At 67.3% G+C, this 44,593-nt stretch carries 43 protein-coding genes, 2 pseudogenes and 1 riboswitch; of the genes and pseudogenes, 22 read left to right on the top strand and 23 right to left on the bottom strand.

The genetic code is table 11. From position 1 onward, the window contains the following. Positions 1 to 146, bottom strand: a 146-nt coding sequence (locus CLG85_RS20610) for a DUF6525 family protein (RefSeq protein WP_260349929.1), incomplete at its 3' end; no start/stop codon positions are given. A 29-nt stretch (positions 147 to 175) separates the two neighbouring features. After that, complete coding sequence (locus tag CLG85_RS20605) at positions 176 to 1,396, bottom strand: GTP-binding protein (RefSeq protein ID WP_095884388.1); 1,221 nt, start codon at positions 1,394 to 1,396, stop codon at positions 176 to 178. A 136-nt stretch (positions 1,397 to 1,532) separates the two neighbouring features. Between CLG85_RS20605 and CLG85_RS20600 the strand changes: the two genes are divergently transcribed. Together CLG85_RS20600 and CLG85_RS20595 are read left to right on the top strand one after the other, a co-directional pair. Then, positions 1,533 to 2,885 carry a benzoate/H(+) symporter BenE family transporter gene (locus CLG85_RS20600; RefSeq protein ID WP_260349928.1) on the top strand — a complete coding sequence of 451 codons (1,353 nt, stop codon included), beginning with the start codon at positions 1,533 to 1,535 and terminating at the stop codon, positions 2,883 to 2,885. Positions 2,886 to 2,997: 112 nt separating this feature from the next. Further along, complete coding sequence (locus tag CLG85_RS20595) at positions 2,998 to 3,414, top strand: DUF4177 domain-containing protein (protein ID WP_095881773.1); 417 nt, start codon at positions 2,998 to 3,000, stop codon at positions 3,412 to 3,414. 25 nt (positions 3,415 to 3,439) lie between these two features. On the opposite strand, the gene CLG85_RS20590 is transcribed toward CLG85_RS20595, so the two are convergent. Then, the gene (locus tag CLG85_RS20590) at positions 3,440 to 3,697 is read right to left on the bottom strand and encodes a BolA family protein (RefSeq protein ID WP_095881772.1); all 258 of its coding nucleotides are present in this window, start codon (positions 3,695 to 3,697) and stop codon (positions 3,440 to 3,442) included. A gap of 72 nt (positions 3,698 to 3,769) precedes the next feature. On the opposite strand from CLG85_RS20590, the pseudogene CLG85_RS20585 reads away from it, so the two are divergent. Continuing rightward, a pseudogene (locus CLG85_RS20585) lies at positions 3,770 to 4,397 on the top strand (DnaJ domain-containing protein). A 378-nt stretch (positions 4,398 to 4,775) separates the two neighbouring features. Here CLG85_RS20585 and msrB read toward each other — a convergent pair. The 3 genes from msrB to CLG85_RS20570 all read right to left on the bottom strand — a co-directional run bounded on the left by msrB (position 4,776) and on the right by CLG85_RS20570 (position 6,708). After that, positions 4,776 to 5,258 (bottom strand): peptide-methionine (R)-S-oxide reductase MsrB, encoded by a 483-nt coding sequence (gene msrB / locus CLG85_RS20580; protein ID WP_095881770.1) that lies wholly within the window; start codon positions 5,256 to 5,258, stop codon positions 4,776 to 4,778. Positions 5,259 to 5,515: 257 nt separating this feature from the next. Continuing rightward, entirely contained in the window at positions 5,516 to 6,208 is a 693-nt protein-coding gene (locus CLG85_RS20575) for an anti-sigma factor (protein ID WP_260349927.1), read from the bottom strand. Then, positions 6,205 to 6,708 carry a sigma-70 family RNA polymerase sigma factor gene (locus tag CLG85_RS20570; protein WP_224844975.1) on the bottom strand — a complete coding sequence of 168 codons (504 nt, stop codon included), beginning with the start codon at positions 6,706 to 6,708 and terminating at the stop codon, positions 6,205 to 6,207. Before CLG85_RS20570 ends, CLG85_RS20575 begins: the two co-directional genes overlap by 4 nt. Positions 6,709 to 7,026: 318 nt before the next feature. On the opposite strand from CLG85_RS20570, the gene cobS reads away from it, so the two are divergent. From cobS to CLG85_RS20540, 6 genes and pseudogenes are all read left to right on the top strand, one after another. Continuing rightward, positions 7,027 to 8,013, top strand: a complete 987-nt coding sequence (gene cobS, locus CLG85_RS20565; RefSeq protein WP_108965094.1) for a cobaltochelatase subunit CobS — start codon at positions 7,027 to 7,029, stop codon at positions 8,011 to 8,013. Positions 8,014 to 8,223: 210 nt separating this feature from the next. Beyond that, positions 8,224 to 8,919 (top strand): aspartate/glutamate racemase family protein, encoded by a 696-nt coding sequence (locus CLG85_RS20560; protein ID WP_260349926.1) that lies wholly within the window; start codon positions 8,224 to 8,226, stop codon positions 8,917 to 8,919. Then, positions 8,916 to 9,257 carry a hypothetical protein gene (locus tag CLG85_RS20555; protein ID WP_260349925.1) on the top strand — a complete coding sequence of 114 codons (342 nt, stop codon included), beginning with the start codon at positions 8,916 to 8,918 and terminating at the stop codon, positions 9,255 to 9,257. The genes CLG85_RS20560 and CLG85_RS20555 overlap by 4 nt, the downstream gene beginning before the upstream one ends. 120 nt (positions 9,258 to 9,377) lie before the next feature. After that, on the top strand, positions 9,378 to 11,255 hold the full coding sequence (gene cobT, locus CLG85_RS20550; protein WP_095883576.1) for a cobaltochelatase subunit CobT: 1,878 nt from the start codon (positions 9,378 to 9,380) through the stop codon (positions 11,253 to 11,255). 174 nt (positions 11,256 to 11,429) lie between these two features. After that, positions 11,430 to 13,209, top strand: a pseudogene (locus CLG85_RS20545) (aminopeptidase P family protein). Positions 13,210 to 13,265: 56 nt separating this feature from the next. Then, positions 13,266 to 13,610, top strand: a complete 345-nt coding sequence (locus CLG85_RS20540; RefSeq protein ID WP_176476746.1) for a DUF427 domain-containing protein — start codon at positions 13,266 to 13,268, stop codon at positions 13,608 to 13,610. A 74-nt stretch (positions 13,611 to 13,684) separates the two neighbouring features. Here the strand turns inward: CLG85_RS20540 and CLG85_RS20535 are convergent, their stop codons facing one another. After that, positions 13,685 to 14,161, bottom strand: coding sequence for a MarR family winged helix-turn-helix transcriptional regulator (locus tag CLG85_RS20535; protein ID WP_176476635.1), 477 nt, complete (start codon positions 14,159 to 14,161; stop codon positions 13,685 to 13,687). A 103-nt stretch (positions 14,162 to 14,264) separates the two neighbouring features. Between CLG85_RS20535 and CLG85_RS20530 the strand changes: the two genes are divergently transcribed. Further along, positions 14,265 to 14,702 (top strand): organic hydroperoxide resistance protein, encoded by a 438-nt coding sequence (locus CLG85_RS20530; protein ID WP_095882960.1) that lies wholly within the window; start codon positions 14,265 to 14,267, stop codon positions 14,700 to 14,702. A gap of 51 nt (positions 14,703 to 14,753) precedes the next feature. On the opposite strand, the gene CLG85_RS20525 is transcribed toward CLG85_RS20530, so the two are convergent. Continuing rightward, a complete protein-coding gene (locus CLG85_RS20525; protein ID WP_095882961.1) occupies positions 14,754 to 16,430 on the bottom strand; it encodes a chloride channel protein in 1,677 nt (558 codons plus the stop codon). A 73-nt stretch (positions 16,431 to 16,503) separates the two neighbouring features. Here CLG85_RS20525 and CLG85_RS20520 point away from each other — a divergent pair, with 73 nt between their 5' ends. Next, entirely contained in the window at positions 16,504 to 17,877 is a 1,374-nt protein-coding gene (locus tag CLG85_RS20520; RefSeq protein WP_095882962.1) for an FAD-binding oxidoreductase, read from the top strand. 55 nt (positions 17,878 to 17,932) lie between these two features. On the opposite strand, the gene CLG85_RS20515 is transcribed toward CLG85_RS20520, so the two are convergent. The 4 genes from CLG85_RS20515 to metZ all read right to left on the bottom strand — a co-directional run bounded on the left by CLG85_RS20515 (position 17,933) and on the right by metZ (position 22,313). Beyond that, on the bottom strand, positions 17,933 to 19,381 hold the full coding sequence (locus CLG85_RS20515; RefSeq protein ID WP_095882963.1) for a TrkH family potassium uptake protein: 1,449 nt from the start codon (positions 19,379 to 19,381) through the stop codon (positions 17,933 to 17,935). Between the two features lie 56 nt (positions 19,382 to 19,437). Further along, on the bottom strand, positions 19,438 to 19,677 hold the full coding sequence (locus CLG85_RS20510) for a hypothetical protein (protein ID WP_095882964.1): 240 nt from the start codon (positions 19,675 to 19,677) through the stop codon (positions 19,438 to 19,440). A gap of 188 nt (positions 19,678 to 19,865) precedes the next feature. Further along, a complete protein-coding gene (gene folE2 / locus CLG85_RS20505; RefSeq protein WP_095882965.1) occupies positions 19,866 to 20,966 on the bottom strand; it encodes a GTP cyclohydrolase FolE2 in 1,101 nt (366 codons plus the stop codon). 162 nt (positions 20,967 to 21,128) lie between these two features. Beyond that, on the bottom strand, positions 21,129 to 22,313 hold the full coding sequence (gene metZ / locus CLG85_RS20500; RefSeq protein WP_095882966.1) for an O-succinylhomoserine sulfhydrylase: 1,185 nt from the start codon (positions 22,311 to 22,313) through the stop codon (positions 21,129 to 21,131). Between the two features lie 76 nt (positions 22,314 to 22,389). After that, positions 22,390 to 22,466: riboswitch (SAM riboswitch) on the bottom strand. A gap of 160 nt (positions 22,467 to 22,626) precedes the next feature. Between metZ and CLG85_RS20495 the strand changes: the two genes are divergently transcribed. Both CLG85_RS20495 and CLG85_RS20490 read left to right on the top strand, forming a co-directional pair. Next, positions 22,627 to 24,495 carry a monovalent cation:proton antiporter-2 (CPA2) family protein gene (locus CLG85_RS20495; RefSeq protein ID WP_095882967.1) on the top strand — a complete coding sequence of 623 codons (1,869 nt, stop codon included), beginning with the start codon at positions 22,627 to 22,629 and terminating at the stop codon, positions 24,493 to 24,495. Positions 24,496 to 24,731: 236 nt separating this feature from the next. After that, complete coding sequence (locus CLG85_RS20490; RefSeq protein WP_260349924.1) at positions 24,732 to 26,063, top strand: NAD(P)/FAD-dependent oxidoreductase; 1,332 nt, start codon at positions 24,732 to 24,734, stop codon at positions 26,061 to 26,063. Positions 26,064 to 26,146: 83 nt separating this feature from the next. Here CLG85_RS20490 and CLG85_RS20485 read toward each other — a convergent pair whose 3' ends face one another. The 5 genes from CLG85_RS20485 to CLG85_RS20465 form a co-directional block, all read right to left on the bottom strand. After that, a complete protein-coding gene (locus tag CLG85_RS20485) occupies positions 26,147 to 26,656 on the bottom strand; it encodes a CarD family transcriptional regulator (protein ID WP_095884118.1) in 510 nt (169 codons plus the stop codon). Between the two features lie 316 nt (positions 26,657 to 26,972). Next, positions 26,973 to 27,311 carry a ferredoxin FdxA gene (gene fdxA / locus CLG85_RS20480; protein ID WP_095884117.1) on the bottom strand — a complete coding sequence of 113 codons (339 nt, stop codon included), beginning with the start codon at positions 27,309 to 27,311 and terminating at the stop codon, positions 26,973 to 26,975. Positions 27,312 to 27,360: 49 nt separating this feature from the next. Beyond that, positions 27,361 to 27,744 carry an Hsp15 family ribosome-associated heat shock protein gene (locus CLG85_RS20475; protein ID WP_095884116.1) on the bottom strand — a complete coding sequence of 128 codons (384 nt, stop codon included), beginning with the start codon at positions 27,742 to 27,744 and terminating at the stop codon, positions 27,361 to 27,363. A gap of 12 nt (positions 27,745 to 27,756) precedes the next feature. Continuing rightward, positions 27,757 to 30,744, bottom strand: coding sequence for a helicase-related protein (locus CLG85_RS20470; RefSeq protein ID WP_095884115.1), 2,988 nt, complete (start codon positions 30,742 to 30,744; stop codon positions 27,757 to 27,759). Positions 30,745 to 30,821: 77 nt separating this feature from the next. Then, the gene (locus CLG85_RS20465; RefSeq protein WP_176476718.1) at positions 30,822 to 31,385 is read right to left on the bottom strand and encodes a tetratricopeptide repeat protein; all 564 of its coding nucleotides are present in this window, start codon (positions 31,383 to 31,385) and stop codon (positions 30,822 to 30,824) included. 65 nt (positions 31,386 to 31,450) lie between these two features. Between CLG85_RS20465 and CLG85_RS20460 the strand changes: the two genes are divergently transcribed. The 7 genes from CLG85_RS20460 (at position 31,451) to CLG85_RS20430 (ending at position 40,284) form a co-directional block, all read left to right on the top strand. Beyond that, the gene (locus tag CLG85_RS20460; protein WP_095884114.1) at positions 31,451 to 31,741 is read left to right on the top strand and encodes an SCP2 sterol-binding domain-containing protein; all 291 of its coding nucleotides are present in this window, start codon (positions 31,451 to 31,453) and stop codon (positions 31,739 to 31,741) included. After that, complete coding sequence (locus CLG85_RS20455; RefSeq protein ID WP_260349923.1) at positions 31,741 to 32,709, top strand: alpha/beta fold hydrolase; 969 nt, start codon at positions 31,741 to 31,743, stop codon at positions 32,707 to 32,709. Before CLG85_RS20460 ends, CLG85_RS20455 begins: the two co-directional genes overlap by 1 nt. Before the next feature lie 38 nt (positions 32,710 to 32,747). Next, positions 32,748 to 33,764, top strand: coding sequence for a ligase-associated DNA damage response exonuclease (locus tag CLG85_RS20450; protein WP_095883124.1), 1,017 nt, complete (start codon positions 32,748 to 32,750; stop codon positions 33,762 to 33,764). Continuing rightward, positions 33,761 to 35,353 carry an ATP-dependent DNA ligase gene (locus CLG85_RS20445; protein WP_095883125.1) on the top strand — a complete coding sequence of 531 codons (1,593 nt, stop codon included), beginning with the start codon at positions 33,761 to 33,763 and terminating at the stop codon, positions 35,351 to 35,353. The genes CLG85_RS20450 and CLG85_RS20445 overlap by 4 nt, the downstream gene beginning before the upstream one ends. Positions 35,354 to 35,566: 213 nt before the next feature. Continuing rightward, positions 35,567 to 37,861: an arginine/lysine/ornithine decarboxylase gene (locus CLG85_RS20440; protein ID WP_095883126.1), complete on the top strand. Its 2,295-nt coding sequence runs from the start codon at positions 35,567 to 35,569 to the stop codon at positions 37,859 to 37,861. A gap of 178 nt (positions 37,862 to 38,039) precedes the next feature. Beyond that, the gene (locus tag CLG85_RS20435) at positions 38,040 to 39,869 is read left to right on the top strand and encodes a M3 family oligoendopeptidase (RefSeq protein ID WP_095883127.1); all 1,830 of its coding nucleotides are present in this window, start codon (positions 38,040 to 38,042) and stop codon (positions 39,867 to 39,869) included. Between the two features lie 85 nt (positions 39,870 to 39,954). Then, on the top strand, positions 39,955 to 40,284 hold the full coding sequence (locus CLG85_RS20430; RefSeq protein ID WP_235865442.1) for a hypothetical protein: 330 nt from the start codon (positions 39,955 to 39,957) through the stop codon (positions 40,282 to 40,284). On the opposite strand, the gene CLG85_RS20425 is transcribed toward CLG85_RS20430, so the two are convergent. Then, on the bottom strand, positions 40,277 to 40,546 hold the full coding sequence (locus CLG85_RS20425) for a DksA/TraR family C4-type zinc finger protein (protein WP_095883128.1): 270 nt from the start codon (positions 40,544 to 40,546) through the stop codon (positions 40,277 to 40,279). The genes CLG85_RS20430 and CLG85_RS20425 overlap by 8 nt on opposite strands. A 163-nt stretch (positions 40,547 to 40,709) precedes the next feature. On the opposite strand from CLG85_RS20425, the gene CLG85_RS20420 reads away from it, so the two are divergent. Then, positions 40,710 to 41,228 (top strand): glutathione peroxidase, encoded by a 519-nt coding sequence (locus tag CLG85_RS20420; RefSeq protein WP_095883129.1) that lies wholly within the window; start codon positions 40,710 to 40,712, stop codon positions 41,226 to 41,228. A 9-nt stretch (positions 41,229 to 41,237) separates the two neighbouring features. Here CLG85_RS20420 and CLG85_RS20415 read toward each other — a convergent pair whose 3' ends face one another. The 5 genes from CLG85_RS20415 to CLG85_RS20395 form a co-directional block, all read right to left on the bottom strand. Next, entirely contained in the window at positions 41,238 to 41,495 is a 258-nt protein-coding gene (locus tag CLG85_RS20415; protein ID WP_095883130.1) for an HP1242/YdcH family protein, read from the bottom strand. 100 nt (positions 41,496 to 41,595) lie between these two features. Then, positions 41,596 to 42,186, bottom strand: coding sequence for a thermonuclease family protein (locus CLG85_RS20410; RefSeq protein WP_311735017.1), 591 nt, complete (start codon positions 42,184 to 42,186; stop codon positions 41,596 to 41,598). 217 nt (positions 42,187 to 42,403) lie between these two features. Further along, complete coding sequence (locus CLG85_RS20405) at positions 42,404 to 42,601, bottom strand: hypothetical protein (protein WP_095883132.1); 198 nt, start codon at positions 42,599 to 42,601, stop codon at positions 42,404 to 42,406. Positions 42,602 to 42,735: 134 nt separating this feature from the next. After that, positions 42,736 to 43,653, bottom strand: a complete 918-nt coding sequence (locus tag CLG85_RS20400; RefSeq protein WP_235865443.1) for a DMT family transporter — start codon at positions 43,651 to 43,653, stop codon at positions 42,736 to 42,738. A 45-nt stretch (positions 43,654 to 43,698) separates the two neighbouring features. Next, positions 43,699 to 44,298 (bottom strand): LysE/ArgO family amino acid transporter, encoded by a 600-nt coding sequence (locus CLG85_RS20395; protein WP_260349922.1) that lies wholly within the window; start codon positions 44,296 to 44,298, stop codon positions 43,699 to 43,701. 95 nt (positions 44,299 to 44,393) lie between these two features. Here CLG85_RS20395 and CLG85_RS20390 point away from each other — a divergent pair. After that, positions 44,394 to 44,593: LysR family transcriptional regulator (locus CLG85_RS20390; RefSeq protein ID WP_260349921.1), on the top strand; the 200-nt coding region annotated here is incomplete at its 3' end.

Below are 44,593 nucleotides of genomic sequence, written 5' to 3'. Positions count from 1 at the left end.
CCCGTGCGGACCAGCGCCCCGCGCCAAGCGCGCAGGGCCGAACGCGGCGACCAGGGCAGCGCCGCCTGCGCCAGCCAGGCGCGCAGCTCGGGCGGCAGCCGGTCATAGGCCGACATGACATCCCCCTCGCGACGCCGGGTGGGCATTGCCCCGAGGTTGCGCCGCACCCCTGCGCTCATGCCGCCTGCGCCTCGCGCCACGCTGGGAAGGGATCGGCCAGCTCCTTCCAGAGCGCGGGCTGGTAGCGCTCTTCGGACACCAGCGCCGCATCGAGCGCCGCGGTGATCGCCGCCCGATCGAAGCCCGCGCCGATGAACACCAGCTCTTGCCTCCGGTCGCCGAAGGGCTCGGCCCAGTGCTGCGCGAGGTAGTCGCGGAAGGCGTCGTGGCCGGGCCTCCGCTCGGGCGGAACACTGGCCCACCAGCGGCCCATCGGGCGCACCGAGCTGAGTGCCCCGGCGAGCGAGAACTCCGCCAGCCAATCGGGCCGCGTGGCGATCCAGAAGTGCCCCTTGGCGCGGATCACCCCCGGCAGCGGCCCGTTCAGAACCGCGTGGATCTTCTCGGGCACGAACGGCCTGCGCGCGCGATAGACGAAGGACGAGACGCCGTATTCCTCGGTCTCGGGCACGTGGTTCGCAAAGCCGTAGAGCTCCTTGGCCCAGAGCGGGTGCCCATGCGCTGTTTCGAAATCGAAGAGCCCGGTGCCCATGATGCGGCCTGGATCGACCCGGCCGAAATCGGCCTCGACGATCTCGGCATCCGGGTTGAGCGAAGTGATGATCAGCCGTGCCGCATCCCGCGCATCTTGCCCTGCGGTCGAGACCTTGTTGAGCACCACCACGTCGGCGAACTCGATCTGATCGACCAGCAGGTCCACCAGCGTGCGCTCATCCGTCGCGCCGAGGCTCTCGCCCCGGTCGGCCAGGAAATCGTGGCTGGAATAATCGCGCAGCAAATTGGCGGCATCCACGACGGTCACCATCGTGTCGAGCCGGGCGATGTCCAACAGGCTCTCCCCCGCCTCGTCGCGGAACTCGAAGGTGGCGGCGACTGGCAGCGGCTCGGAAATCCCGGTACTTTCGATCAAGAGGTAATCGAAGCGCTTCTCGGCGGCGAGGCGGCGGACCTCGGTCAGCAGGTCGTCGCGCAGGGTGCAACAGATGCAGCCATTGGTCATCTCGACCAGCGTCTCCTCAGTCTGCGACAGCTCCACCCCGCCGTCGCGGATGAGGTCTGCGTCGATGTTCACCTCGGACATGTCGTTGACGATGACCGCGACGCGGCGGCCCTCGCGGTTGTTCAGCACGTGGCTCAACAGCGTGGTCTTTCCCGCCCCGAGAAAGCCCGAAAGGACAGTAACGGGAAGGCGTGGATTGGCGGCAGAAGTGGACATGGGCGGGCGCTCCTGATTCGTTATGTTATAACGTACCTACTATTCGATGAGCGGTGACGGATGCAACCCAGCCCCCGGCTTGCCATTCGGCGGCGCCCTGCCTAAGCCGATGCAGACGCAACGTTAAGGACCAATCATGTCACGACCCCCCAGACGACCCGGGCCCGACCTGCAGAACGTGACAACCGGGGCCATGGTGGCGATCGTCGGGGTGTTCAGTTCCTTCCCCATTGTGCTGCAGGGGCTGACGGCGGTGGGCGCGAGCCCCGAGCAGGCCGGCGCCGGGCTGGCGGCAGCGGCGATCTCCATGGCGATCGCCGGCATCGTGCTGGCCTGGTGGCGGCGCGAGCCCATCTCCTGCGCCTGGTCGACCCCAGCCGTGGCGCTGCTCGCCGCCTCGCAGCCGCTGGCCGACGGCTTTGCCGGGGCGGTGGCGGCCTTCATCGTGGCGGGCGGGCTGATCACGCTGGCAGGCCTCTGGCCGGCGCTGGCGCGGCTGGTGACCTCGGTGCCGACGGCACTGGCGCAGGCCATGCTCGCGGGGGTGCTGGCGGGGCTCTGCATGGCGCCCTTCCGCGGGCTGGCCGAGGCGCCCGAGGTGTCCCTGCCGATCCTGCTGAGCTGGTTCGTGGTCGGGCGGGTGAAACGCATCCTCGCCGTGCCCGCCGCGGTGCTGGCGGCACTTGGGGTGACGCTCTGGGCGCATGACTTCTCGCTGCCCATTTCCGGCGGCTGGATGAGCCACCCGGTCTGGGTCACCCCGGTGTTCTCGCCCGAGGCGATCCTGGGCCTCGGCGTCCCGCTCTTCGTCGTCACCATGGCGACGCAGAACATCCCCGCCGTCGCGGTGCTGCGCAGCTTCGGCTACACGCCGCCGCCCGGCCCGCTGCTCGCGGGGGTCGGCGGGATCTCGCTGCTGACCGCACCCTTCGGCAACCCGGCCACCTGCCTCGCGGCGATCACCGCGAGCATGTGCGCCAACGCCGACAGCCACCCCGACCCGTCCCGCCGCTACTGGTCGGCGGTGATCGCGGGGGTTTTCTACAGTCTTTTCGGGCTCTTCGCCGTGGCGGTGACCGCGGTCGCCGCACTTGCCCCGCCGATGACGCTGCAGGTGCTCGCCGGCGTGGCGCTGCTGCCGGTCTTCGCGACCTCGGCCAGCGGCGCGCTGCAGACCGAGGAGAGCCGCGAGGGCGCCGCGGTAACCTTCCTCGTGACTGCTTCGGGGATCACCCTCTGGGGGCTCGGCGCGGCGGTCTGGGGACTGGCGCTCGGGGGGGCTGGTGCTGGCCGTGCGGTCATGGAAGAGGTGAGTAAACACAAGAATTTATCGCCACGGTTGCAATTTCAGCGTCCCCCCTTTTCCTCGCCAAAATCGGTCTTAGCTAGAGGGGTGCCGGTGCTCCGTGAGGCGCCGGTTCCGCTCCCAAGATTGATCGGGACCACGGGTAAAGTCATTTGTTTCGGGTTTTTGGTCCCGATTTCATGACGCAACCGGGAGACGGGCTTCGGCGCGCTCCCGGTCTTTACTTGCTGCCTCCCGGGCCTTACCCAATTGTTAACCAAAGCGGTTCAGCGAAACGGGAAAGGGGCGCGCCAAGATGAAAACCCACGAATACAAGGTGATCCCCGCCCCGACCAAGGGCGAGAAGGCCAAGGCCGCAAAGGGCCCCGAGGGTCGTTTCGCCGTCTCCATGTCGCGGCTACTCAACGAGATGGCCGAACAGGGCTGGGAATACATCCGCGCCGACATCCTGCCCAGCGAGGAGCGCAGCGGTCTGACCTCGACGCAGACGGTCTGGCGCACGCTGCTGGTGTTCCGCCGACCGGTGCCGCAGGCCGCGGCGGTCACGCCCTTCCGGCATGAGCCGGTGGTGGCCCCGGTTGCGCCGCCACCGGTCCCGCCCCTGCGCGCCGAGCCGGAGGTGACCGCGCCGGAGCGGGTTTCCCCCGACTCCGTCCCGGAGGAGGCCTCTCCCGACGGTCCCGCCAAGAGCGACGCCGACAAGGTGATCTGACCCGGCCCGGCCGGGCGCGCGCGGCTCAGCCCTGCAGATCGAGCGACAGCGCGTGAATCGCGCCGACAAGCTCGCTTCCCAGCGCCGCATGCACGGCGCGGTGTCTCTGGATGCGGCTCATGTCGGCCAGATCCGCCGCCCGCATGCGCACGTGAAAATGGCTCTCGCCGCCCGCCTGGTAGCCGGCGTGCCCCACATGCTTTTGACTTTCGTCGAGAACCTCCAGTTCCGAGGGATCAAAGGCCGCTCGCAGCCGGGTTTCGATCTCGTTCGCTCGCGACATTTTTGGCTCCTGCCTCTTCAAACTCGGTCAGGATTGTCTAAACTCCCTCGTCCGAGTCGAAAAGGTGAGACCATGAGCAGACCCGACCCCTTCGGTTTCGACATGTCGATTAAGTCGGCTAAGAAAAAAAAATCCGCGCGGACGGCGCGGCATGACCGGTGAACAGGAAACCTCTACCCGCGTGTGCGAGCACGAGGGCTGCGAGGAGCCGGGCAAATTCCGTGCGCCGAAAGCGCCGGATGTGCTCGATGAATTCAAGTGGTTCTGCAAGGACCACGTGCGCGAGTACAACAACCAGTGGAACTTCTTCCACGGCAAGACCGAGGCCGAGATGAACGCTCAGGCCACGTCGGACAAGGTGTGGGAGCGCAAGACCAAGGATTACCGCGACCCCGAGCAGCGGGCCTGGGCCCGTCTCGGCATCGAGGACGCGCATCAGGTGCTGGGTGACAACGCCACGCGCAACCCCGGCCGCAAGGCGCCGGGCGGCGGTCGCCGCCTGCCCCCGACCGAGAAGCGCGCACTCGAGATCCTCGAGGTCGAGAGCGCCGAGACCAAGGCCGACGTGCGCAAGGCCTACAAGAAGCTGATCAAGGTGCTGCACCCGGACATGAACGGCGGCGACCGCTCTCAGGAAGAGCAGCTGCAGGAAGTTGTCTGGGCCTGGGACCAGATCAAGGACAGCCGGAACTTCAAGTGATTTACGGGCCCGCGGGCCCGTTTTCGCGAGGGCTGGTCCGCACATCCGCGAACCATGCGCAGCCCCGCAGACCGTGCCCTCCGAGGCTCCGGCGCGCTCCCCCCAAGATGCACAACCTATTGGTGTGAATTTCTCGACACATGCCCCAGGGTTGTGTTAGCCTTTCCTTGTCGGCCGGAATTTTCGAAGCCGATTGAAGGCGACGCGAGCTCCCTGTCGTGTCCACTCACGGACCAAGTCGGCCTGCACACCGCTCCCCCTGGTTGTGCAGGCCCCTTGGGACGCGGGTCCCCGCAGCCTCCGCACCCGACCCGGCCAGCCCGGCCGGGTCGGGAACCTTGCCGCTCAGCGGACCATCGGCCCGCGTGTCCGCTGCGCCTAACCCTGCCCCGGCGCGGTTTCGCCTGGCACGAAATGCAGCGCGATGCCGTTGATGCAGTGCCGCTTGCCCGTAGGCGGCGGGCCGTCGTCGAAAACATGCCCCATGTGCGAGCCGCAGCGGCGGCAATGGCACTCGGTGCGGGTCATGAAGAACGAGCGGTCGGCCTTCAGCCCCACCGCATCCGGTAGCGCCTCGTAGAAGGAGGGCCAGCCGGTGCCGCTGTCGAATTTCGCCGCCGAGCTGTAGAGCGGCAACTCGCAGCCCTTGCAGTGAAACAGACCGGCGCGCTTCTCCTTGTCGAGCGGCGAGCTGAAGGCGCGCTCGGTGCCCGCCTCGCGCAGCACCTTGTACTCGGCGGGCGTCAGGCGGCTGTGCCACTCTTCAGGACTACGTGTGATCTCGAAACGGGTTTCGGCGCGGGCCCTGCCCCGCGATGCGAGTGTCGCCGCCAGTCCCGCGAGGACTCCTCTGCGTTTCATGGTCTCCTCCCCTTTTCCTCCGCCCCCAGAGATGCGCTCCCGACCCGACCGAGGTCAAGCCGGGAGCTGGCGCACCGCCGGGGAAGCCGGCACGGAAACGAGCACCTCTTACCCTTTCCGGTCCGCGGCAGTGCCGGCCCGCCCGGTCGCACCGCATGCGCGGAGGGGCTTTGGCGACCGGGAGAGCCTATGAGCAGCCACGCAGGGCAAGGGCCGGAAGTTTCGCTGCGGGCCGTCACGTCGCCGTGAGACGGCGCTCAGAGAGGTGCGAGCTGGCCCAACGCGATGACAGGCCCGCTGGGGCGCCCGGTGGCGGAGCCGCTCGGCGGTTCCTCGGAGATCGCGAGCGTGGCTCCGGGGAGTTGCGCCCGCAGCGCAGGCGCCAGCGCCAGCGACGTGACCGCCTCGCCCCCGAGTACCCCCAGCGAGATCGGCGCACCGGCGCTGTCCGACAGCAGCCACAGCTCCAGCGCCCGGTCCACCGGGACTTCTCCGCTCTCTCGGGTCACCGTCAGGCTGTGGCCCCGGGGCGCGTAGTCGGCCCGCAGCGCGATCCCCTGCGCCGCCGCAACCAGTCGCGCCTGCAACTCCGGCCCGGCGCTGCCCGGCGTCAGCACATCCGAGACCAGCGCCGCCCAGGCAATCCCCGCCGCCGCCACGGCGCCCAGCAGGTAGGGCAGCAGCTGCCGCCAAAGCGCCGCGCGGACAGGACCATGGAGGCGCGCCTCGATGCGCGGCCAGAGGTCTTCGGGCGGGGCGGCCTCGGGGATATCGGCGGTGAGCGCGGCGAAACAGGCCTGCCAGCTGGCGACCTCCTGCCGCAGCCCGGCGTCCCGCACCAGCAGCGTCTCGAAGTGCCGCAGTTCGGGTTCGGTCAGCAAGCCGAGCACGTATTCCGCCGCAAGCGCCTCCACACCCTCGGGCGGGTCCGGCTGCGGCGGGCCGCTCATCGGCTCAGGCAGTCCCGCAGGCTCATCAGGCTGCGCCGCAGCCAGGTCCTGACGGTATTGAGCTTGACCCCGGTGGCGGCGGCGAGCTCGGCATAGCTGGCGCCCTCAATATAGGCCCGGCGCACCATCTCGGCGCGCTCGGGCGGCAGCTCGTCCATGCAGAGCGCCAGCGCCTGAACCTCGTCCCGCGCCTCGGCCTGCTGCGCCGGGCCGGGCGCCGGATCGGCCAGCCGGTGGTCGAGCTCAATCGGCTGCACCGCCCGCCCCGCATCGCTGCGGCGGCGGCGGTCGACGGCGGCATTGCGCGCCAGCGTGATCAGCCAGGTCATCGGCGAGTAGCCGTTCACACGGTAGCTGCCAGCATTGTTCCAGACCTTGACGTAGGTGTCCTGCAGCGCCTCCTCGGCCAGGGGCCGGTCCTGCAGCACCCGCAGGCAGACCCCGAAGAGCTTCGCCGAGGTACGCTCGTAAAGCCGCGCAAAGGCGGCGCGGTCGGCCATGGCCACGCGCGCGATCAGATCCTCGAGATCGGGATGAGGGGAACTCGCCACGTAGCGCGCCTGCCTGTTTTCCGTACTAGCCCAAGAGTAATGCCCGAGGCGGCGATGGCGCAAACACAAACCGCAGCCTCTTTGCCCCGCGTGCGACTCCCGCCCGGGACTGCGGCCCGTGATTGCGGCCCGTGTCCCCTGCCCGCGTGGCGTCTGCGCCGCCCCGCGCGGCAAGCGACAAAGCCCGCCGCGGCCCCCTTGCCCTTGCCCGCGATATGGGGCACGACGGTCCACAAGAATTTCTAACGACCGGACAGGGGCACGACCATGGCGGATGGCACGATCGACATCAATGCGAAACCCACCGAGGAAATCTCGGTCCGCGAGGTGTTCGGAATCGACACGGACATGGTGGTGCATGGCTTCCCCGACCGCACCGACCGCGTGCCGGATTTGGACAGCACCTACAAGTTCGACCCCGACACCACGCTGGCCATCCTCGCGGGCTTCCGCAACAACCGCCGGGTGATGATCCAGGGCTACCACGGCACCGGCAAGTCGACCCACATCGAGCAGGTCGCCTCGCGCCTCAACTGGCCCTGCGTGCGCGTCAACCTCGACAGCCACATCAGCCGGATCGACCTGATCGGCAAGGATGCGATCAAGCTGGTGGACGGCAAGCAGGTCACCCAGTTCCAGGAAGGCATCCTGCCCTGGGCGCTGCGCAACCCCACCGCAATCGTCTTCGACGAATATGACGCGGGCCGCGCCGATGTGATGTTCGTGATCCAGCGCGTGCTGGAGACCGACGGCAAACTGACCCTGCTGGACCAGAACCAGGTGATCACGCCGCACAAGTACTTCCGCATCTTCGCCACGGCCAACACCGTCGGCCTTGGCGACACCACGGGTCTTTACCACGGCACCCAGCAGATCAACCAGGGCCAGATGGACCGCTGGAGCCTCGTTGCGACGCTGAACTACCTCAGCATCGACGCCGAGGTGAACATCGTGCTCAGCAAGGCGCCGCATTACAACAACGAGAAGGGCCGCAAGACCATTCGCCAGATGGTCACCGTGGCCGATTTCACCCGCCGCGCCTTCATGAACGGCGAGCTCTCGACCGTGATGTCGCCGCGGACGGTGATTGCCTGGGCCGCCAACGCCGAGATCTTCCGCAACGTCGGCTATGCCTTCCGCCTGTCCTTCCTCAACAAGTGCGACGAGCTCGAGCGCCAGACCGTGGCCGAGTTCTACCAGCGCTGCTTCGACGAGGAACTGCCGGAAAGCGCCGCATCGCTGTCGCTGGCCTGATCGCGGGCGGGAGGGTCGACCGGGGTGGTGCCCCTGCCTGACGCCGCACGACCGGCAAGGCAGAGGGGGCTCCGCCCCCGCCCGCTGCGCGGCCTCCCCCGGGATATTTTCGCCTAGAAGAAGGCCAGGAAGACCAAGGGGCGCGGTCCGGCAAGGGGCCGCGCCCCTTGGGGTAGAGGGGTGGGTTAATCGGTTCCGGGAGGATCGCATATGGGCAAGTCCCTGCATATCGGGTTGATCGGCGGCATCGGCGTCGCGGCCAGCGTGGTCTATTACCAACGGCTCTGTGCCGCGGTGAGCGCTCTTGGCGTGCCGCTCGAGCTGACCCTCGTGCAGGCGGACGTGCAGGAGCTGATCCGCAACAATCTCGCCGACAACCGCGCGGCGCAGGCCGATGTCTACGCCCGGCTGATCGACCGGCTCGCAGCGGCCGGCTGCGACTGCGCCGCGATCACCTCGCTCGGAGGGCACTTCTGCTTCGACGAGACCGTGGCGCGCGCCGCGCTGCCACTGGTCTCCGCCGTGGCGCCGCTCGACGCGTTCTTCGCCGCCGAGGGGCTGCACCGCGTCGGCCTGCTGGGCACGCGGGTGGTGATGCGCACGCGGCTCTACGGCCAGTTGACGCGCACCGAGGCGGTGGCGCTCGACGCCGAGACCGAGACCCTTGGCCAGCGCTACCAGGAGATGGCAGTGGCCGGGAGCTGCTCGGAGGCGGACCGCGCCGCCTTCTTCGAGGCCGGGCGGCGGATGGTCGAGGAGATGGGCGCCGAAGCCATCGTGCTTGCGGGCACCGATCTCAACCTCGCTTTCGACGGCACGCATGTTCCGGGCTACCGGGTGATCGACGCGCTCGACGTGCATGTCGATCTGCTGGCGCGGCTCGCCACCGGGAGGGCCGCGCTGTGATTCCGCTGCTTGCCGCCCTGATCTTCGCCGCCGGCGCCGCCGAGACCGAAGGCGAGGCCGCCGCCGATTGTGCCGCGCTCTGGCAGGGCGTCGCGCTCGAGGCAGCGGACAACCCCAGCCTTCCCGGCTCGCCAGACAGCGCCAGCCTGCTCGCCCGGCAGTTCAGCCTAGGCGCCGCCGCTGCCGGCCTCACCGGCCAGCCGCTGCGCAGCGCGATCCTGGGCGCCCTGCCTGACTACCGGCTGCTCTACCGCGGCGTCATTGCCGAGGATGACCAGAGCCGCGCGCTCTTCGAGCGTCGCGCCGCGGAGTGCGCGACCCTGCTCGACGGAAGCTGAGCCGGGTCGTCGCGCGGCGCGGCGCGCAACACCCTCGGTGCGGCGCCGCGCGCAAGACTCTCTGCGCGGCGCGCGCATCCCCTCTTGCCAATTCCCCGCCGCGGCGCGAAACCTGTGGCCATGGCACGTGACATCGACAACCCCGCAGATCCGTTCAAGAAGGCTTTGGCCGAGGCCACCAAGGTCATGGCCGACGACCCCGAGCTCACGGTCAATTATTCGGTCGACCCCTCGGGCGTCTCGGGTGACATCATGCGCCTGCCGCAGGTCTCGCGCCGCATGACCCGCGACGAGGTGCTGCTCGCCCGCGGCACCGCCGACGCGCTGGCGCTCTACCGCCGCTACCACGACGGCGCCACCCATGCTCGCTACGCGCCGCAGGGCGAGATGGCGCGCGAGCTCTACGAGGCGATGGAGACCGCCCGCTGCGAAGCGATGGGCGCGCGCGACATGCCCGGTACCGCCGGCAATATCGATGCCAAGATCGGCCACGAGGCGGCGCGCCGCGGCTACGGGCAGATCACCCAGGCCTCGGAGGCGCCGCTGCCCGTGGCCGCGGGCTATATGATCCGCCATCTCGCCACGGGCCGCGACCTGCCCAAGGATGCCGCCCACGTGATGGAACTCTGGCGCGGGTTCATCGAAGAGCAGGCTGGCGGCACGCTCGAGGACCTGCAGGCGAAGCTGGCGGACCAGACCTCCTTTGCCCGCTTCGCGCGGCAGATCATCAGCGACCTCGGCTACGGCGACCAGCTCGGCGAGGATCCCGACCAGCTCGACGACGAGGCGCAGGACGAGGCCGAGCCCGGCACCGAGGAGGAGCAGGAGCCCGATTCGACCGGTCAGGACGACCAGGATCAGGACGAGGCGGAAGCCTCGCCTGAGCAGTCGCAGGAACAGACCCAGGACCAGAGTCAGGCGCAGGTCTCGGCAGACGAGATGGCCGACCAGGAGATGGGCGAGGAGGCCGAGCTGCCCGAGGGCGACGCGCCGATGGAGCCGCCGCCCCCCGCCCCCGTCTCCGAGGCCGATCCGGGCTACAAGGTTTACGATTCGACCCACGACGAGGAAATCCTCGCCGAGGAGCTGGCCGAGCCGCAGGAGCTGGAACGGCTGCGTGCCTATCTCGACCAGCAGCTCGAGCCGCTGAAGGGCGCGGTCTCGCGGCTTGCCAACAAGCTGCAGCGCCGCCTGCAGGCGCAGCAGAACCGCAGCTGGGAGTTCGACAAGGAAGAGGGCGTGCTGGACGCCGGCCGCCTCGCCCGGGTCGTCGCCAACCCCACCACGCCGCTGTCGTTCAAGGTCGAGAAGGACACCGAGTTCCGCGACACGGTGGTGACGCTGCTGATCGACAACTCGGGCTCGATGCGGGGCCGGCCGATCTCGATCGCGGCGATCTGCGCCGACGTTCTGGCGCGCACGCTGGAGCGCTGCTCGGTGAAGGTCGAGATCCTCGGCTTCACCACCCGCGCCTGGAAGGGCGGGCTGGCACGCGAGAAATGGCTCGCCGAGGGCCGCGAGCAGCAGCCGGGGCGCCTGAACGATCTGCGCCACATCATCTACAAGAGCGCCGACTCGCCCTGGCGGCGGGTGCGCGACAACCTCGGGCTGATGATGAAAGAGGGCCTGCTGAAGGAGAACATCGACGGCGAGGCGCTGGAATGGGCGCACAAGCGCATGGTCCACCGCCCCGAGGCGCGCAAGATCCTCATGGTTATCTCGGACGGCGCGCCGGTCGACGACTCCACGCTCTCGGTGAACCCTGCAAACTACCTCGAGAAGCACCTGCGCGACGTGATCGCCATGGTCGAGCGCAAGAAGCAGGTCGAACTTCTGGCGATCGGCATCGGCCACGACGTGACCCGCTACTACGAGCGCGCGGTGACCATCACCGACGTCGAGCAGCTCGCGGGCGCGATGACCGAGCAGCTCGCGGCGCTCTTCGATTCCGACCCGCGGGCGCGGGCCCGAGTCATGGGCATCCGCCGCGCCGGTTGAGACCACAGGACCGAGGGGCCAGCCCCTCGGCCTCCCCGGGATATTTGCGCCTAGAAGAAAAGCGCGAGACGCGTCGCTTTCTTCTAGGTCCAAATATCCCGGGGTGAATTGCCGCGCAGCGGCAAGAGGGGCAGCGCCCCTCCCCCTTTCGACATGACTTCAGGAGACCTCCGCATGTTGCAGACATTCGAGCAGAGCGCTTCCCCCGAACAGGGCCCGCCGCGGCTCGCCGCGCTGCGCGCCGAGCTGGCCGCCGAGGGGCTCGACGGCTTTCTGGTGCCGCGCGCCGACGCCCATCAAGGCGAATATGTCGCGCCGCATGACGACCGGCTGGCGTGGCTCACCGGCTTCACCGGCTCGGCGGGCTATTGCGTGGCGCTGATGGACAAGGCCGGGGTCTTTGTCGACGGGCGCTACCGGGTGCAGGTCAAGGCGGAGGTGGCAAAGAAGTTCACCCCGGTCGACTGGCCCGAGGTCGGGCTCGCCGAGTGGATCGTCGAGGCGTTGCCCGGGGGCGGCACGGTCGGCATCGACCCCTGGCTCTTCTCGGTCGACCAGATGCGCGGGCTCGAGCGCGGGCTCGGCGCGGTGGCGCTGCGGCTCTGCGACAACCTCGTGGACCGGGTCTGGGCGGACCAGCCGGAGCCGCCGATGGGCCCGGTCTTTGCCCAGCCGGTGGAGCTCGCCGGCGAGGCGCATGGCGACAAGATCGCCCGGCTCGCCAAGGGGCTCGACGCTGCGGATGCCTGCGTGATCACCCTGCCCGACAGCCTTGCCTGGCTGCTCAACATCCGCGGCTCCGATGTCGCGCGGAACCCGGTGCCGCATGGCTTTGCCATCCTGCATGGCACGGGCCGGGTGACGCTGTTCATGGCGGCGCAGAAGCTCGAGGGGCTGGGTGACCATCTCGGTCCGCAGGTCGAGGTGAAGGCGCCGGAGGACTTCCTGCCCGCGCTCGAGGCGCTCGACGGCGCGGTGCAGATCGACCCGGCCAGCTGCCCGGTCGCGGTGAAGACCGCGCTCAGCGGGTGCGACATCGTCGAGGCGGCCGACCCCTGCCTGCTGCCCAAGGCCTGCAAGAACGCCGCCGAGCTTGCCGGGGCGCGCGCGGCGCATCTGCGCGACGGCGCCGCCATGGTGCGTTTCCTGCATTGGCTCGACAGCCAGACCCCGGGCGACTTCACCGAAATCGACGCGGTGGTCGCGCTCGAGGAGGAGCGCCGCGCCACCAACGCGCTGCGCGACATCTCCTTCGAGACCATCTCGGGCGCCGGGCCGAACGGTGCCATCGTGCACTACCGGGTGACCGAGGCGACGGACCGCACAACGCAACCGAACGAGCTCTTGTTGATCGACAGCGGCGGGCAATATGTCGACGGTACCACCGACATCACCCGCACCATGGTGCTGGGCGAGGCCGGGCCCGAGGAGAAGGACGCCTTCACCCGCGTGCTCAAGGGAATGATCGCCCTGTCGCGACTGCGCTTCCCGGCGGGGCTCGCCGGGCGCGACATCGATGTGCTGGCGCGCGCCGCGCTCTGGGAGGCGGGGCTCGATTACGGGCACGGCACCGGCCACGGCGTCGGCTCGTACCTGTCAGTGCACGAGGGGCCGCAGCGCATCGCCCGCACCGGCACCGTGCCGCTCGAGGCCGGGATGATCCTTTCCAACGAGCCGGGCTTCTATCGCGAGGGGTCCTATGGTATCCGCATCGAGAACCTTATCGCGGTGGAACCCGCGCCCCCCCCTTCCCGGCCAGACCGTGGCGAAGATGCTTCGCTTCGAAACGCTGACCTGGGTGCCGATCGACCGGCGCCTGATCGATACGGGGCTGCTGACCGCCGCGGAACGTGACTGGCTGAACAGCTACCACGCCGGGGTTTTGACACGCATCGCTCCGCTTGTCACAGGCGCCGTGCGGGACTGGCTCGAGGCGGCCTGCGCGCCGCTTTGACACAGGACTGTCGCAGCGGCGTTGGTATAGGATGGGCGGACAACGGGAGAAACAGGATGTTGAAACAGATTGCCGTCCGCCCTGCCACGGGCACCTGGGTCATCCGCGCCGGTGGCGCCGTGCTTGGCGAGAGCAACCGCGCCCTCGAGCTGACGGAGGGCGACAAGCCCCTGACCATCTACTTCCCGCGCGAGGACGTGGCCATGGCCTTCCTCGAGCCGAGCCCCTACCGCAGCACCAGCGCGGCGCTTGGCGATGCCGAGCATTACCACATCGCCTCGAAGAGCCGCACCTATGACAACGCGGTCTTCTCCTACCTCGACCCGAAGCCGGACGCCGCGGAGATCAAGGGCTACCTGGCCTTCGACCTGCAGGACGGCGTGGCTGTCGAACAGGTCTGAGCCGCCAAACAGTTCAAACGCAAAGGCCGGCCCCATGGGGCCGGCCTTTTGCATTTCCCGGGCCGTGCCACGCCCTACCCCTTGCGCAGGTTGTCCCGCAGGCGGCTGACCTGATCCCGAAGCGCCAGCAGCTCGTCGACGCTCATACCGCTCTGCTCGGCGATGCAGCCCGCGATATGCGACGTGCGGCCTTGCATGGACTGCCCCGCGTCGGTGAGCGCGATGCGCACCTGCCGCTCGTCCTCGGCGTCGCGGCGGCGGGTCAGCAGGCCCATGGCCTCGAGCCGCTTCAACAGCGGGGTCAGCGTGCTCGATTCGAGCTGCACCTGTCGCGAGAGCATGCCCACCGTCGGCGCCTCCCCTGCGGACCAGAGCGCACTCATGACGAGGTACTGCGGATAGGTCAGCCCCAGCGCCTCGAGATGCGGGCGGTAGGCCTGCGTCATCGCGTGCACCGCCGAGTAGAGCGAGAAGCAGACCATGTCCTGCGGCGAGAGCGCGGGGGTCTTCGGGTCAGTCTGCGGGTCGCTGGTCTGGGCTGTATCGGTCATGGGCAGAATATAAATCGCGCACGATCCTTTCTCAAGCGATTGACATAGCGACGGGACCACATATCTATCGTGCACGATAGAATCGAACACAAAGGTTTTCGCCATGACCCAAGACGCTCTCGACGTGAAGTACTGGACCGAAGCGCAGGCCTCCGGCAGCGGCCGCGACGGTGTGACAAAGCTCGCCTCGGGCATGCTGACGGTGACGATGAACAGCCCCAAGGAGCTGGGCGGCTCGGGCAAGGGCCACAACCCCGAGGAGCTCTTCGCGATGGGCTATGCCGCCTGCTTCCTCAGCGCCATGCGCTTCGTCGCACAGGCCGAGAAGCTGGGCAGCGTACCCGCCGAGACCACCGTCGATGCGCGTGTGGGGATCGGCGGCCTGCCTGCGGGCGGCTTCGGGTTGACCGTGAAGCTGGTCGCAAGGATGCCGGGGCTGGAGCAGGAGGTGGCCGAGGCCATCCTCAAGCGTGCGCATGAGGTCTGCCCCTATTCCAACGCCACACGCGGCAATATCGAGGTGAGCCTCGAGCTGGCCTGAAAGACGCCCCGCAAAGTCAGACGGCCCGGGGTGCGACCCGCCGGGCCGCCGTCAGCTATGCTCTTCCTCGGCCGTCGCCGCCAGCGCCCGGTTGTAGGCCTTGAGCGCGTCCACGTGGAAGAGCGCGCCCTGCAGCACCGGCGCATCGTCGGGGCCGCTGCGGGTCACCACCGGCAGGTAGGCGACGCCCGACTTGTCGAAAAGCGGCAGCGCGGCCTCCAGCGTCGCCTGCGCGGTCACGTAAAGCCCCTGCTCGATCATCCGCAGGCAGGCCTCCTCGTCCGCCGCGCCTTCATCGGTGGGCTTGCGCATGACGCCCTGCACCCGGAACATGGCCAAGAGGTAGGCCTGCGGCCCGGCGGCAAGCTGGACGTTGCGCCGCGCCAGTTGCGACAGGAAGAAACTGCGGTCGACGAGGCGCGAAGCCACCGCCGTCGACATGGAGACCGAGACCATAACCGCCAGCCCGGTCTGCCAGTCGCCGGTGAGTTCGAAGACGATGAGCGTGGTCGAGATCGGCGCGCCCAGCACCGCCGCCGCCACCGCCCCCATGCCCGCCAGCGCGTAGAGCGTGAAGACCGAGCTCTGCTCCGGAAAGAGCCCGGTGGCGATATGGCCGAAGGTCAGCCCGGTGAGTGCCCCCACCATCAGCGAGGGCGAGAAGACCCCGCCGCCCATGCGCCCGGCCATGGTGATCGACACCGCCGCAACCTTCACCGCCGCGAAGACGAAGGCCTGGCTCAGCGTGAGCTGCCCCGAGAGCGCCCGCGAAGTGGTCTCGTAGCCGACCCCGATGATGTGCGGGAAGGCGATGGCGATGGCGCCGAGCAGAAGGCCCGCGACCGCCGGGCGTAGCCAGTGCGGCAGGCCGAGGCGCTTCTGGATCGCCGTGCCCAGCCCGTCGGACCAGAACAGCGCCTTGATCATCAGCACGGCCACCAGTCCGCAGACCAGTCCCATGATAAAGAAGGCGGGCAGCTCGAGGTAGAACTCCACCGTCGTGGTGCCGGGCAGGACGAACTCGGTGACGTCGCCGAAGTAGAGCCGGTTGATCACCGTGCCCGCGGCGCTGGCCACCACGATGGGCGCAAAGGCATGCAGGGCGAAGTGGCGCAGGATCACCTCGAGCCCGAAGAGCGCCCCGGCAATGGGCGCGTTGAAGCTCGCCGAGACCGCCGCTGCCACGGCGCAGCCCAGAAGGTCGCGCCCGGTGATGCCGTCGACGCGCAAGAGGTTCGACACCGAAGAGGCGATCATCGCGGCGATATGCACCACCGGCCCCTCGCGCCCGGTCGAGCCGCCGGTCGAGAGGGTGATCCACGAGCAGAGCGCCGAGGCGATGCCCGCCTTCTTCTCGACCCGTCCGTCGTTGAGCGCCGCGCCCTCGATCACGTCCGACACGCTGCGCACCCGCCCGTCGGGGGTGAACTTCTGCAAGATGAGCCCGACCGTCGCCCCGCCCGCCACAGGGATCAGCAGCACGTAGATCCAGGGCAGCGTCTCGGCGAAGCTGGCCAGCAGGTTCACGTCCTCGGTGCCGTAGACGAAGGCCTGCAGCCGGTGGATGGCGAGCCGGAAGAGCAGCGCGGCAAAGCCTGCGGCGGCCCCCACCAGCAGCGCGATCACCCAGAAGGTGACCTGCCCCGGCCCCTTGTGGCGCAGCGTATCCCACCCCCGGCTGCAAAGCGCGCGTGTCTCGCGCCACTGATCGGCAATCTGCTGCGGCATTCCTCGGTCCCATGGCTTTCGCAGGGCGCGCGGCGCGGCTAAGGTCGCCCCGATTTTCCACGGAGGTTTCTCAATGCCCGTCGCCGAAGCCCTGGAGGCTCTTGATGCCTTCCTAGGCGAACGATTCACCCGCTCCAAGTCCGAACTGGAGCAGCATGGCCGTTCCGAGTCCTATTTCCCCCTCACCCCGCCAGATGGGGTCGCCTACCCCGAGACCGCCGAGGAGGTGCAGCGCATCGTGCAGATCTGCGCCGAGCACGCCTGCCCGGTGATCGGCTGGGGCGCGGGCAGCTCGCTCGAGGGCCACGGACAGGCGGTGAAGGGCGGCGTCACCGTCGATTTCACCCGCATGAACAAGGTGCTGGAGATTCGCCCCGCCGACATGGACGTGACGATCCAGCCCGGCGTCACCCGCGAGGCGCTGAACGAGGAACTGCGCGCCACCGGCCTCTTCTTCCCGGTCGATCCCGGCGCCAATGCGACGCTCGGCGGCATGGCGATGACCCGCGCCTCGGGCACCACCACGGTGCGCTATGGCTCGATGCGGGACAACGTGCTGGGGCTGAAGGTCGTGCTCGCCGACGGGCGCACCCTCGAGACCGGCACCCGCGCCCGCAAGTCGGCGGCGGGCTATGACCTGACCGCGCTCTTCGTCGGGTCGGAGGGCACGCTCGGCCTCGTCACCGAGCTGACGCTGCGCCTGCACGGCATCCCCGAGGCGGTCTCGGCTGGCATCTGCGCCTTCCCGGACATGGGCAGCGCGGTCACCGCAGTGATGGAGACGATCCAGATGGGCATCCCCATGGCCCGCATCGAGTTCGTCGACGCCGCCACCGCCCGCGCCTTCTCGGCCTATTCGGGCATGGCGATGGCCGAGAGCCCGCACCTGCTGGTGGAGTTCAACGGCTCACCCGAGAGCGTTCAGCAGGACGCCGAGCGCTTTGCCGAGATCGTCGCGGACAACGGTGGCAGCCCCTTCGAATGGTCCGTCCGCGAAGAGGAGCGCCGCGCGCTCTGGGCACTGCGCCACAACGGCTATTACGCCATCCTCGCGTCGCGCAAGGGCGCACGGGCAGTGGTCACCGACATCTGCGTGCCGATCTCGCGGCTTGCCGAGGCGGTCGAGGAGACGCAGGCCGACATCGCCGCGAGCGGCATTCCCGGCCCGATCCTCGGCCACGTCGGCGACGGCAACTTCCACGCCATCCTGCTGCTCGATCCCGACAAGCCAGAGGACCTCGCCGAGGCCAAGCGCCTGTCGCACCGCATGGCCGAGCGCGCCCTGCGGATGGGCGGCACCTGCACCGGCGAGCACGGCGTGGGCCATGGCAAGCTGGCCTACATGGAAGAGGAACATGGCGCCGGCTGGCAGGTGATGGGCGAGATCAAGCGCGCGCTCGACCCACAGAACATCATGAACCCCGGCAAGCTGGTGCCACAGGACTGAAACGCAAAAGGCCGGATCCCGAGGGACCCGGCCTTATCACTGCAGACGAATGCCCTCAGCCGCGCCAGAAGCGGACCGTGAAGAGCACGAAGACCGCCATGATTTCAAGCCGCCCGACCAGCATGGCAAACGAGAGCATCCACTTCGCGGTGTCGTTGAGCGTCGCGAAGTTGCCCGCCGGGCCGATGATCTCGCCAAGCCCCGGCCCGACGTTGGCCAGCGCCGTCGCCGCGCCCGAGACCGACGTCACGAAGTCGAGGCCGGTGAAGCCGAGCGCCACCGACAGCACCCCGAGCGAGACCACGAAGAAGACGAAATAGGCCATCACCGAACTCAGCACCTCATCGGCGACCGGGCGGCCGTCGAAGCGCGGGGTGAAGACGCCATGCGGCGCCCGGATGCGCTTGAGTTGCACGCGGATCGAGGCGAAGAGCAGCTGGTAGCGGAAAATCTTCACCGAGCAGGCGGTCGAGCCGGCGCACCCGCCGATCAGCCCGATGAAGAAGAACAGCGTGATCAGGAACGGCCCCCAAGTCATGTAGTCCACCGAGGCATAGCCGGTACCTGAGATGATCGAGCTGATGTTGAACAGAGACTCGCGGATCGCCTGTTCGGGGTGGTGCGGGAAGAGAGCGAGCAGCGTCACGCTCATCACGGCCACCAGCGCGAGGATGGTCCCGAAGAAGGCGCGCACCTGGCTGTCGCGCCACAGCGCCGTGTGGTGGCCGTTCATCATCTGAACATAGCGCACGAAGGGCAGCGCGGCGGCGAGCATGAAGAAGGCGGCAACATATTCCGCCGGCCCCTGAAAACCGCCGAAAGACGAATCGTAATTGGCGAAGCCCCCGGTCGAGAGCGTGGTCAGCGCATGCACGGTGGCATCGAAGGCATCCATGCCGCAGAGCATGTAGGCGGCGGCGCAGGCCAGCGTCATGCCGACGTAGATGGTGGAGATGGACGAGGCGATCTCGGTGGCGCGGGGCAGGATCTTGCCCATGGTCTCGAAGGCCTCGGAGCGGAAGATCTGCATGCCGCCCACCCGCAGCTCGGGGAGAAAGACCATGGCGACAACGATGATCCCGATACCGCCCAGCCATTGCAGGATGCCGCGCCAGAGCAGGATGCCCTTCGGTAGCGCGTCGAGCCCGGTGAAGACCGTCGAGCCGGTGGTGGTGATGCCCGACATGGCCTCGAAGAAGGCATCGACGATGCGCGCCTCGGTGGCGCCCAGCATGAAGGGAATGCCGCCGAAGAAGGGCAGCACCACCCAGGCCCCGACGGTCAACAGGAAGGTCTGCTGCAGCGTCAGCCCCTGCCGTCCGGCATTGGCGCAGGCAAGGCTCACCAGCCCGCCGCAGAGCATGGTGATCAGAGCACTTTCGAGAAAGACCGGCCAATGCTCGCGCCCCTCGGCGACATCCACGAGAAACGGAACCAGCATGCAGCTGCCGAGCGTGGTAACGAGCAGGCCGAGAACGTAGGCAACAGGGCGGACATCGAACATTGCAGAGCCTTCGCCCGGCGCTGCCTGCCTGTCAAGCGCCGCGCTACGGCAGCTGGTCAATCGCCGAAAAGGTCGCGAAAGACATGCGGCAGAATCTGCTCGCGGGTCAGCCCCATCTCGGCGAGACGCTCGTCGCTCTGGCTCTCCAGCACGAGGATTTCATGCATCCGCGCCCGGCGCAGCCCATAGGCGTTGATGCCCTGCCCTACGCCCGCGAAATAGGCATCGATCTTGGCACGCAGCGAGCCGCGTCCCAGTCCGATCGTGACATTGTCTGCGCTGCTGCTCGTCGCCATGCGGAGGCCTCCGGTGGGTTGCCTGCCCTCCCGCCAGCAGCCTGCCGCCTCGACGCCGGAAAATCATGACCGGCCGCGCGAAAATTTCCGCAGCGCAGCAAAATGCCGCCGGAGTGACCGGCGGCATCGCGTTGGTGCCGAAACTTGTGGCAGCGCCCCAAGGGCGCCCGCCAATCAGCCCCGGAAAATCAGCCCCGATGGATCAGGCTCGGGAAGAGCGTCGGATCGAGGCTGGTCTGGGCAAAGGTCGTCCCCTGCGTCAGCAGCGCCACCGCGTCATGCGAGTGCAGGCTCTCCTGGTGGCTGCACATCACGCGGAAGTCGCCGATCCGCTCGTCACCGGCCATCGCCTCGGCGAAGAGCCGGGCCGCGTCCTCGACGAAAATCGGGTTGGCGGCGTTGAGTTCGGCAAAGGCCTGCTCGTCTTCGCGCTTGACCATGACCTGGGTCTCGGTCGGCACGGCGTCGCGGCACAGGCCCACAAGGTCCTCGAACCACAGGCAATCGTCGCTGTCGTCCTCCAGCACCACCGACACGCGCGCCACCGAGCGCTGCGAGTGCGGCGTGGCGAGCTGGCCGCGGAACTGGCGGGCATGCTCCGAGAGCTCCAGCGAGCAGGGGCAGGTCGAGCTGTAGACATAGTCGAGATGGGCGATGCGCTGGCGCACGCCGTTCTGCTCGACCAGTTCCAGCGCCAGATCGTAATACTGGTAACCCGACAGGCCCGAGCGCAGGCTCGTCATCGTCATCGGGAAGGAGAAGCGCATCTGGATGCGCGCGTCGAAGCTTTCCAGATCCGACTTGTAGTCGTTCAGCGCCGCCTCGATCACGCCGAAGCTGAAGTTCTTTTCAGCATGAGTGTAGAAGCTGCGCATGATGCGCGACATGTTGATGCCCTTCTTGTCGGCCTCGAGGCTGACCGTGCCGGTCACCGAGGTCTCGAGCATGAGGGACGAGCCATCCTTCAGCCGGTAGCTGATGGGCAGGCGGAAGTTCGAGATGCCGACGTGCTGGATGCGCACATTTTCGCCACGAATGAGCGATGCCGGACCATTCTGCAGGTCGGGCAAGGACGTCTTGTAGGCGTCATCGACAGAGAACCCCTCGGGGTACTGGCGCGAGAAGATGGGATAGTCCTGCGCGGCACCGAGGAGTTTCAGAAGCGCGGGGTCGAGATCGGTAATTTCACTGTCGTCGGCTGCCTCGGTCCATTGACGGAGTACGGCCAGCGCGGCCTCTGCGTCATCACGGCTTGGGTTGCGGTCAACTACCGGCGAATACACATTCATGTCCTGCCCTCCGAGGCGGGGGTTCGTTCCAACGTACTTAGGATGTTTTACCGAAATTTCCACTATTTACGACCCTTATGCGGGCGCACCTATTCTTATGGATCATCTATTGCGGGCAAAAATGTGGCCGGGCAAATGTTAATTTGCCCGGCCGCTCAAAAATTACGCAACGTCCAGAGCTTGTTGAATATCTGCAACAAGATCGCCGGTATCCTCGATGCCGACCGACAGTCGGATGAGTCCGTCAGCGATGCCAAGCCCTTGACGCTGCTCAGGAGACAGCCGCTGGTGGGTCGTCGTCGCGGGGTGCGTTGCGATGGATTTCGCGTCCCCGAGGTTGTTCGAAATCAGGATCACCTTGAGCGCGTTGCAGAAGCGGAAGGCTGCCTCTTTTCCGCCTTGAATCTCGAAAGCGACCATCGTTCCCCCGGCCCCGAGCTGGCGCTGCGCCAGCTCGTTCTGCGGGTGGCTCTCGAGCCCCGGGTAGCTGACGCGGGTCACCTTGGGATGGGTGATCACCGCCTTGGCGATCGCCTCGGCCGAAGCGGTCTGGGCGCGCACGCGCAGGTCGATGGTCTCGAGCCCCTTGAGCATGACCCAAGCAGTGAAGGGGCTCATCGAGCCGCCGGTGTGCTTCATGTAGGGCTCGATTACGCCGCGGATGATCTCGCGCGAGCCGAGGATCACCCCGCCCAGCGTCCGGCCCTGCCCGTCGATGTGCTTGGTGGCGGAATAGACCACCACGTCGGCCCCCTGCTCGATCGCCCGGCTGTAGACCGGGGTCGAGAAGACGTTGTCGACCACCACCTTGGCGCCCACCGCATGGGCCAGCTTGGCGACGGCCTCGATGTCGACCAGCTCGAGCGTCGGGTTCGACATGCTTTCGAAGAAGACCAACTCGGCGCCCGGCTTCAGCGCCTCTTCCCATTGCGCCAGATCGGCGCCGTCGACGAAGACCACCTCGACGCCGAAGCGGGTCAGGATGGTCTCGAGCACATAGAGGCACGAGCCGAAGAGCGCGCGCGCCGCGACGACCCGGTCGCCGGCCTTCAGCATGGCAGTCAGTGCGCCCGAGACGGCGGCCATCCCCGAGGCAGTGGCAAAGGCATCCTCGGCGCCTTCCAACAGCGCGATGCGTTCTTCGAACATGGCAACGGTGGGATTGCCGTAGCGGGCATAGATGTACTCGTCCGGCTCGGTCTTGATGAAGCGCGCCTCGGCCTGCTCGGCGCTGTCATAGGCGAAGCCCTGGGTGAGGAAGATGGCCTCGCTCAGTTCCCCCCACTGGCTGCGCTTGGTGCCGCCATGGACCAGCTCGGTCCGCGATGCCTTCTTGAAATCTGCCATGATCTTCCACCTTTCTGTGCCCGGACGATCCTTTTGCGCCGGAAATGAAAAAGCCCCACTCGCGGTCAAGCGAAAGGGGCTCTCTCGTCCGACCTTTTAGCGGCATGTTTTACGTGGCCCGCAATCCGTCAACAAATCGCCACGGCGCCGAGATACGCCGCCGATGTCTTCCGGTCAAGCACGACGAGAGGCACCCAATGTTGCGCCCGGATGTCACGACCCCTGCGGCCCCGCGCACGGGTGCTTGTCATTCCCCTCCATCGCCCCGCATCATGCGGACGTCAGGGCAGTCACGAAGCAGGCACAGACAGACATGGAAAGCGCGCTCTTTCAGGCCTCCATCTACCTCGCGGCGGCGGTGATCGCCGTGCCGATCGCGACCCGTCTGGGGCTCGGATCGGTGCTCGGCTACCTGCTGGCGGGGATCATCATCGGGCCGGGGCTGCACCTCGTTTCGCACACCGACGACCTGCGCCATTTTGCCGAGTTCGGCGTGGTGATGATGCTCTTCATCATCGGGCTCGAACTGGAGCCGCGGGCGCTGTGGGACATGCGGCACCGGCTGATCGGGCTCGGAGGGCTGCAGATCCTGCTGACCATGGCGGCGATCACGGCGGTGGTCATGGGGCTGGGCACCGCCTGGGGCACGGCGCTGGCGGCGGGCATGGTCTTCTGCCTCTCCTCGACGGCCATCGTGCTGCAGACCCTGTCAGAGAAGGGGCTGATGCAGACCCCCGGCGGGCGCTCGGCCTTCTCGGTGCTGCTGACGCAGGACATCGCGGTCATCCCGATGCTGATCCTGCTGCCGCTCTTGGGTGCGCCTCTCGCCGCGACGATCAACCCCGAGGGGGCGATCGAGCCTTCCGGTCACGGAAGCGCCGAGCACGGCATGTCGCTGGTGGCCGGCTTGCCCGGCTGGGCGGTGGCGCTGGTGACCCTTGGCGCCGTCGCCCTGATCATCCTCGCGGGCATCTACGGCGCGCGGCCGCTCTTCCGCCACATCAACTCGTCGCACCTGCCCGAGATGTTCACCGCCGTGGCGCTGCTCATCGTCGTCGGCATCGCCTTCCTGATGGGGCTGGTGGGCCTGTCGCCGGCGCTCGGCACCTTCCTTGCCGGCGTGGTGCTGGCGAACTCGGAATTCCGCCACCAGCTCGAGAGCGACATCGAGCCCTTCAAGGGGCTCCTCCTGGGGCTGTTCTTCATCACCGTGGGCGCAGGGCTGAACCTTGCCGACTTCCTGCGCGAGCCCTTCGTGCTGATCGGCATCACGCTGGGGTTGATCCTCGTCAAGGGCGCGATCCTCTACCTGCTAGGCGGGCTCTTCCACCTCAAGGGTCGCGACCGGATGCTGTTTACCCTGTCTCTGGCGCAGGCCGGGGAATTCGGCTTCGTGCTCATCTCTTTCGCGCTGCAGCAGAACGTGATGACCGAGGCCTTCGGTCAGCGCCTTCTGATGGTGGTGGCGCTGTCGATGCTGATCACCCCGGCGCTTTTCATCCTCTACGACAAGCTCTCGGCCAAGTTCGAGGACAAGTCCGAAGCCCGCCCGCACGACAAGATCGATCGCGAGGGGCCGATCATCCTCGCAGGGATCGGGCGCTTCGGGCAGATCGTCAACAGGCTGGTGCAGAGCTCGGGCTACAAGACCGTGGTGATAGACCACGACATGCAGACCATCGAGCTGATGCGCCAGTTCGGGGTAAAGGGCTTCTTCGGCGATCCCACCCGCCCCGAGCTGCTGCACGCTGCGGGCATCTCCAAGGCCAAGGTGCTGGTCGCCGCGCTCGACGATCCCAAGGCCACCACCAAGCTCGTGCGCTTCGCCAAGCGCATCCGGCCCGAGATCTTCATCATCGCCCGCGCCCGCGACCGCACCCATGTCTACGAACTCTACCAGGCCGGCGCCGACAAGATCGTGCGCGAGATGTTCGACAGCTCGCTGCGCGCCGGGCGCTACGTGCTCGAGCAGGTGGGTCTCACCGAATACGAGGCAGCCATCGCCGAAGAGACCTTCTACCACCACGACCGCGAGACCATGCGCGAGCTGGCCACGCTCTGGGAACCGGGCACGCCGCCATCGCAGAACCCGGCCTACGTCAAACGGGCCCGAGAGCTCGAGAAGGACCTCGAGACGGCGCTGTTCAGCGCGCTCGAAGCCGAGCGCCATGACGCGGCCTGACCCGGCCAGAGGGTATCCCACGGCATACAGAAATCGGAAATTCCTCTTTGCTCACATGGCAGTAGTCTAAAATTGAGGCAAATCGCCGCGTGCGACACAGTGGCTCGCGGGATTGTCATTGCCTCTGGCCATTTCGCGGATGCTGCATCTGCAGCATTGGGCTATGCGGGCCGCGCCGGAGGTGGACCAAGACCCGCGCACGCGGCGCCGGCCACGTCCCGCCCTTCGGCTATCAGATGCGAATAGCCTCGACATGCCCCAAGCCTCCAAGCCCCCCCCAGATCGTCATCGTCGGTGCCGGTACCGCCGGCCTGAACCTCGCCACCCGCCTCAGCCGACGCCTCGGCCATGCCGGAAAGGCCGAGATCACCCTCGTCGACGAGAACCTCTCGCACATGTGGAAACCGTCGCTGCACGAGTTTGCCGCCGGGACCAAGGGCTTCGACGAGGAGATCAGCCTGCTCGAGCATTCGCACCGCAACGAGTACAATTTCCGCCTCGGTCGCTTCACCGGCATCGACCGCGAGAAGCGGCTGGTGGAGCTGCAGGCGGTGAACGATCCGAGCAACCGCCCGCTCGCCCCCAAGCGCGCCCTGCCCTACGACATCCTCGTGCTGGCCATCGGCAGCCGCTCGAACGACTTCGGCACGCCCGGCGTGGCCGAGAACTGCATGATGCTCGACACGCCCGCGCAGGCCAAGCGCCTGCAGGCCGAGCTGCTGAACCTCTTCCTGCGCTTCCAGACCGGCGCGCTCGGCACCACCGAGAAGCTCGAGCTGACCATCATCGGCGCGGGCGCCACCGGCGTCGAACTGGCCGCCGAGTTGCGAGAGGCCGCCGGGCAGTTCGCGCGCAACGGCATCCACAAGGTGCGCCGCCCCGACGCGGTGACCATCCGCCTGATCGAGGCCGCGCCGCGCGTGCTGAGCGCCCTGCCCGAGACCATCTCGGCCAAGGTCGCCCGCCACCTGCGCGAGCTGCACATCGATGTGATGACCGGCGCCCGGGTCGCCCGCATCGAGCCCGGCGCGGTGGCGCTCGCCGACGGCACGACGCTCAGCTCCAACCTGACGGTCTGGGCGGCGGGGGTGCGCGCGCCCGAGGTGATCGGCCAGCTCGACGGCTTCGAGACCGGCAGCCTCGGCCGTCTCAAGGTGCGCCCCACCCTGCAGACCTTTGCCGACGAACGCATCTACGCGCTAGGCGACTGCGCCGACTGCCCCTGGCCCGCCAAGGAGACCTCCTTGCCGCCGCGCGCGCAGGTCGCCACCCAACAGGCCGAATTCATGGAGCGCCAGATCGTGGCGCAGGTCACCGGCAAGCCGCTGAAGGACTTCGCCTATGCCGACCACGGCTCGCTGGTGGCGATCAGCAACGAGGGAGCGGTGGGCTCGCTGATGGGCAAGGCGATCGGCACGATCACCATCGAGGGCTGGCTGGCGCGGCGCGCCTACCGCTCGCTGCACTTCCTGCACCGCAAGTCGGTGCTGGGCACCTGGCGCGCGACGCTGGGCGCGCTGCTCGGCGGTGCCTCGCGGCGCATTCGCCCCAAGCTGAAGCTGCACTGAGGGGCCGTACGAGCCCTCTTCGGCTAAAGAAAAGGGCTGCCCGCCAGGGCAGCCCTTTTGAATTCGTCGGGAGGTACGCGCGATCAAGCGGCGCGCAGGCCGAGGACTTCGTCCACCTGGCGGGCGGCAGCAACTTCGTCGCCCCCGGAAACAGCGGCCACTTCGCGGGTCAGGCGCTCGAGCGCGGCCTCGTAGAGCTGACGCTCGGAGTAGCTCTGCTCGCGCTGGTCGTCGGCGCGGTGCAGGTCGCGCACCACTTCGGCAATCGCAATCAGGTCACCAGAGTTGATCTTCTGTTCGTATTCCTGGGCACGGCGGGACCACATGGCGCGCTTGACCTTGGCCTTGCCCTTGAGCGTCTTCATTGCCTGGCTCACCACGTCCGGCGAGGACAGCGAGCGCATGCCGATCTCGGTCGCCTTGTGGGTCGGGACCCGCAGCGTCATCTTGTCTTTCTCGAAGGAGATCACGAAAAGCTCCAGCTTGATGCCGGCGATTTCCTGCTCCTCGATCGACATGATCTGACCCACGCCATGGGCCGGGTAGACCACGTAGTCATTCGGGCGGAATTCGTTCTTCTTGGTCTTGGTCATCCAACAGCGTCCTTAGCAGCGAAACTTGCGCACACGCGACAGCAAGACGGACGGGATGCTAGGAGGTGCATTCCGTTCGTCTGGTTTTACGCGAAAAGCTTAACCCCCGGGGTGCAGACCGGCCCGGCCATGTGTGCATTGTTTCAACATGAGTGGCGCAGAACATAGCACAAAATGAACGTCTTTCCTAGGAGCGCCCGGGCTGGAAAGATGTTTTTTTATCGCAATATGTTACGGGCCAAAACACGCCCCCGTGAGCGGCTCCCGGCGCGGCAGGCACGAATCGCGCCCCGCGCCGAGCGTAGTCCTGCTTCTCTCAGTCGCCCTCGCCCGGCGCTTCGGAGAAGTATTTGGTCAGCTTGTCCGCTTCGCCATCGCGCTCTTCGGCTTCCGGCAGCGGGTCCTTCTTGGTGATGATCACCGGCCAGAGTTCCGCGTACTTGCGGTTGAACTCTACCCATTTCTCCATGTCCGGCTCGGTGTCCGGGCGGATCGCGTCAGCCGGGCACTCCGGCTCGCAGACGCCGCAGTCGATGCATTCGTCGGGATGGATCACCAGCGTGTTCTCGCCCTCATAGAAACAGTCCACCGGGCAGACTTCCACGCAATCGGTGTATTTGCAGGCGATACAATTTTCGGTGACGACGTAGGTCATTGCTGTCTCTCAAAGGCTGATAGGCGCTTAGCTAGACCAGCAAAGGCGATCATTCAAGCGCCCGGCCGCGATCAAGATCGAGTTTCCTGCGGTCGCGCTTGGTGGGACGAGAATTGCCTTCGAGGCGCTGGACCGGCGGAACGTCATCCTCGGATCTGGGCTGTGGAGGATCAAGATCCTCGTAGAGCTGCTGCGCCTCGGGCGCCGGGCCGCGGCGCTCGCCGAGCGCCACGACCTTGATCACGCGCACCTGGCGCGCCTGGCTGAAGGTCAGAACATCCCCCGGCCCCACGTTGAAGGCCGGTTTCGACACGTTGAGACCGTTGACCCGGACACCAGAGGACACCGCCTTGGCCGACAGGCCCCGCGTCTTGAAGAAGCGGGCCTGCCAGAGCCATTTGTCGATGCGGAGCTTGGGAGCCGGATCAGCCACGCGCGATGCGCCTCAGGATTTGCCCTTGAAGCCCATGAGTGCGGCCGCGAAGGGGTTGTCCGGATCGATCCGGTCCTTCTTCTCGGGACGCGACTCGAAGGTCTTGGGACCCTTCGGAGCGCCCTTGGGACCACCTTTGGGACCGCCCTTGCCGCGCGGCTTGCCGCCGCCCTTCGGGCCACCCTTGCCACGCGCCTGCCGACCGCCTTCGCGGGCACCCTCGCGGCCACCCTCACGCGCGCCTTCACGAGCGCCGTCGCGACCGCCCTGACGACCACCGCGTGCGCCGCGGTTGCCACCCCAGGTGAAGGTGTAGAACACCTCAGTCTCAGGGCCGGCCAGCGCCGCGTCCGGGGCATCGCCCGGCAGCAGGTCGGTGTCGTCGGTCTCGGGAATGTTGTCGTCGACTTCCACCGCATCGGGGGTCTCGGCGATCGGGGCCAGACCCTCGTCGTCGATCGCCTCGGTGCCGGCAACAAGATCGGCGGCCTCGGGCGCTTCGGCCGGATCGGCCATCGCGGCGGGAGTCGCCTCTTCTTCCTGTGCAGCGTCGAAGACCGGCTCGTCCTCGCCCGGGATGCCCGAGGGTTCCGAGCTCTCGGTCAGCACCTTGTCGGCCGCGCGGACCTTGCTGCGCTCGCCCTTTTCGGCGCGGTAGCCCAGACCCTGCATGAGGTCCGAGAACTGCTCCAGCGTCATGCCGGTGATCGACAGCATGTCGGCCTTGGCCTCGAAGCCGCCGCGACTGTCCTCGCTGCGCAGCATGTCGGCGAGACGCTCGAGCATGTCGATGCGGATCGCGCGCTCACCGGCGGGGCGGTAGCCCGAGAGGGTGTAATGCGCCATCGGCACTTCGCGCACGTTGGGCACGGTCACCAGACCCGGCGGCGGCGCCTCGGGGAAGGTGTCGAGATCATTGGCCAGCGACCACAGTACCAGACGCAGACGGGTCGGCGCGGGCTTGAGCAGCAGCGGCATGAAGATCGTGTACTGACCGAAGCGCACGCCATGCTTGCGCAGCGCGCCGCGGGAGTCCTGGTCGAGCTGCTTCACCTCGTCGGCCACCTGGCCGCGCGGGATGACGCCCATCGATTCGATCAGGCGGAAGGCGAAGCCGCGGGCAAGCCCGGTCAGTGCCTCGTCGTTCTGCATGTTCAGCAGCGGCTCAAACAGCGCGGCGATCTTGCGATCGATGAAATGCTGCAGACGGCGCTCGACCTTCTGTGCAACATCCGCACCGGCCTCGTCATCGACGAAGACCGCGACGCGCGGCTTCAGCGCGTCGTCGCCCTTGACCAGCTTGCCCACGGCCTGGTCGCCCCACATGAGGCCACCCTGCTCGGTGAAGTCGATTTCGGTATCGGGCGCGTTGTAGAAGCGATCCGCCCGCAGGTGGAAATGCGGCGCGAGCGCCTGCAGCGACGCCGTCTTCAGCGTCTTCGCTTCCTGTCCCGTTGCGCCGGCATCCTGCCGGAAGCGGAACCCTTCGAGCCGACCGACGAATTCGCCTTCGACGGTCACTTCTCCGTTCTCGTTCACCTCGGCCAAGAGGGCCTCCTTCTGCTTCAACCGCCGCATCAGCACTGACGTGCGGCGGTCAACAAATCTTTGGGTAAGACGCGCGTGGAGCGCGTCGGACAGAGCATCTTCTACCGCGCGGGTTGCCTCGCGCCAATGGCTTTCGTCATCGACCCAACCTTTGCGTTGCGCCACGTAAGTCCAAGTGCGGATAAATGCCAGACGTTTCGACAACGCATCAATGTCGCCATCGGTTCGATCGATGCGCTTCACCTGCCGCGCCATGAAGTCGCGCGGGATTTCTCCGCGCTCGTGCAGGTGCTGGTAGATCACCTGCAGCAGCGCCGCGTGTTCATTATGACTGATCCCGCGGAAATCGGGAATACGGCAGACGTCCCAGAGCAGCTTCACCGAGGCCGGATCCGAGGCCCGCGCGCGAACCTCCGCCTGCGAGTTGAGCGATTTGAGCGACATCAGGTCGTCGGCCTCGCGCGCCTTTACCAGGTTAGGATCGTCGGGCGCCCTCTCGAGCGAGTCGATCAGCGCCTCGGGCGAGCCGAAATTCAGCTGCGGATTGCGCCAGTTGAGCTTCTTCAGCGGCGTGAAGCTGTGGCTGGTGATCGCCTCGACCCACTCCTCCGGAATCTGCCCGGCTTCGCCGGTGGTGCCGAAGGTGCCGTCGCGCATGCCACGCCCCGCCCGGCCAGCGATTTGCGCCAGCTCGTTCGGCTGAAGCTCGCGCATCCGCCGCCCGTCGAACTTGCGCAGCGAGGAAAACGCCACGTGATCGACGTCGAGATTGAGCCCCATGCCGATGGCGTCGGTGGCCACGAGGTAGTCCACATCGCCGTTCTGGTAGAGGTCGACCTGCGCGTTGCGGGTGCGCGGGCTGAGCGCCCCCATCACCACCGCCGCCCCACCCTTGGTGCGGCGCAGCAGTTCGGCGATGGCATAGACGTTGTCCACCGAGAAGCCGACTATGGCGCTGCGCGCCGGCATGCGGGAAATCTTCTTGGGGCCGGAGTACATCAGCTGGCTCATCCGGTCGCGGCGCATGAACTCGACGCCCTTGACCAGCTGCGAGATCGGCCCGCGCATGGTGTCCGAGCCGAGGAACAGCGTCTCGTTCAGCCCGCGCATGCGCAGCAGCCGGTCGGTGAAGACATGGCCGCGTTCGGGGTCGGCGCAGAGCTGGATCTCGTCGATGGCCACGAAGTCGCAGCCCATGCCCTCGGGCATCGCCTCGACGGTGCAGATCCAGTATTGCGCGCGCGGCGGCACGATCCGCTCCTCGCCGGTCACCAGCGCCGCCACCGACGGGCCGCGGGCAGCCACCACCTTGTCGTAGACCTCGCGCGCCAGCAGACGCAGCGGCAGGCCGATCATGCCGGTCCTGTGCGCCAGCATCCGTTCGATGGCATAATGGGTCTTGCCTGTGTTGGTCGGGCCTAGGACGGCCGCGATCCGAGCGCGTTGGGCCATGGGAGGGGGCCTTGTCTTTCCTCTTCCGGTCGTCGCGTCTCCGGCGGATCAGCCCGCCGGCCCCGTGTGCCGGTACCTCAGAGCGAAACGCCGTTCACCCGCGTCTCGAGCCGTTCGATGGCCTCGTTAACATCGCTATCGAAGGGCCGAAGTTCAACTACCCGGGAATAGGCGCGGTAGGCAAGGTCAAGATCGCCCAGCTCCTCGTGGATCGCCCCCACCCCCTGCAACGCTCCGAAATGGTTCGGGTTGAGCGCCAGCGTGTGCTCGAGCGCATCCATCGCCGGGCCGAGAGCATCCGTGGCGTAATAGGCCAGCGCCAGCGCGCTCCAGCCCTCGGCGAAGTCCGGCGCGTGGTCGGTGAGGGCGGTGAAATGCTCGAGGGCGGTCTGGAAGTCGCTCACCTCCAACGCATCGCGGCCGCGCTTGAGCAGGAGGTCCATCGCCGGCGAGCCGGATTTCGACCATTCGTTGAAGAGATCGCGCTCCACGCGGTCGGCGATCTCGGGACTCGAGGCCTCCGAAAGCTCGGTCAGCAGCTCTGCCGCCCGGTCCGCGAAAGCCGCCCCGGGTAGGCAAAACGTGACTAGGGCAAGCGCCAGCGCCGTTCTAGATTTGAATTCGCGGATCAGGATGCTCATAGAGGGAAGTGTAGCGCAGAGCTGGCGCTTTGCCAGCACAGGAATTCGCAAGGAGTGCCCGAGACATGAGCGAAACGGTCAAGGCGGCGGTGGCCGCGCTGAACAGCAAGCTGGACGGACGGGGATTCGCCGGCGTCGCCAAGTTCGTCATCGAGGGCAAGGGCAGCCTCGTCGTCGACGCGAACGGCGCGCGGGTCGGTGATGACGCGGCCGACGTGACGCTGACCGCCGACACCGAGACCTTCCGCGCGATCATCGACGGCGAGAAGAACCCCACCACCGCCTTCATGACCGGCAAGCTCAAGGTTGACGGCGACATGGGCGCGGCGATGCGTCTGGCGGGAGTGCTGAGCTGATGCTCGAGCAGGCCCCCTTCCATGCCGCGCTCGCGGATGGCCCCGAGGGGGCCCGCGCCTTCTGGCTCCGCGCCGGGGACGGGCTGCGCCTGCGTGTCGCCCACTACCCCGGCCCCGAGGCGGCGGAGGGTACGGTGCTGCTTTTCCCCGGCCGCACCGAATACGTCGAGAAATACGGCCGCACCGCCCGCGAGTTCGCGGTGCGCGGCTTTCACGTGCTGACCATCGATTGGCGTGGACAGGGGCTGGCGGACCGGATGCTCGACGACGTGCAGACCGGCCATGTGCACCTCTTTGCCGATTATCAGACGGACGTGGCGGCGCTGCTCGATGCGGTGGATATGCTCGGCCTGCCCCGTCCGCTGCACTTGCTGGCCCATTCCATGGGCGGCGCCATCGGGCTGCGTGCGCTGACCCGCGGCCTGCCGGTCGCCAGCGCCGGCTTCACCGCGCCGATGTGGGGCATCCGCATGTTCGGCCCCATGCGCCCCGCCGCCTGGGCGCTGAGCTGGTCCGGCGCGCGCATGGGCATGGGGCACGTCTACGCCCCCTCCACCGGCCCGGACAGCTACCTCAGCCGCACGCCCTTCGAGGGCAACGTGCTGACCACCGATCACGAAGGCTGGGAGTACATGCGGCGGCAGGTCACCGAGGTGCCCGAGCTGGCACTCGGCGGCCCGTCCCTGCGCTGGCTGCACGAGGCGCTGGCTGAATGCCGGTCGCTGTCGCGCCTGCCCGCGCCCGGGGTGCCCTGCCTGACCTATGTCGGCAGCAACGAGCGCGTGGTCGATGCCGCCCGCATCCACGCCCGGATGCGCGCCTGGCCCGGCGGAAAGCTCGAGGTGGTGCAGGCCGGCGAGCACGAGGTGCTGATGGAGGCTGCGGCGACCCGCGAGCGCATCGTCGCGCAACTGGCGGCGCACTACCGGCAGGCCGCCGAGGCCGCCGGGGCGCAGGCCAGCGCCTGAACTGGCCGCCGCCACGCCGCGCCCTATCCTTCCGCCCCATGGCGGACCCGGTTCTCAGCTTCACCGAGCGCGGCATCTACTGCCCAGCGGCGGATATCTACATCGACCCCTGGCGCCCGGTGCCGCGGGCGCTGATCACCCACGCCCATTCCGACCACGCCCGCCCCGGCCACGGCAGCTACCTCGCCACCCCGCTCACCGCCGCGATGATCCGCCACCGGCTGGGCGTCGAGGTGCAGGAACTGCCCTTCGGCGAGGGCCTTCGCATCGGTGGCGCCACCATCAGCTTCCACCCGGCCGGCCACGTCCCCGGCTCGGCGCAGGTCCGGGTGGAGGTGGGCGGCGAGGTCTGGGTGGTCTCCGGCGACTACAAGCTCGAGCCCGACGGGCTTTGCGAGCCCTTCGAGCCGGTGCGCTGCCACGCCTTCATCACCGAATGCACTTTCGGCCTGCCGGTGTTCCGCTGGCAACCGCAGCCCGAGGTCGCCGCCGAGATCAACGCCTGGTGGCGGGCCAACCGCGAGGCCGGGCGCGCCTCGCTTCTGGGCGCCTACAGCCTCGGCAAGGCGCAGCGGCTGATCTCCATGCTCGACCCAGAGATTGGGCCCATCCTCACCCATGGCGCGGTCGAGGGCAGCAACGCGGTGCTGCGCGCCGCCGGAGCGTTTCACTGCGAGACCATTCCCGTCACACCCGAGTTCGACCGCAAAGCGTATCCCGCGCCGATGGTCATCGCGCCGCCCTCGGCCTTTGGCACCTCTTGGGCCCGAAAATTCGGACCGGCACAGACCGGTTTCGCCTCGGGCTGGATGCGGTTGCGCGGCGTACGGCGGCGGCGCGGCGTGCAGCGCGGCTTTGTCATTTCGGATCACGCCGACTGGCCCGCCCTGCTGCGCGCCATCAAGGATACCGGAGCAGAAAAGATATATCCTACACATGGTTACGTCGATATCTTCGCGCAATACCTGCGAAGCGAAGGCTATGACGCCACGCCGGTACCCACCGAGTTCGGCGGCGACGAGGACTCCGGCGAGCAAAGTGGAGACGCTGCATGAAGGACTTCGCGCGCCTCTTTACCAAGCTCGACCAAACCACGAGAACTTCCGAGAAAACTTCCGCACTGACCGAGTTCTTCAAGCGGGCCCCCGAGGCGGACCGCCTCTGGGCCGTGGCGCTCTTTTCGGGCCGCCGTCCGAAGCGCGCGGTGACCACGACGCTGCTGCGTGAGTGGGCGGCCGAGCGGGCGGGGATCCCGCTCTGGCTGTTCGAGGAGAGCTATCCGATCGTCGGCGATCTGGCCGAGACCATCGCGCTGATCCTGCCCCCGGCGGCGGCGCCCGAGGAGCGTGACCTGAGTGCTTGGATCGGCGTGGTCAGAGGTCTGGCCGGGATCGAGCCCGAGGCGCGCAAGGCGGCCGTGCTCGACGCCTGGGATCATCTGGACCCGACAGAGCGTTTCCTCTTCAACAAGCTTATCACCGGCGGCTTCCGCATCGGCATCAGCCGCAAGCTGATGACCCGCGCACTGGCCGAGGCAACGGGGGTCGACGAGCCCGCCATGGCCTTGCGGTTGATGGGCAGCTGGCAGCCCGAGGACACCACGTGGGACCAACTCACCGCCGAGGAGGACGCCCGCGAGGACGAGAGCCGGCCCTACCCCTTCTGCCTCGCCTCGCCGCTCGAGGCCGAGGCTGCCAGCCTAGGCAACCCGGGCGACTGGCTGGCGGAGTGGAAGTGGGACGGGATCCGCGGCCAGCTCATCCTGCGCGGCGGGGTGCACCACCTCTGGTCGCGCGGCGAGGAGCTGATCACCGACCGCTTCCCCGAGTTTGCACGCACGCCGGACTTCCTGCCGCCGGGCACGGTGCTCGACGGCGAAATCCTCGCCTGGAAGGACGGCGCCCCGCTGCCCTTCGCGCAACTGCAGCCGCGCATCGGGCGCAAGTCCGTGCCGAAGAAACTGCTGACCGAGGCGCCGGTGCGGATGCTCGCCTATGACTTGCTGGAGCACGAGGGCGAGGACATCCGCGCCCTGCCCCTGTCGGAGCGCCGCGCGAGGCTCGACGCGATGCTCTCGGGCCTGCCCGGGGATGCCGCCGTGATGGCCTCGCCGCTGCTCACCGAAGACGCGTGGGGTGCGCTGGCGGCGCGCCGCGAGAGCGCCCGCTCGCACCGCTCCGAGGGGCTGATGCTGAAGCACCGGGACTCGGCCTATCAGGGCGGACGCAGGCGCGGCGACTGGTGGAAATGGAAACTCGACCCGCTCAGCGTCGACGCGGTGATGATCTACGCCCAGCAGGGCCACGGGCGGCGGGCCAACCTCTTCACCGATTTCACCTTTGCAGTGAAGGACGGCAACGGGCTCGTGCCCTTCACCAAAGCCTATTCCGGCCTTACCGACGCCGAGTTCGACGAGATCACCCGCTGGGTGAAGCGCAACACCCAGCAGCGCTTCGGCCCGGTGCGGCAGGTGACCCCGGAGCTGGTCTTCGAGATCGCCTTCGAGGGCATACAGGCCAGCCCGCGTCACAAGTCCGGCATCGCGCTGCGCTTTCCGCGCATGGCACGCTGGCGGCGCGACAAGCCGGTGGACGAGATCGACACGCTGGAGGGGCTCCAAGCGCTGCTGGTGGCCTATGGATGAGCCATTGGATAAGCCATTCGCCGCCAAGCTTTCCCCCAATTCCCGCCGGGGTGCCGCGTCGCGCCCTCTTGACGGGGACGGGTTCAAAAGAAAGAAACGTCCATTCATTATGGGGCTGATTTGCGAACCCCACCTCGACCCGCCCGGAACAGGGGCCCTTGGCCTCGGCGACCGACATCCCACCCAACGAAAGACCTGCTGTTGGAGACTAGAATGAAGTTCCGCTTCCCCATCGTGATCATCGACGAAGACTTCCGCTCCGAGAACAGCTCGGGCCTCGGCATCCGCGCGCTCGCGGAAGCCATCGAGGCCGAGGGGTTCGAAGTGCTCGGCGTCACCAGCTACGGCGACCTGTCGCAATTTGCCCAGCAGCAGTCGCGCGCCAGCGCCTTCGTGCTGTCGATCGACGACGAGGAATTCTCTCCGGGTCCCGAGCTCGATCCGGCGGTCCTCAACCTGCGCAACTTCATCGAGGAAGTCCGCTGGAAGAACGAGGATGTGCCGATCTACATCTACGGCGAGACCAAGACCTCGCGGCACCTGCCGAACGACATCCTGCGCGAGCTGCATGGCTTCATCCACATGTTCGAGGACACGCCGGAGTTTGTTGCCAAGCACATCATCCGCGAGGCCAAGAGCTACCTCGAGGGCATCCAGCCGCCCTTCTTCAAGGCGCTGCTCGACTATGCCGAGGACGGCTCCTACTCATGGCACTGCCCCGGGCACTCCGGCGGCGTCGCCTTCCTGAAGTCGCCGATCGGCCAGATGTACCACCAGTTCTACGGCGAAAACATGCTGCGCGCCGACGTCTGCAATGCGGTCGAGGAACTGGGCCAGCTGCTCGACCACAATGGCGCCATCGGCGAGTCCGAGCGCAACGCCGCGCGCATCTTCAACGCAGACCACTGCTTCTTCGTGACCAACGGCACCTCGACCTCGAACAAGATGGTCTGGCACCACAGCGTGGCGCCCGGCGATGTCGTCGTTGTCGACCGCAACTGCCACAAGTCGATCCTGCATTCGATCATCATGACCGGGGCAATCCCGGTGTTCCTCAAGCCGACGCGCAACCATTGGGGCATCATCGGCCCGATCCAGCGCAGCGAGTTCGAGATCGAGAGCATCAAGGCGAAGATCCGCGCCAACCCGCTCCTGCAGCACGTCGATGCCGAGACCGTACAGCCGCGTATCCTGACGCTGACGCAGTCGACCTACGACGGGGTTCTCTACAACACCGAAGAGATCAAGGGGCTGCTCGACGGCTACGTCGAAAACCTCCACTTCGACGAGGCCTGGCTGCCGCATGCCGCCTTCCACCCCTTCTATGGCGCCTATCACGCCATGGGCCGCAAGCGCGGGCGCACCCGCAAGTCGCTGACCTATGCGACCCAGTCGGTGCACAAGCTGCTGGCCGGCATCTCCCAGGCGAGCCACGTGCTGGTGCAGGACAGCGAGGAGACCAAGCTCGACCGGCATCTCTTCAACGAAGCCTACCTCATGCACACCTCCACCAGCCCGCAGTACAGCATCATCGCGAGCTGCGACGTGGCGGCGGCGATGATGGAGCCGCCGGGCGGCACCGCGCTGGTCGAGGAGAGCATCGTCGAGGCGCTGGAATTCCGCCGCGCCATGCACAAGGTCGACGAGGAATACGGCGCCGACGACTGGTGGTTCCAGGTCTGGGGGCCCGAGGACTTCGACCACAACAGCGATGGCATGGGCCGGACCCGCGACTGGGTGCTGAAAAAGACCGATGCCGAGGGCGTCGAGAGCAGCGGCACCGACAGCTGGCACGGCTTCGGCGACATGGCGCCGGGCTTCAACATGCTCGACCCGATCAAGGCGACGATCATCACGCCCGGCCTCAACCTCGACGGCCGCTTCGAGGATTGGGGTATCCCCGCCTCGATCGTCACCAAGTATCTCACCGAGCATGGCGTGGTGGTGGAGAAGACCGGGCTCTACAGCTTCTTCATCATGTTCACCATCGGCATCACCAAGGGCCGCTGGAACACCCTGCTGACCGCGCTGCAGCAGTTCAAGGATGACTATGCCAAGAACCAGCCGATGTGGCGCTCGATGCCGGAGTTCTGCGCCAAGCACCGCCGCTACGAGCGGATGGGGCTGAAGGATCTGTGCCAGCACGTGCACTCGCAATACGCCAAATACGACGTGGCGCGGCTGTCGACCGAGATTTACCTCTCGGACCTTACCCCGGCGATGAACCCCGGCGAGGCTTTCTCGCATATCGCCCGCCGCACCACGCAGCGCGTGCCGATCGACGAGCTCGAAGGGCGGATCACCACTTCGCTGGTCACCCCCTACCCGCCGGGCATCCCGCTGCTGATCCCCGGCGAGGTGTTCAACAAGCGCATCGTCGACTACCTGCGCTTCAACCGCGAGTTCGCCCGCGAATGCCCCGGCTTCGAGACCGACATCCACGGGCTCGTGCAGAAAGAGATGCCGGACGGCTCGGTTGAGTATTTCGCCGATTGCGTGGCGGAGTGAGCCGACGCCGGGATTGACGGCGCGCGTTGCTGAGGGGCGCTGCCCCTCGGCGCTGCGCGCCTCACCCCCGGGATATTTCGACCTAGAAGAAAGGGCGGGTGCGGCGCATTCGCCCTTGAACCTTCGGGGGGGCGCGTTCTTAGCTGTCCTCCAAGACCGAAGAACAAGGAGAGACGCGATGAACCGCCCGTCCGCTTTTGCTGCCCCCGTTTTCGATGCCACTGCCTCTGCCGGGGGCAAGAACCTGGGCGATCTGCCGGAATGGGATCTGAGCGATCTCTACCCCGCGCCCGACGCGCCCGAGGTCAAGCGGGACCTCGACTGGCTCGAGGATGCCTGCGCGCGCTTCGCCGAGGATTACGAGGGCAAGCTGGGCACGCTCGACGCCCCGGGCTTCCTCGAGATGATCCGCCGCCATGAGAAGATCGAGTCGGTGGGCGGGCGCATCATGTCTTACGCCGGGCTGCGCTACTACCAGCTGACGGTGGACGCCGAGCGCGCCAAGTTCCTGTCTGACTGCCAGGAGAAGATCACCAATTACACCACGCCGCTGGTGTTCTTCACGCTCGAGCTGAACCGGCTCGACGATGATTTCCTCGACGGCCTCTTTGCCGCCGATCCCGAGCTGGGCCGCTACAAGCCCGCCTTCGACCGCATCCGCGCGATGAAGCCGCACCAGCTGTCGGACGAGATGGAGCATTTCCTGCACGATATGGGCGTGGTCGGCGACGCCTGGGAACGGCTCTTCGACGAGACCATTGCCGGGCTCACCTTCGAGGTGGACGGCGAGGAGATGAGCATCGAGAGCACGCTCAACCTGCTGACCGAGCAGGACCGCGCCAAGCGCGAGGCGGCGGCCCACGAGCTGGCACGGGTCTTCGGCGAGAACATCAAGACCTTTGCCCGGGTGCACAACACCCAGGCCAAGGAAAAGGAAGTGATGGACCGCTGGCGCAAGATGCCCTCGGCGCAGCACGCAAGGCACCTGGCCAATGATGTCGAGCCCGAGGTGGTCGAGGCGCTGCGCAACGCCGTGGTCGCCGCCTACCCGCGCCTGTCGCACCGCTACTACGAGCTGAAGCGCAAGTGGCTGGGGCTCGAGCGGATGCAGGTCTGGGACCGCAATGCGCCGCTGCCGATGGAGAGCTCCCGCATCGTCGGCTGGGATGAGGCGGAGAAGACGGTGATGGACGCCTATGCGGGCTTCGATCCGCGCATGGCCGAGATCGCCGAGCCGTTCTTCAAGAAGGGCTGGATCGACGCCGCCGCCAAGCCGGGCAAGGCGCCCGGCGCCTTTGCCCACCCCACGGTGACCGACGCGCATCCCTACGTGCTGCTGAACTACCTCGGCAAGCCGCGCGACGTGATGACGCTCGCGCATGAGCTCGGCCACGGCGTGCACCAGGTGCTTGCGGCGGGCCAGGGCGAGATGCTCGCCTCGACGCCGCTGACCCTGGCCGAGACCGCCTCGGTCTTCGGCGAGATGCTGACCTTCCGCGCCATGCTGGCCAAGGCGAAGGACCAGAAGGAACGCAAGGTCATGCTCGCCGGCAAGGTCGAGGACATGATCAACACCGTGGTGCGGCAGATCGCCTTCTACGACTTCGAGTGCAAGCTGCACGAGGCGCGGCGCGGCGGCGAGCTGACTCCCGAGGACATCAACGTGCTGTGGATGTCGGTGCAGGCGCAGAGCCTCGGCGAGGCCTTCGACTTCATGCCGGGCTACGAGACCTTCTGGGCCTATATCCCGCATTTCGTGCACTCGCCCTTCTACGTCTACGCCTATGCCTTCGGCGACGGGCTGGTGAACGCGCTCTACGCGGAATACGAGGCGAACCCCGAGGGCTTCCAGGACAAGTATTTCGACATGCTCAAGGCGGGCGGCTCGAAGCACCACAAGGCGCTGCTCGAGCCCTTCGGCCTCGACGCCACGGACCCCAAGTTCTGGGACAAGGGGCTGTCGATGATCGAGGGCTTCATCGACGAGCTCGAGGCAATGGAAGACTGATCTTCAGGGGCGGGCTCGAAAGGGCCCGCCCTTTTACCTGCACGGTTCTCCTATTCATTTCTTGAGGCCCGGAAGGAGCCCCACCATGCCCTCCGCCGCCCCCGATCCCGACGATCCGCAGACCGTCAAGCGCCCCCGGCGCAGCATCAAGCGGCGGATGCAGCACTTTCTCGTGCACGTGCGGCGGCGGGTGCCGCCGGGTCTGCGGCTGGTGCTGGGGCTGCTGCTGATCTGCGGCGGGATCCTAGGTTTCCTGCCGATCCTCGGTTTCTGGATGATCCCGCTCGGCTTTGCCGTGGCGATGCTGGACGTGATGCCGCTCTACCGGCGCGGGCTCGAGCGCGGCAAGGCGCTGCGGCGGCGCGACACTTCGGACCGCGACCCGGCGGCTCCCAAGGACGATGACCTTACTTGAGCTGGCTGTCCTTCGAGCCGCGCCGATTGATACCGCCGCGGGCCTGGTAGGCGCCGTCCCGTTCCTGCTGGCACTCGATGCAGAGCTTCACGCCCGGGATCGCCACGCGGCGCTTCTCGGGGATCGGCTCGTCGCATTCGGCGCAATGGGTCAGGCTCTCGCCCGTCGGGCGCTTGCGCGCCTGCATGCGGGCCAGCTCGTCCTTGATGCTGTCCTCGATCTGCTCCTGCACCGCACCGTCGCGGCTCCAGCCTCCGGCCATAGCGTCACCTCCTGCTGAGCCTTGAAGATAGGCACGCCAGCCCCGCCCGCCAAGCGGATTTCGCGCCCTGCAAATCTGCATAGGCGGCTGCACACCCGGGCGCGCACCCGCAGCGTTGACTTCACGGAAGCGAGACTATCTGTGAACGCAAAGGAGTCCTCCCATGCGCATCCTCCCCCTTCTTGCGGTTCTCGCAACCGCAGCCCTGCCCGCCCTCGCGTCGGACGCGACGGTCTTCGACTCCATCGACGGTGGCACGCTCGATCTGGAAAGCTGGCACGGCGGCCCGGTGCTGGTGGTCAACACCGCCTCGCGCTGCGGCTTCGCCCCGCAGTTCGACGGGCTGCAGACGCTCTACGAGCGCTACCGCGACCGCGGGCTGGTGGTGCTGGCGGTGCCGTCCAACGATTTCAAGCAGGAGCTGGGGAGCGAGGCCGAGGTGAAGGACTATTGCGAGCTCAACTTCGATCTCGATATGCCGATGACCACGATCACCCATGTGACCGGCGACGGCGCGCATCCCTTCTACCGGGAGCTGGCCGAGGCGAAGGGTTTCGCCCCGTCCTGGAATTTCAACAAGGTGCTGATCGGACCCGAAGGCGAGTTCGTGGCCGGCTGGGGCAGCACTACGCTGCCCCTCTCCGATCCGATCGTCTCGGAAATCGAGCCGCTGCTCAATTAACCCTCGACATTACCCCTCGACGCCCTCGGCATCGGCGGTGAGCAGCGCGTAGATCTCGTCCTTGAGCGCCGCGCGCTTCTTGCGCAGGTCGGCTTCGGCGAGCCCCTCCATCGGGGTCAGCCCGCTTTCGGCGCCATGCACCTCGCGGTTCACCTCGTAGTAGCGCTCGGCGAGCGTGGCGAAGTGACCGCCCTGCTGCTTGAGTTCAGAGATGCGCGCGGCGAATTGCGGAAATTCCTCGGCGAGCGAGTGCGGAACATGGGACATGGGACAATTGCCTCCTTGCTTGTCTTGACCCTGTCTTGGCATGCGCCGCGCAGCCGCTCTTTGATGCGGATCAACATGCCCCTAGGTCATGCGAGCGCGCTCACTGTCGTGCCTTGCGCCAGCCGGCCTTGCGCGCCTCGGCCTCGGAGCAGAACCAGCGCTCGCCCTTGCTTTCGTCGATGCGGGTTGCCGCGTAGTATTGCTGGCCCGGCACGTGGAAGATGCGCGCGCCCTTCGACGAGACGTTGCCCTTGATCACGCAGCCCTGCGGAGCGGCGGACAGCGCCGCTGCATTGGCGGCGCTGCGGGTTTCGGCGCGGTACTCGGCGGGGCGCTGCACCTCGGCGCCATGCACGCCGACCCCGCGCACGGCGGCGCGCTTTTCGTCGAGGTCGTAGTCGAGCGAATACTGGCGGTAGGCAAAGGCCAGCCCCTCGGAAACCAGCGTGCGGCCCACGTCCTTGCCGTCCACCGAGCAGCGCGCCACGGCGCGGCCATAGCGGTCGGTGTCGAGCCGGGCGCAACTGGCGCGGCGGCCCTCGTAGCGGGAACGAACCTCGGTGGTCACCCAGGCGCCACAGGCCCAGACCTGTTTACCGTTGCCACCACAGGTCTGCCCCTGTTCCGGGGCGTCGACGCCGAAGAGGCGCACGCGGACGTCGCCAACCTCGAAAGTGTCGCCGTCGATCACGCGGATGCGGCCGGAGACCTCCGGCTGTGCCGCCGCCGCCGGGCCTGCCGCGAGGCTGACCCAAGGTGACGCTAAGGAAACGATGATGAATGAAACGCTTACGAAGCGTGAACAAAGCCTGATCATCAGGCCAATCTCGATGCTTCTCGGGATGAGGGCAAGGCGGCGCGCTTAATCTTCCTTAAGGCGTGCGCCGCGTGCCACGGTCCCCCGCACCTCAGGCGTCGAGCGTGCCCAGCAGGCGGTTCTGCGGCAGGTGCGAGACCTCGGTGCCCCGCTCTGTGCGGCGCAGCTGGTAGCCGTAACCCTTCATGCGAAAGCGCCACTCGGCATCGGAGAGCGCCTTGCCGCGCTCAGCCAGCAGGAAGGCGCGGACGTCGTCAAGGTTCTCGGTCAATTGGTTGTTGGCAAACATGGTTACATACCCGGTTAAACTGTTTCACTGAAAGAAACTCTTGCCCGGAAATGAGGCCGAAATGCGAAGGCCTTGGGGATTTTTCATGTTTCGGAAACGGACTGTTTCGAGACAGCAAGGGCCGTGCTGCCAGGTCAGAACTTCGTCTCGGGACCCGAAGGCGTCACCCGACGCTTGAGCATCGCCTCGCGCAGGGTGATGAAGAGCACCGACCCGATGATCACCAGCCCGCCCCCGACCACGAAGGGATCGACCGGCTCGGCGAAGAACAGCGCTCCGATGGCCACCGACCAGACCAGTTGCAGGAAGGTGATCGGCTGGGTCACCGTCACCGGCGCACTCGCGAAGGCCAGCACCATGGCGTAATGCCCGGCAGTGGCGAAGGTGGCGGTGGCCATGAGGATGGCGACGTCGCCCCAGCTCGGCCAGACCCAGACCGCCAGCGCGAAGGGGAAAAGCCCCAGCGTCACCGAGATCGACAGCAGCGCCAGCGCGATGGCGGGCGAGAGCTCGTCGGTGATGATCTTGGCGATGAGATAGGAAATGGCGAAGAGAAGCGAGGTGACCAGCATGGCGAAATGCCCCGGATCGAGCTCGCGGAACCCCGGCCGCAGGATCAGCAGCGCCCCGCCGAGCGCCGCGACGATGGCGAGGATGCGGCGCATGGCCAGCCGCTCGCCCAAAACGAAGACCGCCAGCACTGTCACGTAGATCGGTGTGAGGTAATTCATCGCCGTGACCTCGGCGAGCGGGATGCGCGCCATGGCGAAGAACCAGCAGATTACCCCCAGCGTCTGCGCGCCGCCGCGCAGCGCCGAAAGCCGCCACTGGCGCGGGCTCATCCGCAGATCGCGCAGCGCCTTCCACATGGGGATCAGGAAGACGAGCCCGAGCAGGTAGCGCAGAAAGGCCGACTCCGCCGCCGGCACCCGGCCGTGCAGCAACTTGACCGTCACCGTCACCCCCACGAAGCAAAGCCCCGTCAGCACCATGAAAAGGATGCCCCGGACCGGGTTTGCCTGCGTCGTGCGGATCGTGTTCGTCGTACTCATAGCGATGTTGGTAGCGCGCCCTGCGCCACGTGCAAGGGTCCGCGCTCAGCCAAGCAGCAGTTTCGCCGCGATGAGCCACATTGTCAGCCCGATCACCAGGTCGAGCACGCGCCAGGCCACGGGCCTCGCAAAGACCGGTGCCAGCAGCCGCGCGCCGAAGCCGAGCGCAAAGAAGAACAGCACCGAGGCAGTGACCGCGCCGAGCCCGAAGTGCAGCCGGCTGTCGTATTGCGCCGAGATCGCGCCAAGCAGCATCACCGTGTCGAGATAGACATGCGGGTTGAGCCAGGTCAGCGCGAGGCAGGTCAGCACCGCGCGGCGCAGGCTGCCGTTGTCCGGGGCCTGCTCGGCCCGCAGCGCCTCGCCGCCGCGCCAGGCGGCACGCAGGGTGCGCGCGCCGTACCACGTGAGGAACCCCGCGCCGAGCCAGCGCATGACGATCTCGAGCTCCGGCAGACGGCTCGCCAGCAGACCGAATCCCGCAACGCCCGCGGCGATCAGCACCGCGTCCGAGAGCGCGCAGACCAGCACCACCGGCAGCACGTGCTCGCGCCGCAGCCCCTGACGCAGCACGAAGGCGTTCTGCGCCCCGATCGCCACGATCAGCGAAAGCCCCAAGGCAAATCCAGCGGCGGCTGCCTGCATGGTCCCGTCTCCATCTTTTCTGTCCGGAGGACGGGCTACCACGCAGGAACAAAGAAAGCCTAGTTAAAGAAATTGATCCTGATTAAGACTTGCTAATGCAGTATGATCCCTTTCAACTCGCCGCGCTCGAAGCCGTGCTGAGGCTCGGCAGTTTCGACGCCGCGGCGCGCGAACTCTCGGTCACCCCCTCGGCGGTCTCGCAGCGCATCAAGGCGCTGGAGGATCGCGCCGGGGCGGCGCTGGTGATCCGCGCCACCCCCTGCACCGCCACCCCCGCCGGGGCGCGGCTGGCGCG

The organism is Alloyangia mangrovi, assembly GCF_002300555.2.
GTDB classification, from domain to species: Bacteria; Pseudomonadota; Alphaproteobacteria; order Rhodobacterales; family Rhodobacteraceae; genus Salipiger; species Salipiger mangrovi.
Note: the sequence above shows the minus strand (reverse complement) of the source record. Positions and strands in the feature narration are given on the sequence as shown.

Bases quoted from the DNA above. Each gene is read 5' to 3' on its own strand.
- CLG85_RS20605 (WP_095884388.1), bottom strand. From the start codon at position 1,396: ATGTCCACTTCTGCCGCCAATCCACGCCTTCCCGTTACTGTCCTTTCG.
- CLG85_RS20600 (WP_260349928.1), top strand. From the start codon at position 1,533: ATGTCACGACCCCCCAGACGACCCGGGCCCGACCTGCAGAACGTGACA.
- CLG85_RS20595 (WP_095881773.1), top strand. From the start codon at position 2,998: ATGAAAACCCACGAATACAAGGTGATCCCCGCCCCGACCAAGGGCGAG.
- CLG85_RS20590 (WP_095881772.1), bottom strand. From the start codon at position 3,697: ATGTCGCGAGCGAACGAGATCGAAACCCGGCTGCGAGCGGCCTTTGAT.
- msrB (WP_095881770.1), bottom strand. From the start codon at position 5,258: ATGAAACGCAGAGGAGTCCTCGCGGGACTGGCGGCGACACTCGCATCG.
- CLG85_RS20575 (WP_260349927.1), bottom strand. From the start codon at position 6,208: ATGAGCGGCCCGCCGCAGCCGGACCCGCCCGAGGGTGTGGAGGCGCTT.
- CLG85_RS20570 (WP_224844975.1), bottom strand. From the start codon at position 6,708: ATGGCCGACCGCGCCGCCTTTGCGCGGCTTTACGAGCGTACCTCGGCG.
- cobS (WP_108965094.1), top strand. From the start codon at position 7,027: ATGGCGGATGGCACGATCGACATCAATGCGAAACCCACCGAGGAAATC.
- CLG85_RS20560 (WP_260349926.1), top strand. From the start codon at position 8,224: ATGGGCAAGTCCCTGCATATCGGGTTGATCGGCGGCATCGGCGTCGCG.
- cobT (WP_095883576.1), top strand. From the start codon at position 9,378: ATGGCACGTGACATCGACAACCCCGCAGATCCGTTCAAGAAGGCTTTG.
- CLG85_RS20540 (WP_176476746.1), top strand. From the start codon at position 13,266: ATGTTGAAACAGATTGCCGTCCGCCCTGCCACGGGCACCTGGGTCATC.
- CLG85_RS20535 (WP_176476635.1), bottom strand. From the start codon at position 14,161: ATGACCGATACAGCCCAGACCAGCGACCCGCAGACTGACCCGAAGACC.
- CLG85_RS20530 (WP_095882960.1), top strand. From the start codon at position 14,265: ATGACCCAAGACGCTCTCGACGTGAAGTACTGGACCGAAGCGCAGGCC.
- CLG85_RS20525 (WP_095882961.1), bottom strand. From the start codon at position 16,430: ATGCCGCAGCAGATTGCCGATCAGTGGCGCGAGACACGCGCGCTTTGC.
- CLG85_RS20520 (WP_095882962.1), top strand. From the start codon at position 16,504: ATGCCCGTCGCCGAAGCCCTGGAGGCTCTTGATGCCTTCCTAGGCGAA.
- CLG85_RS20515 (WP_095882963.1), bottom strand. From the start codon at position 19,381: ATGTTCGATGTCCGCCCTGTTGCCTACGTTCTCGGCCTGCTCGTTACC.
- CLG85_RS20510 (WP_095882964.1), bottom strand. From the start codon at position 19,677: ATGGCGACGAGCAGCAGCGCAGACAATGTCACGATCGGACTGGGACGC.
- folE2 (WP_095882965.1), bottom strand. From the start codon at position 20,966: ATGAATGTGTATTCGCCGGTAGTTGACCGCAACCCAAGCCGTGATGAC.
- metZ (WP_095882966.1), bottom strand. From the start codon at position 22,313: ATGGCAGATTTCAAGAAGGCATCGCGGACCGAGCTGGTCCATGGCGGC.
- CLG85_RS20495 (WP_095882967.1), top strand. From the start codon at position 22,627: ATGGAAAGCGCGCTCTTTCAGGCCTCCATCTACCTCGCGGCGGCGGTG.
- CLG85_RS20490 (WP_260349924.1), top strand. From the start codon at position 24,732: ATGCGAATAGCCTCGACATGCCCCAAGCCTCCAAGCCCCCCCCAGATC.
- CLG85_RS20485 (WP_095884118.1), bottom strand. From the start codon at position 26,656: ATGACCAAGACCAAGAAGAACGAATTCCGCCCGAATGACTACGTGGTC.
- fdxA (WP_095884117.1), bottom strand. From the start codon at position 27,311: ATGACCTACGTCGTCACCGAAAATTGTATCGCCTGCAAATACACCGAT.
- CLG85_RS20470 (WP_095884115.1), bottom strand. From the start codon at position 30,744: ATGGCCCAACGCGCTCGGATCGCGGCCGTCCTAGGCCCGACCAACACA.
- CLG85_RS20465 (WP_176476718.1), bottom strand. From the start codon at position 31,385: ATGAGCATCCTGATCCGCGAATTCAAATCTAGAACGGCGCTGGCGCTT.
- CLG85_RS20460 (WP_095884114.1), top strand. From the start codon at position 31,451: ATGAGCGAAACGGTCAAGGCGGCGGTGGCCGCGCTGAACAGCAAGCTG.
- CLG85_RS20455 (WP_260349923.1), top strand. From the start codon at position 31,741: ATGCTCGAGCAGGCCCCCTTCCATGCCGCGCTCGCGGATGGCCCCGAG.
- CLG85_RS20450 (WP_095883124.1), top strand. From the start codon at position 32,748: ATGGCGGACCCGGTTCTCAGCTTCACCGAGCGCGGCATCTACTGCCCA.
- CLG85_RS20445 (WP_095883125.1), top strand. From the start codon at position 33,761: ATGAAGGACTTCGCGCGCCTCTTTACCAAGCTCGACCAAACCACGAGA.
- CLG85_RS20440 (WP_095883126.1), top strand. From the start codon at position 35,567: ATGAAGTTCCGCTTCCCCATCGTGATCATCGACGAAGACTTCCGCTCC.
- CLG85_RS20435 (WP_095883127.1), top strand. From the start codon at position 38,040: ATGAACCGCCCGTCCGCTTTTGCTGCCCCCGTTTTCGATGCCACTGCC.
- CLG85_RS20430 (WP_235865442.1), top strand. From the start codon at position 39,955: ATGCCCTCCGCCGCCCCCGATCCCGACGATCCGCAGACCGTCAAGCGC.
- CLG85_RS20425 (WP_095883128.1), bottom strand. From the start codon at position 40,546: ATGGCCGGAGGCTGGAGCCGCGACGGTGCGGTGCAGGAGCAGATCGAG.
- CLG85_RS20420 (WP_095883129.1), top strand. From the start codon at position 40,710: ATGCGCATCCTCCCCCTTCTTGCGGTTCTCGCAACCGCAGCCCTGCCC.
- CLG85_RS20415 (WP_095883130.1), bottom strand. From the start codon at position 41,495: ATGTCCCATGTTCCGCACTCGCTCGCCGAGGAATTTCCGCAATTCGCC.
- CLG85_RS20405 (WP_095883132.1), bottom strand. From the start codon at position 42,601: ATGTTTGCCAACAACCAATTGACCGAGAACCTTGACGACGTCCGCGCC.
- CLG85_RS20400 (WP_235865443.1), bottom strand. From the start codon at position 43,653: ATGAGTACGACGAACACGATCCGCACGACGCAGGCAAACCCGGTCCGG.
- CLG85_RS20395 (WP_260349922.1), bottom strand. From the start codon at position 44,298: ATGCAGGCAGCCGCCGCTGGATTTGCCTTGGGGCTTTCGCTGATCGTG.